62 protein-coding genes and 4 pseudogenes (2 of these 66 cut by a window edge) are annotated in these 54,509 nt (G+C 68.5%); 29 read left to right on the plus strand and 37 right to left on the minus strand.

The annotated features are described in order from the left end of the window. The 5 genes from ACRRRO_RS00470 to ACRRRO_RS00490 form a co-directional block, all read left to right on the plus strand. Window positions 1-368: the 3' portion of a hypothetical protein gene (locus ACRRRO_RS00470; RefSeq protein ID WP_424798043.1), read on the plus strand. 49 nt of this gene lie to the left of the window's left edge; 368 of the gene's 417 nt are visible here — the last part of the coding sequence; its start codon lies beyond the left edge, outside the window; it ends in the stop codon at window positions 366-368. A 16-nt stretch (window positions 369-384) separates the two neighbouring features. Then, entirely contained in the window at window positions 385-543 is a 159-nt protein-coding gene (locus ACRRRO_RS00475) for a hypothetical protein (protein WP_424798044.1), read from the plus strand. Further along, window positions 540-1,526, plus strand: coding sequence for a hypothetical protein (locus ACRRRO_RS00480; RefSeq protein WP_424798045.1), 987 nt, complete (start codon window positions 540-542; stop codon window positions 1,524-1,526). Before ACRRRO_RS00475 ends, ACRRRO_RS00480 begins: the two co-directional genes overlap by 4 nt. Window positions 1,527-1,529: 3 nt before the next feature. After that, window positions 1,530-1,790 (plus strand): phage holin, encoded by a 261-nt coding sequence (locus ACRRRO_RS00485; protein ID WP_424798046.1) that lies wholly within the window; start codon window positions 1,530-1,532, stop codon window positions 1,788-1,790. 132 nt (window positions 1,791-1,922) lie between these two features. Next, window positions 1,923-2,105, plus strand: coding sequence for a hypothetical protein (locus tag ACRRRO_RS00490; RefSeq protein ID WP_434080864.1), 183 nt, complete (start codon window positions 1,923-1,925; stop codon window positions 2,103-2,105). A 382-nt stretch (window positions 2,106-2,487) separates the two neighbouring features. On the opposite strand, the gene ACRRRO_RS00495 is transcribed toward ACRRRO_RS00490, so the two are convergent. From ACRRRO_RS00495 to ACRRRO_RS00505, 3 genes are all read right to left on the minus strand, one after another. After that, on the minus strand, window positions 2,488-2,703 hold the full coding sequence (locus tag ACRRRO_RS00495) for a hypothetical protein (RefSeq protein WP_424798048.1): 216 nt from the start codon (window positions 2,701-2,703) through the stop codon (window positions 2,488-2,490). Between the two features lie 360 nt (window positions 2,704-3,063). Further along, a complete protein-coding gene (locus tag ACRRRO_RS00500) occupies window positions 3,064-3,942 on the minus strand; it encodes an SDR family NAD(P)-dependent oxidoreductase (RefSeq protein ID WP_424798049.1) in 879 nt (292 codons plus the stop codon). Beyond that, entirely contained in the window at window positions 3,929-4,879 is a 951-nt protein-coding gene (locus ACRRRO_RS00505; protein WP_424798050.1) for an aldo/keto reductase, read from the minus strand. The genes ACRRRO_RS00500 and ACRRRO_RS00505 overlap by 14 nt, the downstream gene beginning before the upstream one ends. A 130-nt stretch (window positions 4,880-5,009) precedes the next feature. On the opposite strand from ACRRRO_RS00505, the gene ACRRRO_RS00510 reads away from it, so the two are divergent. After that, window positions 5,010-5,495: a MerR family transcriptional regulator gene (locus tag ACRRRO_RS00510; protein ID WP_434080892.1), complete on the plus strand. Its 486-nt coding sequence runs from the start codon at window positions 5,010-5,012 to the stop codon at window positions 5,493-5,495. Here the strand turns inward: ACRRRO_RS00510 and ACRRRO_RS00515 are convergent. From ACRRRO_RS00515 to ACRRRO_RS00535, 5 genes are all read right to left on the minus strand, one after another. Then, window positions 5,492-6,262: a LytR/AlgR family response regulator transcription factor gene (locus ACRRRO_RS00515; RefSeq protein ID WP_434080893.1), complete on the minus strand. Its 771-nt coding sequence runs from the start codon at window positions 6,260-6,262 to the stop codon at window positions 5,492-5,494. The genes ACRRRO_RS00510 and ACRRRO_RS00515 overlap by 4 nt on opposite strands. Window positions 6,263-6,368: 106 nt before the next feature. Continuing rightward, window positions 6,369-7,709 carry a histidine kinase gene (locus ACRRRO_RS00520; protein WP_434080894.1) on the minus strand — a complete coding sequence of 447 codons (1,341 nt, stop codon included), beginning with the start codon at window positions 7,707-7,709 and terminating at the stop codon, window positions 6,369-6,371. After that, the gene (locus tag ACRRRO_RS00525) at window positions 7,709-9,370 is read right to left on the minus strand and encodes a solute symporter family protein (protein ID WP_424798054.1); all 1,662 of its coding nucleotides are present in this window, start codon (window positions 9,368-9,370) and stop codon (window positions 7,709-7,711) included. The genes ACRRRO_RS00520 and ACRRRO_RS00525 overlap by 1 nt, the downstream gene beginning before the upstream one ends. After that, window positions 9,367-9,690, minus strand: a complete 324-nt coding sequence (locus ACRRRO_RS00530) for a hypothetical protein (protein WP_424798055.1) — start codon at window positions 9,688-9,690, stop codon at window positions 9,367-9,369. Before ACRRRO_RS00530 ends, ACRRRO_RS00525 begins: the two co-directional genes overlap by 4 nt. After that, on the minus strand, window positions 9,687-10,190 hold the full coding sequence (locus ACRRRO_RS00535; protein ID WP_424789241.1) for a hypothetical protein: 504 nt from the start codon (window positions 10,188-10,190) through the stop codon (window positions 9,687-9,689). The genes ACRRRO_RS00530 and ACRRRO_RS00535 overlap by 4 nt, the downstream gene beginning before the upstream one ends. A gap of 260 nt (window positions 10,191-10,450) precedes the next feature. On the opposite strand from ACRRRO_RS00535, the gene ACRRRO_RS00540 reads away from it, so the two are divergent. Genes ACRRRO_RS00540 through ACRRRO_RS00550 form a run of 3 tightly spaced genes read left to right on the plus strand, consistent with a single transcriptional unit; the run spans window position 10,451 to window position 12,461 of the window. Next, on the plus strand, window positions 10,451-10,780 hold the full coding sequence (locus ACRRRO_RS00540; RefSeq protein ID WP_424789240.1) for a DUF4212 domain-containing protein: 330 nt from the start codon (window positions 10,451-10,453) through the stop codon (window positions 10,778-10,780). Further along, a complete protein-coding gene (locus ACRRRO_RS00545) occupies window positions 10,777-11,346 on the plus strand; it encodes a sodium:solute symporter family transporter (RefSeq protein WP_434080895.1) in 570 nt (189 codons plus the stop codon). Before ACRRRO_RS00540 ends, ACRRRO_RS00545 begins: the two co-directional genes overlap by 4 nt. Then, the gene (locus ACRRRO_RS00550) at window positions 11,310-12,461 is read left to right on the plus strand and encodes a VC_2705 family sodium/solute symporter (RefSeq protein ID WP_434080896.1); all 1,152 of its coding nucleotides are present in this window, start codon (window positions 11,310-11,312) and stop codon (window positions 12,459-12,461) included. Before ACRRRO_RS00545 ends, ACRRRO_RS00550 begins: the two co-directional genes overlap by 37 nt. Window positions 12,462-12,536: 75 nt before the next feature. On the opposite strand, the gene ACRRRO_RS00555 is transcribed toward ACRRRO_RS00550, so the two are convergent. Next, window positions 12,537-12,890, minus strand: coding sequence for an ArsR/SmtB family transcription factor (locus ACRRRO_RS00555; RefSeq protein WP_424798057.1), 354 nt, complete (start codon window positions 12,888-12,890; stop codon window positions 12,537-12,539). Between the two features lie 16 nt (window positions 12,891-12,906). On the opposite strand from ACRRRO_RS00555, the gene ACRRRO_RS00560 reads away from it, so the two are divergent. The 3 genes from ACRRRO_RS00560 to ACRRRO_RS00570 are packed head-to-tail and all read left to right on the plus strand — an operon-like array spanning window position 12,907 to window position 14,089. After that, a complete protein-coding gene (locus ACRRRO_RS00560; protein WP_424798058.1) occupies window positions 12,907-13,383 on the plus strand; it encodes an SRPBCC domain-containing protein in 477 nt (158 codons plus the stop codon). Beyond that, entirely contained in the window at window positions 13,380-13,928 is a 549-nt protein-coding gene (locus ACRRRO_RS00565; protein WP_434080897.1) for a DUF899 family protein, read from the plus strand. The genes ACRRRO_RS00560 and ACRRRO_RS00565 overlap by 4 nt, the downstream gene beginning before the upstream one ends. Further along, the gene (locus ACRRRO_RS00570; protein ID WP_434081617.1) at window positions 13,862-14,089 is read left to right on the plus strand and encodes a DUF899 family protein; all 228 of its coding nucleotides are present in this window, start codon (window positions 13,862-13,864) and stop codon (window positions 14,087-14,089) included. The genes ACRRRO_RS00565 and ACRRRO_RS00570 overlap by 67 nt, the downstream gene beginning before the upstream one ends. A 16-nt stretch (window positions 14,090-14,105) precedes the next feature. On the opposite strand, the gene ACRRRO_RS00575 is transcribed toward ACRRRO_RS00570, so the two are convergent. After that, window positions 14,106-14,762, minus strand: coding sequence for a uridine kinase family protein (locus ACRRRO_RS00575; protein ID WP_424789235.1), 657 nt, complete (start codon window positions 14,760-14,762; stop codon window positions 14,106-14,108). A gap of 94 nt (window positions 14,763-14,856) precedes the next feature. On the opposite strand from ACRRRO_RS00575, the gene ACRRRO_RS00580 reads away from it, so the two are divergent. Further along, window positions 14,857-16,248 carry an MFS transporter gene (locus ACRRRO_RS00580; protein ID WP_424798060.1) on the plus strand — a complete coding sequence of 464 codons (1,392 nt, stop codon included), beginning with the start codon at window positions 14,857-14,859 and terminating at the stop codon, window positions 16,246-16,248. Between the two features lie 75 nt (window positions 16,249-16,323). Here ACRRRO_RS00580 and ACRRRO_RS00585 read toward each other — a convergent pair whose 3' ends face one another. Both ACRRRO_RS00585 and ACRRRO_RS00590 read right to left on the minus strand, forming a co-directional pair. Further along, a complete protein-coding gene (locus tag ACRRRO_RS00585) occupies window positions 16,324-19,131 on the minus strand; it encodes an aconitate hydratase (protein WP_424798061.1) in 2,808 nt (935 codons plus the stop codon). Between the two features lie 291 nt (window positions 19,132-19,422). Then, on the minus strand, window positions 19,423-21,057 hold the full coding sequence (locus ACRRRO_RS00590) for an MDR family MFS transporter (protein WP_424798062.1): 1,635 nt from the start codon (window positions 21,055-21,057) through the stop codon (window positions 19,423-19,425). 125 nt (window positions 21,058-21,182) lie between these two features. Here ACRRRO_RS00590 and ACRRRO_RS00595 point away from each other — a divergent pair, with 125 nt between their 5' ends. Together ACRRRO_RS00595 and ACRRRO_RS00600 are read left to right on the plus strand one after the other, a co-directional pair. After that, window positions 21,183-21,830 (plus strand): TetR/AcrR family transcriptional regulator, encoded by a 648-nt coding sequence (locus ACRRRO_RS00595; protein WP_424789231.1) that lies wholly within the window; start codon window positions 21,183-21,185, stop codon window positions 21,828-21,830. Window positions 21,831-21,897: 67 nt separating this feature from the next. Continuing rightward, entirely contained in the window at window positions 21,898-23,781 is a 1,884-nt protein-coding gene (locus ACRRRO_RS00600) for a heavy metal translocating P-type ATPase (protein WP_424798063.1), read from the plus strand. Window positions 23,782-23,794: 13 nt separating this feature from the next. On the opposite strand, the gene ACRRRO_RS00605 is transcribed toward ACRRRO_RS00600, so the two are convergent. The 10 genes from ACRRRO_RS00605 to ACRRRO_RS00650 form a co-directional block, all read right to left on the minus strand. Beyond that, the gene (locus ACRRRO_RS00605; RefSeq protein WP_424798064.1) at window positions 23,795-24,724 is read right to left on the minus strand and encodes a VOC family protein; all 930 of its coding nucleotides are present in this window, start codon (window positions 24,722-24,724) and stop codon (window positions 23,795-23,797) included. Window positions 24,725-24,898: 174 nt separating this feature from the next. Beyond that, on the minus strand, window positions 24,899-25,291 hold the full coding sequence (locus ACRRRO_RS00610) for a hypothetical protein (protein WP_434080898.1): 393 nt from the start codon (window positions 25,289-25,291) through the stop codon (window positions 24,899-24,901). Beyond that, window positions 25,288-25,716: a hypothetical protein gene (locus tag ACRRRO_RS00615; protein ID WP_434080899.1), complete on the minus strand. Its 429-nt coding sequence runs from the start codon at window positions 25,714-25,716 to the stop codon at window positions 25,288-25,290. The genes ACRRRO_RS00610 and ACRRRO_RS00615 overlap by 4 nt, the downstream gene beginning before the upstream one ends. After that, window positions 25,713-26,423 (minus strand): ABC transporter ATP-binding protein, encoded by a 711-nt coding sequence (locus tag ACRRRO_RS00620; RefSeq protein ID WP_434080900.1) that lies wholly within the window; start codon window positions 26,421-26,423, stop codon window positions 25,713-25,715. Before ACRRRO_RS00620 ends, ACRRRO_RS00615 begins: the two co-directional genes overlap by 4 nt. A 1-nt stretch (window position 26,424) precedes the next feature. Continuing rightward, complete coding sequence (locus tag ACRRRO_RS00625; protein WP_424798067.1) at window positions 26,425-26,823, minus strand: GntR family transcriptional regulator; 399 nt, start codon at window positions 26,821-26,823, stop codon at window positions 26,425-26,427. A gap of 97 nt (window positions 26,824-26,920) precedes the next feature. Next, window positions 26,921-28,144, minus strand: coding sequence for an MFS transporter (locus ACRRRO_RS00630; protein WP_424798068.1), 1,224 nt, complete (start codon window positions 28,142-28,144; stop codon window positions 26,921-26,923). A 93-nt stretch (window positions 28,145-28,237) separates the two neighbouring features. Further along, complete coding sequence (locus tag ACRRRO_RS00635; protein ID WP_424798069.1) at window positions 28,238-29,572, minus strand: hypothetical protein; 1,335 nt, start codon at window positions 29,570-29,572, stop codon at window positions 28,238-28,240. Continuing rightward, window positions 29,569-29,715, minus strand: a complete 147-nt coding sequence (locus ACRRRO_RS00640; protein ID WP_434080901.1) for a hypothetical protein — start codon at window positions 29,713-29,715, stop codon at window positions 29,569-29,571. Before ACRRRO_RS00640 ends, ACRRRO_RS00635 begins: the two co-directional genes overlap by 4 nt. Further along, on the minus strand, window positions 29,688-30,329 hold the full coding sequence (locus ACRRRO_RS00645; RefSeq protein ID WP_434080902.1) for a cytochrome c biogenesis CcdA family protein: 642 nt from the start codon (window positions 30,327-30,329) through the stop codon (window positions 29,688-29,690). Before ACRRRO_RS00645 ends, ACRRRO_RS00640 begins: the two co-directional genes overlap by 28 nt. Before the next feature lie 120 nt (window positions 30,330-30,449). After that, entirely contained in the window at window positions 30,450-31,289 is an 840-nt protein-coding gene (locus tag ACRRRO_RS00650; protein ID WP_424798071.1) for a DsbA family protein, read from the minus strand. Between the two features lie 80 nt (window positions 31,290-31,369). Between ACRRRO_RS00650 and ACRRRO_RS00655 the strand changes: the two genes are divergently transcribed. The 9 genes and pseudogenes from ACRRRO_RS00655 (at window position 31,370) to ACRRRO_RS00695 (ending at window position 39,499) form a co-directional block, all read left to right on the plus strand. After that, window positions 31,370-31,948, plus strand: a complete 579-nt coding sequence (locus ACRRRO_RS00655) for a hypothetical protein (protein WP_424798072.1) — start codon at window positions 31,370-31,372, stop codon at window positions 31,946-31,948. Further along, window positions 31,945-32,337, plus strand: coding sequence for a BlaI/MecI/CopY family transcriptional regulator (locus tag ACRRRO_RS00660; protein WP_424789220.1), 393 nt, complete (start codon window positions 31,945-31,947; stop codon window positions 32,335-32,337). Before ACRRRO_RS00655 ends, ACRRRO_RS00660 begins: the two co-directional genes overlap by 4 nt. Next, window positions 32,334-33,311 (plus strand): M56 family metallopeptidase, encoded by a 978-nt coding sequence (locus tag ACRRRO_RS00665; protein ID WP_424789219.1) that lies wholly within the window; start codon window positions 32,334-32,336, stop codon window positions 33,309-33,311. Before ACRRRO_RS00660 ends, ACRRRO_RS00665 begins: the two co-directional genes overlap by 4 nt. A 293-nt stretch (window positions 33,312-33,604) precedes the next feature. Then, window positions 33,605-35,027 (plus strand): annotated as a pseudogene (locus ACRRRO_RS00670) (rhodanese-like domain-containing protein). Between the two features lie 15 nt (window positions 35,028-35,042). Next, window positions 35,043-35,927, plus strand: coding sequence for a sulfite exporter TauE/SafE family protein (locus tag ACRRRO_RS00675; RefSeq protein WP_434080903.1), 885 nt, complete (start codon window positions 35,043-35,045; stop codon window positions 35,925-35,927). 376 nt (window positions 35,928-36,303) lie between these two features. Beyond that, window positions 36,304-37,130 (plus strand): annotated as a pseudogene (locus ACRRRO_RS00680) (ABC transporter ATP-binding protein). Beyond that, window positions 37,127-37,783, plus strand: coding sequence for an ABC transporter permease (locus ACRRRO_RS00685; RefSeq protein ID WP_424789215.1), 657 nt, complete (start codon window positions 37,127-37,129; stop codon window positions 37,781-37,783). Before ACRRRO_RS00680 ends, ACRRRO_RS00685 begins: the two are co-directional and overlap by 4 nt. After that, window positions 37,780-38,502: an ABC transporter permease gene (locus tag ACRRRO_RS00690; protein WP_424798076.1), complete on the plus strand. Its 723-nt coding sequence runs from the start codon at window positions 37,780-37,782 to the stop codon at window positions 38,500-38,502. Before ACRRRO_RS00685 ends, ACRRRO_RS00690 begins: the two co-directional genes overlap by 4 nt. Window positions 38,503-38,542: 40 nt before the next feature. Continuing rightward, complete coding sequence (locus ACRRRO_RS00695) at window positions 38,543-39,499, plus strand: ABC transporter substrate-binding protein (protein WP_424798077.1); 957 nt, start codon at window positions 38,543-38,545, stop codon at window positions 39,497-39,499. Window positions 39,500-39,677: 178 nt separating this feature from the next. On the opposite strand, the gene ACRRRO_RS00700 is transcribed toward ACRRRO_RS00695, so the two are convergent. The 5 genes and pseudogenes from ACRRRO_RS00700 to ACRRRO_RS00720 form a co-directional block, all read right to left on the minus strand. Then, the gene (locus ACRRRO_RS00700) at window positions 39,678-39,863 is read right to left on the minus strand and encodes a hypothetical protein (protein WP_424789212.1); all 186 of its coding nucleotides are present in this window, start codon (window positions 39,861-39,863) and stop codon (window positions 39,678-39,680) included. A gap of 195 nt (window positions 39,864-40,058) precedes the next feature. Next, the gene (locus ACRRRO_RS00705) at window positions 40,059-42,068 is read right to left on the minus strand and encodes a beta-galactosidase (protein ID WP_424798078.1); all 2,010 of its coding nucleotides are present in this window, start codon (window positions 42,066-42,068) and stop codon (window positions 40,059-40,061) included. 51 nt (window positions 42,069-42,119) lie between these two features. Next, on the minus strand, window positions 42,120-43,391 hold the full coding sequence (locus tag ACRRRO_RS00710; RefSeq protein WP_434080904.1) for a glycosyl hydrolase family 95 catalytic domain-containing protein: 1,272 nt from the start codon (window positions 43,389-43,391) through the stop codon (window positions 42,120-42,122). Beyond that, window positions 43,376-44,623: pseudogene (locus ACRRRO_RS00715) on the minus strand (glycoside hydrolase N-terminal domain-containing protein); the annotation flags it as partial. The gene ACRRRO_RS00710 and the pseudogene ACRRRO_RS00715, both read right to left, overlap by 16 nt. 4 nt (window positions 44,624-44,627) lie before the next feature. After that, window positions 44,628-45,572 (minus strand): ATP-grasp domain-containing protein, encoded by a 945-nt coding sequence (locus tag ACRRRO_RS00720; protein WP_424798080.1) that lies wholly within the window; start codon window positions 45,570-45,572, stop codon window positions 44,628-44,630. A gap of 142 nt (window positions 45,573-45,714) precedes the next feature. Here ACRRRO_RS00720 and ACRRRO_RS00725 point away from each other — a divergent pair. Then, window positions 45,715-45,982 (plus strand): annotated as a pseudogene (locus ACRRRO_RS00725) (GlsB/YeaQ/YmgE family stress response membrane protein). Window positions 45,983-46,339: 357 nt separating this feature from the next. Next, window positions 46,340-46,732, plus strand: coding sequence for an STAS domain-containing protein (locus ACRRRO_RS00730; protein WP_424789207.1), 393 nt, complete (start codon window positions 46,340-46,342; stop codon window positions 46,730-46,732). Here the strand turns inward: ACRRRO_RS00730 and ACRRRO_RS00735 are convergent. From ACRRRO_RS00735 to ACRRRO_RS00780, 10 genes are read right to left on the minus strand one after another with little or no spacing between them, the layout of a single operon-like run. Next, entirely contained in the window at window positions 46,679-47,455 is a 777-nt protein-coding gene (locus ACRRRO_RS00735; protein ID WP_424798081.1) for a GvpL/GvpF family gas vesicle protein, read from the minus strand. The two genes, ACRRRO_RS00730 and ACRRRO_RS00735, sit on opposite strands and share 54 nt — an antisense overlap. Continuing rightward, on the minus strand, window positions 47,452-47,775 hold the full coding sequence (locus ACRRRO_RS00740) for a gas vesicle protein K (RefSeq protein ID WP_424789205.1): 324 nt from the start codon (window positions 47,773-47,775) through the stop codon (window positions 47,452-47,454). Before ACRRRO_RS00740 ends, ACRRRO_RS00735 begins: the two co-directional genes overlap by 4 nt. Then, window positions 47,772-48,686 carry a gas vesicle protein gene (locus ACRRRO_RS00745; protein WP_424798082.1) on the minus strand — a complete coding sequence of 305 codons (915 nt, stop codon included), beginning with the start codon at window positions 48,684-48,686 and terminating at the stop codon, window positions 47,772-47,774. The genes ACRRRO_RS00740 and ACRRRO_RS00745 overlap by 4 nt, the downstream gene beginning before the upstream one ends. Before the next feature lie 58 nt (window positions 48,687-48,744). After that, window positions 48,745-49,140, minus strand: coding sequence for a gas vesicle protein (locus ACRRRO_RS00750; RefSeq protein WP_424798083.1), 396 nt, complete (start codon window positions 49,138-49,140; stop codon window positions 48,745-48,747). A gap of 27 nt (window positions 49,141-49,167) precedes the next feature. Next, window positions 49,168-50,094 (minus strand): gas vesicle protein GvpO, encoded by a 927-nt coding sequence (gvpO, locus tag ACRRRO_RS00755; protein WP_424798084.1) that lies wholly within the window; start codon window positions 50,092-50,094, stop codon window positions 49,168-49,170. A gap of 1 nt (window position 50,095) precedes the next feature. Beyond that, window positions 50,096-50,344 carry a gas vesicle protein GvpG gene (locus ACRRRO_RS00760; protein WP_424791690.1) on the minus strand — a complete coding sequence of 83 codons (249 nt, stop codon included), beginning with the start codon at window positions 50,342-50,344 and terminating at the stop codon, window positions 50,096-50,098. Next, the gene (locus ACRRRO_RS00765; protein WP_424798085.1) at window positions 50,341-51,096 is read right to left on the minus strand and encodes a GvpL/GvpF family gas vesicle protein; all 756 of its coding nucleotides are present in this window, start codon (window positions 51,094-51,096) and stop codon (window positions 50,341-50,343) included. The genes ACRRRO_RS00760 and ACRRRO_RS00765 overlap by 4 nt, the downstream gene beginning before the upstream one ends. Beyond that, entirely contained in the window at window positions 51,093-51,479 is a 387-nt protein-coding gene (gene gvpJ, locus ACRRRO_RS00770; RefSeq protein WP_424789199.1) for a gas vesicle protein GvpJ, read from the minus strand. The genes ACRRRO_RS00765 and gvpJ overlap by 4 nt, the downstream gene beginning before the upstream one ends. Continuing rightward, a complete protein-coding gene (locus tag ACRRRO_RS00775) occupies window positions 51,476-52,303 on the minus strand; it encodes an SRPBCC family protein (protein ID WP_434080905.1) in 828 nt (275 codons plus the stop codon). The genes gvpJ and ACRRRO_RS00775 overlap by 4 nt, the downstream gene beginning before the upstream one ends. After that, entirely contained in the window at window positions 52,300-52,617 is a 318-nt protein-coding gene (locus ACRRRO_RS00780) for a hypothetical protein (RefSeq protein WP_434080906.1), read from the minus strand. Before ACRRRO_RS00780 ends, ACRRRO_RS00775 begins: the two co-directional genes overlap by 4 nt. Window positions 52,618-52,722: 105 nt before the next feature. Between ACRRRO_RS00780 and ACRRRO_RS00785 the strand changes: the two genes are divergently transcribed. The 3 genes from ACRRRO_RS00785 to ACRRRO_RS00795 form a co-directional block, all read left to right on the plus strand. Beyond that, window positions 52,723-53,175 carry a hypothetical protein gene (locus ACRRRO_RS00785; protein WP_434080907.1) on the plus strand — a complete coding sequence of 151 codons (453 nt, stop codon included), beginning with the start codon at window positions 52,723-52,725 and terminating at the stop codon, window positions 53,173-53,175. 463 nt (window positions 53,176-53,638) lie between these two features. Further along, entirely contained in the window at window positions 53,639-54,268 is a 630-nt protein-coding gene (locus ACRRRO_RS00790) for a hypothetical protein (RefSeq protein ID WP_424798088.1), read from the plus strand. Between the two features lie 33 nt (window positions 54,269-54,301). Then, window positions 54,302-54,509: the beginning of a tyrosine-type recombinase/integrase gene (locus ACRRRO_RS00795; RefSeq protein ID WP_434080717.1), read on the plus strand. 1,067 nt of this gene lie beyond the right edge of the window; the window shows 208 of its 1,275 coding nt (coding positions 1-208); the start codon lies at window positions 54,302-54,304; the stop codon falls past the right edge of the window.

Below are 54,509 nucleotides of genomic sequence, written 5' to 3' on the forward strand. Positions count from 1 at the left end.
TCGCCGGGACCCTGACTTTCCTTGGTGTGTGGCTGTCCACCAAACAAACCGACCGCGCCACCCGCGTGGAGCGGCGCGCCAAGGCCGCCGAGAACGAGGTGGACCGTGACCGCCTCCGCCTGCACCAGTACGAGGGCCTGGTGGACCGCATGGAGAAGCGCTTGGAGGCCGTTGAGAGCCGCGTGACCCACCTGGAGGCCGAACTCGCAAAGGAGCGGCGGGAGCGCCGGCAAGAGCGCGAAGCCTTCGAGGTCCGCCACCGGTCCACGGTCCGCTACCTGCGGGACGTGCTGGCATGGGCAGGCATGCACCTGCCGGGGGTCCCACCGCCCACGCCACCGACCGACGTGGCAGCAGACCTCACCTGACCACAAGGAGCCCACCATGACCGAACCCATCGACCTGCCCGAACTGGACGAACCGCCGCAGGTGTGGCGCGACGGTGAGGAACTGCTAGCCGAAGAGGCAGCGAACCCCGACCCCGCAACCATCGCCGCCAGCGAGACCGCCGGTGCCGACCTGACCGACTGGGTGGAACAGTGAGCAACCCCTGGGACCCCGCACTCACCGCCGCCCGCGTCATCCAGACCGCGATGCGCGACTACGGCGTGAACTGCATCATCCAACTACGCCAAGGCGCATCCCGCTCTGGGTGGCTGACCCCCATGGCCACCAGGGCCGGGGTGATGTCCCACCACATCGTCAGCAGCCGCTCCCACGGCACCACCCCGTTCTACAACCTCGTGCGCAACGGTCGCCCCGGCATCCCCGGCCCGCTCGCCAACGGCTACGGCGGCTGGGACAAGGTCTACCGGATCATCACCATGGGCTGGGCCAACCACTCCGGCGCTGGCGGGCCCATCACCCTCGCCGGTCGCCGCATCCCCCGCGACAACGGGCGCCCGTACTTCTGGGGCACCGAGTACGAGGGTGGTCTGCGGGCCTCGGACTGGCAGCAGGACGACTACCACGGGTGGATGGCGACCTGCAACGCCGCGCTCCTGGACGTGTTCAACCTGCCCACCAGCGCGCACCTGGAGCACTCCACCTGGACCACCCGCAAAGTGGATCGCCTCGGCTACACCGCCGCCACCGGGCGCACCCGCATTGCAGCCGTCCTCGGCCGCACCAAGAACACCACCACCTCACAGAAAGATTGGTTCACCATGGCCACCGAAGCAGACCTACGCCGCGTCGTCGGTGAAGCACTCGACGCCCGCGCCGGTGCCGCCGTGCACCGCTTCGACTTGGCACCCACCACCGGCGGCGGTGTCACCCTGCCCGCCGAGAATCACGCCGCCCGGCAGAACCGCATGGCGCGGAGCGTGCACGCCATGTCCAGCGAACTCACCGCGCTGCACGGTGAACTCGCCTCCCTGCGCGCCGCCGTGGCATCCCTGGCAGCCAACCAAGGAGCCGACCCCGCCCAGATCATCGCAGCCGTGCGTGAGGCCGCCGACAAGGGCGTGGCCGAAGCGCTCGCCGACCTGCGTATCACCCTGACCGCCGCACCCGAGGAGGACTGACCCATGCCCAAGGCCACCGACACCCCCCTGATCCCCGCCCGCGTCCGCGACTGGCTCTACCCCGTCGCCTTGGCCGCCCTGGCAGTGGCTGGCGGGTATGGGCTGCTCAGTGAGTCCGAGATCGCACTGTGGGGCGCCCTGGTCGCCGCGCTACTCGGGCTGGGCACCGCCACCGCCTACCGGCCCCACAAGACCGTGGAGCCGCTACAGGCTGAGGTCGCCGTCGCCAAAGGCGTGCACGAAGCCCGGATGCGCACCCGGTGACATGCGACACCTGGCCCACCCCCGCATCCAGGTAGACGACCGGCCCGAGCACGTCGCCTGCCCTGAGTGCGGGTATGAGTACACCGGCCCCGGTGCACGGCTCGCGGCGTCAGAGTGCTGCTGGTGGGACTGATGCACCCACTGACCGGCTGTGAGCGCAGCCGCGACCAGTTACTCGACCTGGTGTGGACGCTGTGCCTCGACATCGCAGCCAGGACCGGCCACGAGCCCGAGGTTGTGGCACTCACCCACGGACTGGTACCGGCGCACGCCCCGAAAGTTGTGACCACGAACAGGGCCGCCGCTCAGGCATAACTTTCAGATTAGACGCACCCACGAACGACAACGCCCCCACTCGAGTAGCCCATCAACGGGCCGCTCGGGTGGGGCGCTTTCTTGTGCCCGCTGGCCGTTACCTTGGTAACGACATCCCGGCGTGTCGTGCTGTCTGGCACCCTGTGGCCTGTCCGGCGGTTGGCTTGATATCCTGCCTAAAACGGCATAGGCGCATGGGTTGCAGTCGCGGGTTCAAGTCCCGTCACTCACCCCAATGCGAGCCCCAGCGTTTCGGCGCCGGGGCTCGCTGCGTCTCAGCGTTCGCCCGCGAGCATTGCGCACCATTCCAGGCCTCTGCGCGTGGCCCACCACCCTGATCAGGGCCGGAGCCATGGTGGGGCGTGTCCCGCCCAGACCATCCTCAGAGGCGCAGCCACGCGAAAGAGTTCAGGTCGAGTGCCTTCTGCTGCTCCAACTCGACGTCGCCTCGGGCGCGGTGCCGCCGGAACGCGGCCTCCCGCGCGAGGGTCGAGTCGCGGCCGATTCCAGCAGGAGGACTCTTCGCCCAGTGAATGAGCGAATGCCCTGCCGAGTACGCGACCCGACGGGGGATCAGGTGCAACTGGCTGATGGCCATCGGGACTCCTCATCGTGAGTTCTTGGGTCGCTCCTCCTCACCTCCACGCGGTGGAGGAGCATCTGTGGATGGGAATGGCGCTCGGATCGTCTCTCTTGCTCTTAATCGACCCGGGATCTCGCCGAGAATCAGCGCCGGATCACCGTTGTGATGCCTATGACGAACAACTGTGCAATCTGGAGCGCGCTCAAGGTCAAGGGCAGTGAGTTGCCGGTAGCACCGGCCTCAGCGGAGAACGTGTCCAGGGTCTGCACACCGAGGGCCCCGAGACGTTGTGCGATACCCGGAACGGCGCCTGAGGTAGACCCCAGACCAGCGGCGCATGACGGCGTCACAACCCGGCGGCGCCGTTCGCCATCCTCAGTCCGAGAACGCCCCCGCGGTCAGGTTGATCGCCGCCGAGGTGAGGGACGCGCCGGATTCGCCGGCCGCGAAGACCGCGAAGGCACCCGCCTCCTCGACCGACGGGAGACGGCCCAGCATGGTTCCGCTCTCGAGTTCGGTGAGCACCTCGGAGGCCTCGGCCTCGTCGGTGTAACTACTGCCGTAGTCGCGCGCCTGCAGGATGGACTCCCGGAATCCGCCCGTGCGGAACCATTGCACGCGGATGCCGAACTCCCCCAGTTCGACGGCGAACTGGCGGTACAGGCTCTCCACTGTGTGCCACGCGATCGCCGTCGAGCCCATCAGGGGGAATGGCGGCCCGTGCCCCACCATGGTCTGGATCACTCCGGATCCACGGTCGATCATGGTCGGGGCGACGCAGCGCACCGTGTTCATGTGTGCCCTGGCGAGCGTGACCAGGGTGCGCTCCAGGGCGCCGACGTCGAGAGCGTGCAGCGGCGTTCCCTGCGCCTCCTCGTACGTCACCGCGTTGTAGAGAACATCGATCCGACCGTCGACAGCGACAACGTCTCGGGTGAGGCGCTCAACGGAATCCGAATCCGTGACGTCCAAACCATGAGCGCGCGCTCGTCCGCCGGTGGCTGCGATGGATTCAGCAACCGCGGCTACCTTCGCTGCGGTGCGCCCGGTGAGGTGGACCGACGCACCGGAGGCAGCGAAGGCCCGGGCCACTGCGCTTCCCACCGATCCAGCTGCGCCGTGGACCAGCGCTACCTTCCCCTTCAGGCCTGACACTGTCATCGCGTCCTCCCCTGCTGCTCGTGCCCGGCCCATTATTCCCGACCGTCCAGGCTGGCAGTACTGAACCTCCTGCGAGGCATCAGCCTGTCTCATCGAGTAGGCGCACCTGCTCGGCGTCCAGGTCCAGGTGTCCGGCCTCCATGGCCAGATCGAGTTGCGCGGTGGTGCTCACCCCGACCACCGGGCGGATTCCCTGCGCCAGCAGCCAGGCCAGGACCACCTGGCTGCGGGTAGCACCGGTCTGGCCGGCGACCACATCCAGGGCCTGCAGGCGCCGGGTGTTGCCGATGTGCTCGAATGCCTCGTGCACAGGCTTGTCGGGGTTGTCATAACTGCCCGACATCAACGGACTGTACGCCCAGATCTCCAGCCCGTTCGTGCGCGCGAGGTCCCGCTGCTCGGCGTTCAGCACACCGAAGGCGTGTTCCACCCCGGGCGTTCGCAGACCCGGCCGCACGTGCAGGTACGTGGCCAGGAGTTGCAGCGCGTCGATCGGCATCGTGCCGCCGGCACGGGCCAGGCCACGAGCCTGCTCCACCCGCCAGGCCGGATGGTTCGAGGCCCCCACCCGCCTCACCTTCCCGGACGAGGTCAGCTCGCCGAGAGCCTCGACGGTCTCTGCCATCGGGGTGCTGCGGTCCTCCTGGTGGAGCCAGAACATGTCCACCTCCGCCACCCCCATCCGCTGCAGGCTCGTCTCCAGCCCCTGCAGGATCGCGCGCCGGGATAGGCCTTCACGCTGCTGCGGCCACGAACCGGGCCACAGCGGTTCGGCGCCCACCTTCGTGGACAGGCGGATCTGGTCCCGCAGGCCCGGGCGCGCGCTCAGCCAACGGCCCAGCATCTCCTCACTGGCCCCGCCGGCACCGGAGTCGCTGAACCAGAAGGTGTAGCAGTTCGCGGTATCGACCCATTGCCCGCCACGCTCCACGAAACGATCCAGCAGTGCGAAGGACTGCTCCTGATCGATTCGGGCGCCCAACAACATCGCCCCGAATACCAGTGGAGAGTTCATCGTGGTGGTGTCCATGGCGGATAACTGTGCAACCTGGAGCGCACTCAAGGTCAAGCACCTCTCTTACTTATCCATCCTGACCGGCCCGAACCCCGCTCGAGGAAAACCTTGACCTGGAGTGCACTCCAGGTAGCACCATGAGTGCATGAGTGAGATGCACGCCCCCCTGGAGCGCGAGTCGATCGGCGAGGTGGCCCATCGCACCGGGATACCGGTGGAGACGTTGCGCTTCTACGATCGCAGCGGTCTGCTCGGCGACCTACCCCGCACCGCGGCGGGCCACCGGGCCTTCGACGCCGCCTCCCTGGGACTGTTGGATGTGGTGATCCGCCTGCGCCGCACCGGGATGCCGGTGAGCCAGGTACGGGACTTCGTCGCCCTGGTACGCACCGACACCGACCGGGCCGGGCGCATCGAGATCCTCCGCGCCCACCCGCCCCGAGTGGTGGACCAGATCTCCCAGCTTCAGGGCGACCTCGGCGTGATCGACTGGAAGATCTCCGCCTACACCGCGGCGGAGCAGGGCCGGGAGATCCCGGAGCCACCTGCCCGGTGGCCCGCCGTGACGGACCTACTGCCACCACTCGATGACCTGCGGGCCGGGGAGAGGACCGGTACCGAAGGGGCCTAGATCCCCAGCCGCTGGCGCAGCTCGCGCACTTGTCGGCGCGAGACCTCCACCCGGCTGCGCTGGCGATCGTTCATCAACAGCACCAGGCTCCCCCGGAAGTCCGGCACCAGCTCGCGCACATAGCGAAGATTCACCAGGTAGGACCGGTGCACCCGCACGAAGTGCCCCTGCAGCCGGCGCTCGAGTTCATTGAGGGAGAAGGACACCAGCACGCTCTCCTCGACCAGCTTGAGCGAGGAGTATCCGCGGGAGGCGGCGGCGTAAACGATCGCATCCCCGCTCACCAGCACCGTACGACCGTCCTTCTGCACGGGGATCCGCACCAGGTCCGGCGTCACGGGTGGCGGTCCCTCCCGGCTCGGCGCCCGGGCGGCCTCCCCCTCCCGGTGCCGCTGCGGCTCGGCCGTTGCGCCGTCGTCATTCCCGTTGCGCTCCGGTGCCACCGACAACGCTCGCTCCACCGCTCGCCGCAGCCGGTCGGCGTCGAAGGGTTTGACCAGGTAGTCCGCGGCGGCCAGGTCGAAGGCGTCGACGGCGTGGTCGGGGTAGGCGGTGGTGAAGATGACCTGCGGGCGGTGCTCCATCTCGCCCAGGGCAGCGGCAACCTCGAGGCCGTTCAGCCCGGGCATCCGGATGTCCAACAGCACCAGGTCGTACTCCAGGGACCGCAGCAGCACGAGCGCCTCCTCACCGTTGGTGGCCTCCCCCACCACCTGCACCGGGGACCCCTCGATCACCTCGCCGATCTCCTGGAGGAGGTAGCGCAACTCTTCCCGGGCCGGGGCTTCGTCATCGACGATCAGTGCGCGGGCTGCATCCGACCCAGCATAGGGCTGGGTCGGGCCGGCGAAGGGTGGACCGACGTGCCCATGGCTACCGCATCGGGACGGTCAGGTCCACCACGGTCCCCCCGGACCTGGGTGTGGAGATCTGCAGGTCGTACCGGTCGCCGAAGAGGGCGTGCAGACGCTCGGAGATGTTGCGCAGACCCACGCCGGCGTGGGCCCCGGGCAGCGTGTCCCGATCGGCCGGGGAGGCGAGGTCCTCGGCCCGTTGGTTGTGCTGCTCGGTCAGGGTGGCCAGCACTGCGGCGTCGATGCCCTCGCCGTTGTCGCTCACCCGGATCGACACGGTGCGGGTCAACGGATCGACCCGGGCCCGCAGCCTGACGGTGCCGCCCTCCTTCTTACCGGCGATGCCGTGCTTGACCGCGTTCTCCACCAGCGGCTGGATGGTCAGCACCGGCACCCGCGAGGTGAGCACCTGCGGGTCGATGTCGTAGCGCACATCCAGGCGCTCACCGAAGCGCGCTGCCTGCTCCAGGGACAGGTAGGTGCGCACGAAGAAGTACTCCTGGGCGAACTCGGCGAAGTGGCCCTCCTGGCGCACCGCGTACCGGAAGAACTCGCTCAGCCGTAGCACGAGTTCGCGGGCCTCCTCTGGGCGGGTGCGTGCCTTGGAGGCGATCGTGTTCAGGATGTTGAACAGGAAATGCGGGTTGATCTGGGCGCGCAGCGCGTCCAGGCGCGCATCGGTGGCCAGCCGACGCTCCCGGTCCAGTTCGGCCAGTTCCAGGTGCAGGGAGAGCATGTTGGCCATGTCCTCCACCAGGCCCTTGGGCGGGATCTCCGCCCGCGCCTGGTACACCCCCAGGGTGCCCACCACGCGCTGGCCGATCCGTAGCGGGGCGATGACGGCGGAGACCACCTCACAGTCCGGTTTGCGGCAACCCACCCCGGCCCGGTCCCGCACCAGTTGGGTACGGCCCTGGCGCACCGTGCGCGGCGCCGCGGAGGTCTGCATGGCGGAGCCGGCCACGTGGTGGTCCTGGCCAGGACCCACGTAGGCCAGGATGTCCTCGGTGTCGGTGATGGAGACCGCATCCCCAGAGAGCATCGGGCGCAGCAGTTCGCAGGTACGCCGCGCGGCATCCTGGGTGAGTCCGGCACGCAACGGCAGGGTTCGCCCGGCCGCGGCCAGGTCCCGGAACCCGCGCTCGGAATCGCCCTGACGCCCACCCCCGCGTACCCGGCCACGGTCCCGCGGCCCGCGCAGCACCGAGGGGTAGCCCAGCACCACGGCCACCGTGATCGCGACACCGGCACCGACCGTGGGCAGCACCGTCAGCGGGGGATCCACCACCAACTGGGTGACGACGTACAGCAACGACCAGATGCCCACCACCACGGCGGCCAGGGTCACGCTCCCCCGCATCAGCCCTGCCCTCCCCGGTTACGCCGACCAACACGCCCGCGCACACCGGTGCGCTCCCGCCCCCGGCCCACCATCATGCTCGCCAGGCGCTCGGCCTGCCGGTCCGCGGCGGTGCCGTGCATGGTCAGCCAGGCGGCATCGGTTCCCTGCGGCCGGGGCGTGCGCAGCGAGACCAGCACCGTCACCGCAATGGCAATCGGGGCGGCCACCAGCGTGGGCGCGGACATCAGATCACGCAACGCCGAGGGGTCCATGAACTCCGCGGACAGCACCATCGTGATCGCCAGACCACCACCGGTGAACATCCCAGCAGTGGCAGCGGCGGCGGTGATACCGCGCCACCAGATCGACAGCACCACCACCGGGGTGAGCGCGGAACCGGCGATCGCGAACGCCCAGGTCACCATGGTGGCCACGAGCGAGGGGGAGGTCGGGGCGAAATCGTCGGTGCGCAGGGCGATGGCCAGCCCCGCGGCCAGTCCTGCGCCCAGCAACGTGGTCAGACGTCCGGCCCGCACAGCCTGCTTCTGGGTCGCGCGCGGGTTGATGTAGCGCTCGTAGACGTCGTGGCCCCACGTCGCCGCGGAGGCCAGCAGCAACCCGGCCACCGTGGACATCGCCGCGATCAGCGCGGCTGCGGCGACGAAGCCGAGCCCGGACTGACCGCCATAGAGGCGTCCCAGTACCGGCAGGGCGTGCTCGGGTACCCGCAGCACCCCCTCCACGGTGAGGTCGGCCAACCAGGAGTGTTCGGTGGCCGCGGAGGGGATGATGTCGCGGGCAGCGGTACCCAGCAGCACGGCCATCGCGTAGAAGGCTCCGACCAGCACCAGGACCCACAGCGTGGTCGTGCGCGCCGCACGACCGGTGGGGGACGTGAAGTACCGGTTCATCACGTGCGGCAGACCCGCGGTACCCATCGCCAGGGTGACCACCAGCGCCACCTGCCCCACACGCCCGCCACGCAGGCCCACCTCGGGATCGGCGACGCCCGCCCCTGTCGCGTGGGAGAAGTTCAGCGGGTCGGCGTTGCCGTAGTGGAACCCGTCCACGCTGACCGTCACCGCCAGCCACAACAGGGCTGCGAAGAGCAGCAGGAACTGCACGGCCTGGTTCCACGTGGTGCCGCGCATACCTCCGAAGGCGACGATGACGGCGATCACCGCGGTGGACAGCAACACCCCGGTGACGTAGGGCGACAGACCGAGGATCCCGTGGCCCACGAGCAGTTCCCAGGTGATACCGCTGCCCAGCGACTGCGGGATCAGATAGCACAGGATGACCAGTTGGACGACGCCGACCGCGCTGAGTCGCACCCGGTGCGACTGCAGCCGGCGGCCCAGGAAGTCCGCCAGGGAGAACTCCCCGAACCGCCGCAGCGGCGCTGCCACGAACAGCAGCACCGGAACGAAGCCCGCCGCGAACCCCACGGCGTACCAGGCGCCGTCGAGACCGGAGGCATACACCGCAGCAGCGACCCCGAGGAACGAGGCGGCGGACAGGTAGTCGCCGCAGATGGCCCAGGAGTTGGTCACCACACCGACCCGTTGGCCGGCCAGGTAGAAGTCAACGGTGGAGGAGTTGCGCGGCCGGGTGGCCACCGATACGCCCAGCACCACCACGACCACGGCCGTCAGGGTGACGACCGCCGTCAGGCTCAACCCTCCTCCGCTCCGGTGTCATGGCTCTCGGAGGAGGTCCCACCGAGCATGCGGGACTCGACCGAGGAACTCAGCGTGGCGGCCGCGATCCCGATCACGGCGAACACGATGTAGAGCCCGACGGCGGCCACCAGGAACGCCGGGCTCAGCCCTCCGAGCAGCCGGGACCGGGTCCACCACTCCAGCGTCATCGTCAGCACCGGGAAAGCGCCGAGCACCGCGAGAAAGACCACGAAATAGGTCACCGCGATCCGGCGCAGCGTCCGGAACGCGGCGTCGACCTCGGCAGGGGTGTCCTGGACTTCGGGATCGCCGCTCACCTCGTGCGGGGCGCTTCCTTCCAGTGCCGCAGCATCGTCCACGCGGCCTTGATGAGCACGACGGCCCCGCCCCCGGCGAGCACCACCCCCATGCCTGGCAGGAAGGAGCCCCAGGCGGTCTGCATCGAGCCTGCCACGATGTTCCAGGCCTGCAGCAGCACGATGATCGCCACCAGCACCCCCGGCACCGCGGCGTGGCCGATCGCGAGTCTGCGTCTCGGCACGAAGGCGCCGGCGAAGGCGAGGAAGCCCAGTGCCAGGGTCGCCACACCGGGGCCGTCGGTACCACGCAGCGCGAAGGACTCCCCGGTGATCTGCTGGGTCAGGGTCACGTAGACCCACGGCAGGAAGGCCGCCACGATGAGCATCAGGCCACCGGTAGCCATCCCCCAGCTACCCGGGTGGAACACCCCCCATCCAGTGGCTTTGCCGGCGCGGAGGCGGGCAGCGACCCCGGCGAGTCCGGGTCGTGTGGTGTCCTGGGACGCCGTTGTACTCATGGGCCCATCCTAGGAGTGCGGCCGATCACCGGCGAGGGTTGTGGCCGTTCGCCCCACGGGCGGCGCCCCCGGCGCCACGAGTGGTCGGCATGGGCCCACGAGCGGCTGACCACAGGGCCGGGAACCGCTGATCGGCCCCACCCCACCGTCCGGGCACGCCCAGCCACCGCCGGCGAAATAGGCACCGGGTCTGCGTTGTGTGCCGGCACGTCGTGCAGTTGGTTGGGGCCACGCCCTCGCGGACCAATGAAGGGAGCCTCATGTCCGAGGTGACACGCGACAAGCCCGGTGGGGATGCGCCGCCACCAGCCGACAGGAACGACTGGCGGCGCCGCTACTGGAAGAAGAACCTGCGACTGATGATCGTGCTGCTGGCGATCTGGTTCACCGTCTCTTTCGGCTTCGGCATCCTGCTGATCGAGCCCCTGAACAACATCGTCATCGCCGGTTTCCCGCTCGGCCTCTGGTTCGCCCAGCAGGGTTCCATCATCACCTTCCTGATCATCATCGGTATCTACGCCTTGCGGATGGACCGGATCGACGATGAGTTCGGCGTCTCCGAACGGAACGGGAACGGTGACCGGCTATGAACGACATGCAGGCCTGGACCGCCTTCTTCCTGCTGCTGACTTTCGGGATCTACATCACGATCGCCTGGCGCTCCCGGGTGAAGGAGACGAAGGAGTTCTACGTCGCCTCCCGGGGCGTGCCGACCATCGCCAACGGGGCTGCCGTCGCCGCGGACTGGATGTCCGCGGCGAGTTTCATCGGCATGGCCGGCATGCTCGCCTTCCTGGGATCGGACGGCTCGGTCTACCTCATGGGCTGGACCGGCGGCTATGTTCTGCTGGCCATGCTGCTGGCCCCGTACCTGCGCAAGTGGGGCAAGTTCACCGTGCCGGAGTTCGTCGGTGACCGGTACAACGACACGGTGCGTTGGGTGGCGGCCGTCGCCGCCATCGTCATCTCCTTCACCTACGTGGTCGGCCAGATGACCGGTGGCGGGGTGGTGTTCGCCCGATTCCTCGGGCTGAGTTCGCAATGGGCCGTGGTGGTGGCCGCGGCGGTCATCTTCTTCTACGCCGTGCTGGGCGGGATGAAGGGCATCACCTACACCAGGTGGCGCAGTACGTCGTGCTCATCACCGCCTACCTGATCCCGGCCGTGGCCGTGGCCCAGCAGATGACGAACATTCCGATCCCGCAGATCTCCTACGGCACGATCCTGGCCGAGTTGGATGCGTTGCGGTTGGAGTTCGGCCTGGACCGCTTCACCGAGGCGTTCGCCGGGCGTGACGGCGGCCAGCTCGACGTCTTCCTGGTGGTCGCCTCGCTGATGCTCGGGACCGCCGGCCTGCCGCACGTGATCATCCGCTTCTACACCACCAAGACGGTGCGCGGGGCGCGCTACTCCGCCTTCTGGGCACTGTTCTTCATCTCGCTGCTCTACCTGACCGCCCCAGCGGTCGGTGCCTTCACCAAGTTGAACCTGCTGCGGGACGCCCAGGGTTCCACGGCGGAGGGCCTGCCGGACTGGATCGCACCCTGGGCCGATGCCGGCTACGTGACGCTGAACAGCGACGGCGTGATCCAGACCATCTCGAACTCACCGGCCTCGGGTGCGGACCTGATCATCTCCAACGACATCCTGGTCCTGGCATCCCCCGAGATCGGCGGGCTTCCCGCGCCGATCATCGGGCTGATGGCGGCCGGCGGCATGGCCGCGGCGCTGTCGACGGCTGCCGGACTGCTCCTCGTGATCTCCTCGGCCACCTCCCACGACATCTACTTCCGGATGATCTCCAAGGAGCGCGCCTCGGAGAAGAAGCAGATGCTCGTGGGCCGGGTCGCGATGGTCGGAGCCGTGGTGGTGGCGATCTTCGGCGGGCTGAACCCGCCGGCGTTCGTGGCCCAGGTGGTGGCCTTCGCCTTCGGGCTGGCTGCCTCCACCTTCTTCCCTATCCTCATCCTGGGCATCTTCTGGAAGAAGGCCAATGCCACCGGCGCGGCCGCGGGCATGCTCACCGGTCTGCTGTTCACCGGCGGGTACATGCTCTACACACTGGAGGTCTTCGGCCTCAGCGCGAACGAGCACATCTTCGGTATCTCCCCGGAAGGCATCGGCGCAATCGGTGCCGTGGTCAACCTCGTCGTGACAGCGGTGGTCTCATCGCTGACGCGACCCCCGTCACCGGAGGTGCAGGAAATGGTGGAGTCCATCCGCTACCCCTCTGCCACGGTGGACACGGACGCCGAGAAGGCCGACGCCTGAGAGTCGGCCTGCACGCGGCCCGCCCCGGTCGCCCATCGGGGCGCGCCGTGCCGGCTCATCGGTTCAGGGCAACGATCACTCCTTCACCGCACCGTCGGCGTCGAGTTCGGCCAGCAACGAGACAGCAGCGCGGGTGTAATCGCTGATCCAGCGGTCGTGTATGCGCTTGATCGGCAACGGCGCCAGCGCCAGGTGCCGCTCCCGGCCCACCTTGCGCCCGGTCACCAACTCGGCACGCTCCAGCACCCGCAGATGCTGCAACACCGTGGTGCGGTCCAGTTCCGGCAGGACAGCGCACAACGACCCGGTGGTGTGCGAGGACACCCTGAGCGCATCGAGCATCCGCCGGCGAACCGGGGAGGCGAGCGCCTTGAAGACCCGGTCGTCGTCGGGTTCCGGATCGGGCCCCTTGCCGCCACCGTCAAACATGTTGTTAACTTACAACATGTCTACCGATGATGCGCTGACCGAGATCTCCTTCACCGTTTCCGGCCGGATCGGGCGCCCCCGCGAGCAGGTCTACGAAGCCGTGGCGGACCCGGAACAGCTCTCCCGGTACTTCACCACCGGCGGCGCCCAGGGCCGACTCTCGGCCGGAGTGGAGGTGACGTGGGACTTCGCCGACTTCCCCGGCGCCTTCGGCGTCCGCGTTCTCGAGGCCGACCCACCTCGTCGCATCGTGATCGAGTGGAGCGGCGAGGCCACGACCGGCCAGGACGGCACCAGCCGGACCACGTTCGAGTTCGAACCGATCGACGACGGGACGCGCACCCTGGTCACCATCACCGAGTCCTCCTGGCAACCCACCCGGGCCGGCGCCCGGGCGGCCTTCGACAATTGCGAGGGATGGACCAGCATGCTGAATGCGCTCAAAGCATGGATGGAGCACGGGATCAACCTGCGCGAGGGCTTCTACCGATGAGGCACACCGGCCCGCAGGTGGTGGACCGAGCCACCTGGGAGGACGCCCGGGGCGTGCTGCTGCAACAGGAGAAGGCACTGACCCGGATGAAGGATGCGATCAGCGCCGCCCGCCGGCGGATGCCGATCGTGCGGGTCCGATCCGACTACGCCTTCGAAGGGCCCGAGGGCAGGGTCACCCTGCTCGAGTTGTTCCAGGGCCGCGACCAGCTCATCGTGCAGCACTTCATGTTCGCTCCGGACTGGACCCAGGGCTGCGACGGGTGCTCGATGATGGCCGAGCGCGTCGGACCGCTCTCCCACCTGCACGCCCGGCGCACCTCCTTCGTCCTGACCTCCCGGGCCCCGCTCCCCCGGTTGCTCACCTTCCGGGACCGGATGGGCTGGGACCTACCGTGGTACTCCACGATCGGCGACGCCTTCACACCGAGTTCGGCGCCACGGTCGACGGCGAGGAGCACCAGGCGATCAGCGTCTTCCTGCGTAGGGGCTCGCAGGTGTTCCACTCCTGGTCCACCCACGCGCGTGGAGAGGAACCGTTCATGATGGTCCTGGACCTGCTCGACCTGACCCCCCTGGGCCGCCAGGAGGAATGGGAGAACTCACCACCCGGTACCCCTCAGGATCCGACCTACTCCTGGATGCGCCTGGCCGATGCCTACGCGGAGGCACCACCGGAGGGGAATTGCCACGGGCCGAGTGATTAAGGCGGTGACCGGCGCACTATCCCGAATGCAGCACCAGATCGAAGTTTCCCGGCGGCATCACGTGGGTGAAGTAGTAGTCCTCCGCTCCCGCCCAGCGCGCGCTCCAGTCGGCATGCTCATCCTCACCGTCGCGCGCACGCAGTCGCCGGATCCGTACCTCATCAGGGACCCGTAGCAGGACGGCCAGGTCCAGAAGGTCACGCAGTTCGGGCCGGCAACTGTAGGCACCCTCCAGGATCACCACCGCCGCCACCCGGGCGTGCACCGGCACCCTCGAGAACGGCGGCGGCTCCCCGTCCCAGTCCGTGGCGTCCCAGTCGAACGGGTGCCAGGTGGCACTCCCGTGCTCACGCAGCGCCTCGAGCACCTGGCGTTGGCGCCGCCAGTCGATCACGCGCTCGGCCTGCTCGGCAACGGTCCGCCGATCCCAGGTGAGCGCGCTTCCCCCGGCGTAGAAGTCATCTCCGTCGATCACCAGCACGGCGCCGGACTCGTCCGCGTCCAGACCGGTCGCGACGACCTCGGCGAGCGTGGACTTGCCGGCGCCGCTGCGGCCATCGATCCCCACGAACCGCGGCGCCCCGTCGGCGGCGCTGAGACGCCACAGCCGATCCACCAGCACGGCGCCCGGCTCCTCCGGGACTGCCCCGCGCGCGCTCTCAACCGGCCACATCGGCCCATCATCCCGTGCCGAGGACGTCCCGCGCATCACCCGGGAGCCAGAGATGCACACAAGCCCCGATCGGGCGCAGTGAGACGATAGGTCCGTGACTGGCGTCGCGCTCGGCTCCGCCCAGGGCCGGTGGGTGGTGCTGACGGCGACGCTCGCCTCGGCGATCGCGCTGCTGGATGGCACCGTGGTCAACGTCGCCCTGCGCCCCATCGGGCTGGACCTGGATGCCACGCTGGCGAACCTGCAGTGGGTGGTCAACGGCTACATGCTCACCCTCGCCGGGCTCGTGCTCGTGGGTGGTTCACTCGGGGACCGGCTCGGCCTGCGGCGCATCTTCCTTATCGGGACCGCCGGCTTCGCCATCACCTCGCTCGCGTGTGGCCTCGCGATCAGCATCGATCAACTCATCGCCGCGCGGGTCCTGCAAGGGGTGGCCGCTGCCCTGCTCACCCCGAGCAGCCTGGCGATCATCCAGGCCACGATCACCGAAACGGACCGGCCGCGGGCGATCGGGGTCTGGGCGGCCTGGTCCGGTATCTCCAGCGCGATCGGCCCCCTGCTCGGGGGGTGGCTGATCGAGATCCTGTCCTGGCGATGGGTATTCTTCATCAACCTGCCCCTGGCAGCCCTCGTGGTCCTGATCGCGTGGCGGTACGTCCCCAAGTCCCCCGGCATCGCCCGTGATCAACGGTCGCGATTCGATGTCACCGGCGCCGCCCTGGCCCTTATCGGTCTGGGCGGCATCACCTACGCGCTGATCCAGGGCGAGTGGCTGCCCGCCCTGGTGGGGCTGACCGCCCTGGTGAGCTTCGTCGTCGTCGAGCATCACACTCCCCATCCGATGCTTCCGCTGGGCGTCTTCACCATCCGAGCCTTCTCCGCGGCCAACGTGATGACGTTCGTGAGCTACGGAGCCCTGGGCGCACTGATGTTCTTCCTGGTGCTGCAACTGCAGGTGGTCAGCGGGTACAGCCCGCTGCAGGCCGGCCTGGCCACGGTGCCGTTCACGGTGCTGATGTTGCTGTTCTCGCCCCGGGTGGGCGCGCTGATGGCGCGCACCGGTGCCCGGTTCCTGATGAGCGCCGGACCCGCCCTGGCCGCGGTCGGCGTGCTACTCCTGGCCACCATCGGAGCCGAGGCTCCGTACGCCACGCAGGTGCTGCCCGGTGTCGCCCTCTTCGGCGCCGGGATCACCCTGATGGTCACCCCGCTCACGGCCACGGTGATGGCCGCGGTGCCGCGGCACCAGGTGGGGATCGCCAGCGGGGTGAACAACGCCGTCGCCCGGGCGGGCAGCCTGCTGGCGGTGGCGGCGCTGCCGGCGATCGTCGGCCTCTCCGGGGACGACTACGCGATCCCGGAGGTCTTCAGCGCCGGCTACACCGCGGCCATGTGGTGGTGTGCGGGCTTCCTGGTCCTGGGTGCGCTGATCTCGGCGCTTTTCATCCCCGGTAGCCGTGCTCAGACGGCCGGGGCGGCGGCGTAGAACTCGGTGACGGACCTGATCAGGTCGCGCAGATCGGGCGGGTCCCTTGCGCGCCTTCCGGGAGACGCGCCCGCCTCAGTCCTCGAGCAGCTGACGCAGCACGTAGGGCAGGATCCCGCCGTGGCGGAAGTAGGCCGCCTCGGCCGGGGTGTCGATGCGCACCCGTGCCTGCACCTCCCGGGTCTGCCCGTCGTCGTCGGTGATACCCACCGTGACCGTCTCCGGGACCGAGTCCACCCCCTCCAGGCCGGTGATCGAGTAGGTCTCCTCACCACTCAGCCCGAGATCCTCGGCGGACTCCCCTTCGGGGAACTGCAGCGGCAGCACGCCCATGCCGATGAGGTTGGACCGGTGTATGCGTTCGAAGGAGGCGGCCAGCACCGCCCTGACACCCATGAGCATGGTGCCCTTGGCGGCCCAGTCACGGGAGGAGCCCGAGCCGTAATCGGCGCCGGCCAGGATCACCAACGGGGTGCCGTCGGCAACGTACTTCTGCGCGGCGTCGAAGATGCTCTCCGGCTCCCCGTCGGGCAGGTGCCGGGTGTAACCACCCTCGACCTCGGGCACGAGTTTGTTCCGCAGGCGCACGTTGGCGAACGTGCCACGGATCATCACCTCGTGGTTCCCGCGCCTCGAACCGTAGGAGTTGAAGTCCTTCACCTTCACACCGTGGTCCTTCAGGTACCTCCCGGCCGGGGAGTCGGGCCGGATCGCCCCCGCCGGGGAGATGTGGTCGGTGGTGACCGAGTCCCCCAGGTAGGCCAGCACCCTGGCACCGGTGATGTCACTCATCGGCTGCGGCTCGCCCGGCATGTCATCGAAGTAGGGGGGCCGGCGCACATAGGTGGACTCGTCGTCCCAGTCGAACGTCTCGGACTCCGATATGCCCATGTTCTGCCAGTTCTCATCGCCGGTGAACACATCGGAGTACCCGTCGGTGAACATCTGCGCCTCGACCCCGGCATCGACGGCCTCCTTGACCTCCTGGGCGGTCGGCCAGATGTCGCGCAGGTAGACGTCCTGGCCCTCGGCGTTCTGCCCGAGCGGTTCGCGCAACAGGTCGGTGTGCATGGTGCCGGCCAGGGCGTAGGCGATCACCAGGGGCGGTGAGGTCAGGAAGTTCATCTTCGTCTCGCCGTGGATGCGGCCTTCGAAGTTGCGGTTGCCGGACAGCACCGAGGCCACCGTGAGGTCGTGACCGGTGACGGCTTCGCTCACCTCGGGGATCAGCGGGCCGGAGTTCCCGATACAGGTGGTGCAGCCATACCCCACGAGGTTGAATCCGAGCTGGTCGAGGTAGGAGGTCAGTCCGGTGCGCTCGTAGTAGTCCGTGACAATGCGAGAACCGGGAGCCAAGGAGGTCTTCACCCACGGCTTGGACTGCAGGCCCTGCTCCACCGCCTTCTTCGCCAGTAGTCCGGCGCCCAGCATCACCGAGGGGTTGGACGTGTTGGTGCAGGAGGTGATCGCGGCGATCACCACGTCCCCGTGGTCCAGGTGCGCCGGGGAATCGTCCAACATGATCTCCACCGGGTCCGAGGGCCAGGACGACGGTGACTTCGCGGTACCGGTCCGCGGCGGATCGTCACGCTCGGTCAGGGTGCTGACCGCGATCGGATCACTGGCCGGGAAGGACCCGGCCGAGGCGTCGTCCAACCCGCCCTGGACGGCGTCGTCGTGCTCCCATCCGGCGAGCAATCCGCGGATCGTGCCCTGGGCGGCCTTGAGCGGGATCCGGTCCTGGGGACGGCTGGGACCGGCCAGCGATGGTTCGACCGTCCCCAGGTCAAGTTCGACCACCTGGCTGTAGTCGGGCACATGATCCGGGTCGTGCCACAGGCCCTGCTCCTTGGCGTAGGCCTCCACCAGGGCGACCTGCTCGGCCGAGCGGCCGGTCAGGCGCAGGTAGTCCAGGGTCTCGGCATCGACCGGGAAGATCGTCACGGTCGAGCCGTACTCCGGGCTCATGTTGCCCAGGGTGGCGCGCGTCGCCAACGGGACGCTGCCGACCCCGGGGCCGAAGAAGTCCACGAACTTGCCCACCACCCCGGTGCTACGCAGCAGTTGGGCCACGGTGAGAACCAGGTCGGTGGCGGTGGTGCCCTCCGGTAACTCGCCGGTCAGTTTCAGGCCCACGACCCGCGGGATCAGCATCGACAGCGGCTGGCCGAGCATGGCGGCCTCGGCCTCGATCCCGCCCACACCCCAGCCCAGGACACCCAGACCGTTGATCATCGGGGTGTGGGAGTCGGTGCCGACCAGCGAGTCGGGGTAGGCCACCGGCCGCCCGTCACGTTCGGAGGTGAAGACCACCTGAGCCAGGTACTCCAGGTTCACCTGGTGGCAGATACCCGTCCCCGGCGGCACCACCGAGAAGTCATCGAAGGCGCTCTGGCCCCAGCGCAGCAGTCCGTAGCGTTCGTGGTTGCGCTCGAACTCCAGGTCGGTGTTGATCCGGAAGGCATCGGAAGAGCCGAACACGTCGGCGATCACCGAGTGATCGATCACCAGGTCTGTGGGGATCAGCGGGTTGATCTTGGCAGGGTCACCTCCGGCAGCGGTCATGGCATCGCGCATCGCGACCAGGTCGACCACGCACGGCACCCCCGTGAAGTCCTGCATCAACACCCGGGCCGGGGTGAACTGGATCTCGGCGCTGTCCTGCGCGCCCGCCTGTGGGTCCCAGGCCAACATGGCCTGGACCTGTTCGGCAGTGACCACCCGCCCGTCCTCGTTGCGGAGGAGGTTCTCCAGTAGCACTTTCAGGCTGTAGGGCAGGCGCTCTGCTCCTTCCACCGCGTCGAGTCGGTGGATCTGGTACTGGACCTCACCGACGCGCAACTGGTCGCGCGCACCGAAACTATTTGCAGTCTTCGCGGCCACAGCATGCTCCTTCGAACGCAGTTGGCGTGCCGCTGAGACCATCGACGTGGCTCGTGGCGCCGCAGATCCCAGACGCACCTGTGCTTCGCACGGTACAACCCTTCGGCGAGCGGCGCACCAGGTCCCGGCCTCGGATTGAAGGGATGACCCCGGCGGCGGCGACCACGACCGGGATGAGCGACCACACCCGCCGGGCAGGGCCGGGCCGGGTCCTGGTCCTCCAGGTCGGGAGGACGTCCCGGGCCAGGCTCCCGGGGAGGATCAGCAGCACCCGGACCGGTCGTGCGGACCCTACCGGTCAGATCCGGTTCCGCCCGCGTCTCGTCCCGTGCGTTCCGGTGCGTCGACACCCACCCTCGCGTGCACGGCGATCGAACCGCGCGCGTCTGCAGGATCGTGCAGGGTGGTGCGCAGCGGGATCGACTTGACCAGCATGGAGGCGATCACCGCCAGCAGCACCAGTGGCACGGCCGCGAGGAAGACCGTGTGCAGCGCATCGGCCATCCCTCGGCGCACCGCCTCGGCCATGGCCTCGGGCAACTCGGCCAGCAAGGTCGGATCGAGAACCGAGTCCGCACCCAGGCCTTCGGCCGGAAGCACCTCCTCGACCCCCTCTGGCAGGTGGTGCGGAATCGTGGTGACCATCCTGGAGGTCATGATGGTCCCCAGCACCGCCGTCCCAACCGTTCCCCCGGTGTTACGGAAGAACTGGATCGTCGCGGTGGCCACGCCGAGGTCACGCTGACTCACCGCGTTCTGCACGATGATCGTGAACGGCTGCATCGATCCGCCCAGTCCGGCGCCCAGCACCACCATCGCCACGGTCAGCTGCAGTTCGGAGGAGCCGTAGTCCATCCGCAGCAGCAGACCGAACCCGGCCAGCATCGTCAGGGTGCCCCCGACGATGAAGACCTTGTACCTCCCGGTCCTCGTGATGAGGAACCCGATCACGATGCCCACCACGATCATCGCCAGACTCATCGGGATCATGATCGCTCCGGACACGGTGGCGCTGACACCGAGGACTCCCTGGGCGTAGACCGGGATATAGAAGATCGCGCCGAACATGCTCATCGCGATCATCAGGCTGGCGATGTTGGAGAAGGTCAGGATCGAGTTGCGGAACAGACGCAACGGGAGCACCGGTTCCTCGGCCCGCAGTTCGATCAGGATGAAGGCGGCGAGCAGTACCATGCCCAGCGCGAACAGGCCCAGCACCTGCGGTGAACCCCACGCGTAGGTGGTGCCGCCCCAGGAGGTGGCGAGCAGGATCGACACCAGTGCGGCGGCCAGCGTCACGATGCCGGCCACGTCGATCTTGGCCCTGCGTTGCACGTGCGGCACATGCAGGTACTTGGTGATGAAGACCAGTGCCACCACACCCACCGGCAGCGCGGCGTAGAACAACCATCGCCAGCCCCAGTGGTCGGTGATCCAGCCACCGAGCAACGGACCGGCGATCGAGGTCACGCCGAACACCGCGCCCATGAACCCCTGGTACTTGCCGCGCTGACGTGGGGGGATGATGTCGCCGATGATGGTCTGGGACAGCGTCATCAACGCGCCCATCCCCAGGCCCTGGACCCCGCGAGCCGCGACCAGCCACCAGAAACTCGGGGCCAGTCCGGCCAGGATCGAGCCGAGCAGGAAGATGCTCAGGCCGGCCAGGTAGAACGCGCGCCGGCCGTACAGGTCGGACAGCTTCCCCACGATCGGCACCACGACTGCGGACACCAGCATCGCCGCCGTCGCCAGCCAGCTGTAGTGATCGATGCCGCCGAGGTCGGCCACGATGATCGGCATCGCCGGAGAGACGATCGTCTGGCTGATCGAGGCCACCAGCATGCCCAGCAGCAGACCGATGAACACCATCCTGGATGCGCGACTCAGTCCCCACGTCGGTGCGGGGCTGACTGAACCAGTCATGCGTGAGGTGCTCCTTGATCCCTGGGTGCGCACACGGCCCCAGGACGCGATCGAGCGTAGAGGCAATAGTGCAGTAACTGCAACTTTGCAGTTACTGAACCAGTCTTCCGGTACGCTACGCGGTGATGTCCACCAAGCGAGCCTCCGTCCCGGTCCAGCCGCACGCTGCCGGTGACGACGGCGTTCGATTGCGGGAGCGGAAGAAGCGCACCACGTGGCGGGCACTCCAGATGGCCGGCCTGTCCCTGGTGGCCGAGCGCGGCCTGCACGCGGTCACGACCGAGCAGATCGCTGCTGAGGCGGGGGTTTCGCAGCGGACGCTGTTCAACTACTTCACGAGCAAGGAGGACGTCCTGGTCGGGACCGATCCGGAACTGGCACCCGCCCTGGCCGCGATCCTGCGGGCGCGCCCCGCGACCGAGCCGCCGCTGGAGTCACTGAAGCAGGTGTTCGTGGGGTACGCCGAGGCGATCGCGCAGGATCAGCACCGGTGGCAGTTGCGTATGCAGGCGGTCGATGACAATCCGGAACTCCTACCCGCACTGGTGGGGTCCTCAGCGGTGATCGGGCGGGAACTGACCCGCGCCGTCGCCGCTCGCACGGGAATGGACCCGGATTCCGAAACCTATCCGTCCCTGGTCGTGAACGTGTCCCTGACCACGCTGCGAACGGTCCTGCACAAGCACGCGGCTGCCGGGTTCGCCGGGTCGTTGACCGCGCTCACCGCAGCAGCGTTCGACGCCGTCATGGCGGGCCTGCCCAGCCCCGACTGATGTGACGGACCGCGTTCTGGGACATCGGGCCCACTCATCACTGAACCCCTGGCGATATGGTGCCGCCATGAGGGCGCTTCGATTCATTCGTACGCAGCCGTTGGCCATCGTGGCGTTCGTCGCCATCATCGTGGCGCTGGTCCTCACCGCGACCGGGCAGCCCACCGCGGTGGCTGTGCTGGCGATCGGGGTCATCGGTATCGTCATCGCCGTCACCGCCTGGGACATGTTCCGCGATCTGATGGCCGGGCACTGGGGCCTGGACATCCTGGCCGTGGTGGCCATGGTCGCCACCTTGATGGTCGGTGAGTACATCGCGGGCCTCATCATCGCGCTCATGCTCACCGGCGGGGAGGCGCTGGAGAACTACGCCGCGCACCGCGCCAGTCGTGAACTGGACCTGTTGGTCAACCGGGCCCCGTCCTTCGCGCAGCGGATCGGCCCGGGCACCTCGGAGGTCGAACGCATCGCCGTGGACGAGGTCGCTGTCGGGGACCTACTGGTGGTGCGCTCGGGTGAGGTGGTGCCGGTGGACGGCACCCTGGTCTCCAAGCGAGCGGTGATCGATGAGTCCTCGGTGACGGGCGAGCCGATCCCGGTCACCTACGCCGGGGACGACTCGATCCTGTCCGGGACGGTCAATACCACCGAGGCGTTCACCCTGCGTGCGGACAAGGTCGCCGCGGACTCCCACTACGCCTCGATCGTGCGTCTGGTCACCGAGGCGGTCGAGTCCCGGGCGCCGATGGTGCGCCTGGCCGACCGGTACGCGGTGCCCTTCACGATCCTGTCACTGACCATCGCCGGACTGGCCTGGTACATCAGCGGAGACGCGACCCGGTTCGCCGAGGTGCTCGTGGTGGCCACTCCGTGTCCCCTGCTGATCGCCACGCCGGTGGCCTTCATGGGCGGGATGAGTTCGGCGGCCAGGCTGAACGTGATCGTCAAGGAGGGCGGCGCGTTGGAGACCCTGGCCCGGGTCCGTTCGGCCGCCCTGGACAAGACCGGCACCCTGACCAAGGGCAAGCCCATCGTGGTGGACATCAGGCCGGGCGAGGAGTCGGCGACCGAGACGCTGCGGGCGGCGGGTGCCGTCGAGCAGTACTCGGTGCACGTGTTCGCCGACCCCATCGTCGCCCACGCCCGGGCCGACGGGTTGCCGTTGCCCGACGTCACCGCCGCCGAGGAGATCGCCACCAACGGCGTGCAGGCCACGCTCGCCGACGGCACGAGCGTGCGCGTGGGCAAGCCGACTTTCATCGAGGAGGTCACCGGCCCGGTGCAGCGGACCGAGCTTCGCCCGGGTGAGACCGCCGTCTACGTCTCCACCGGCACGCGGCTGGCCGGGGTGATCGTGCTCTCCGACCCGCTGAAGGACAACGCCGCCGAGACCGTGCAGCGCCTCAAGGACCAGGGCGTGCGCACGATCGCCATGGTCACCGGCGACGTGGCAGCCACCGCGAAGTCGATCGCGGCACAGGCCGGGATCGAGGACGTCTACGCCGAAACCACCCCGGGAACCAAGATCGAGGTGGTGCAGCAACTGCAGCCGAGGCCGGCGCTGATGGTGGGTGACGGTATCAACGACGCGCCGGTACTGGCGGTGGCCGACGTCGGGATCGCGATGGCGGCACGTGGGGCCACGGCCGCGAGCGAGTCCGCCTCTGCGGTGATCACCTCCGAGGACATCGGCCGGGTGGCAGATGTGATCCACGTGGGCCGGCGCACCGTCAGGATCGCGCTGCAGTCCATCTGGTTGGGCATCATCATCTCGGTCGGCCTGATGCTGGTAGCGGCGTTCGGGTACCTGCCCGCTGTCGTGGGTGCCCTGCTGCAGGAGGTGGTGGACCTGGTCGCGATCCTCAGTGCCCTCCGTGCGCTGCGGATCCACCGCGAGATCCAGACCGCCAAGGTCACCGGACACCCGCGAGCCCTGGCCCCGGCGCGCTGAGCGAGCGTGACGGTCAGCGACTGAGCAGTTCCTCGGTGCTCGTGCCGGGCAAGGCGACCGTCACCTGAGTACCCCACGGATCCTTGACTACCAGCGAGCGCCCGGTGTCCTGGTGCTGGACCTGCTGAGCCGACAACCGGGCCACGAGTGCGTCCAGATCCTCCCGTCGGGGCACAGTGATCGCCACGTCGCCCAAGCCCAGGGTGGCCGCGCGGGGGCCCGCCTCGCCGCTGTTCCAGGTGTTCATCGCCACGTGGTGGTGATAGCCGCCGGCAGCGGCGAACAGGGCCCCTGGGTAGGTCTCGACCGTAGTTTCGAACCCGAGGAGATCCACGTAGAACTTCCGCGCGGAAGTGATGTCGCCCACCTGCAGGTGCACGTGTCCGACCGTGCCGGCACGGCGCGCTCCGGCTGCCAGAACGTCCTCATCGAGGTGTGCGCGCAGGTAGGCGTTCGGGTCGAGGAAGTTGGACGCCATCTGCAGTTGGCCGTCGCGGAAAGTCCACTCGGAGCGGTCCCGATCGACATAGAGTTCGATGCCGTTGCCCTCCGGGTCGGTGAAGTAGAAGGCCTCGCTGACCAGGTGGTCGCTGGAGCCGACGAACCGACTGCGGGGATCCTGGGCCGCCCGATACACCGTGGCCGCCAGGCTGGCCTTGTCCTCGAACAGGAAGGCGGTGTGGAACAGTCCGGCTTGCCGCGGGTCCACCGCAGGAAGGCCGGGCGTGGAGATCAACCGGACCAGGGGCACCTCTCCGCGCCCCAGCACCCGGTGCACACCGGCCGCCCGGGACCGCTCCTCGATCGGCTCCATGGCCAGCGCCTCGGAGTAGTAGGACGACATCAGGTCAAGATCCCCCACGTGCAGGGTGACGGCGTCCATGGCGGTCTGCGCGGCGAGGGTCTTCTCGCTCACCGCTGACGAACTGGCGACCTCGGTCATCGGTGCGCCTCCTTCTCGACTGGGCAAAGTAGTTGAACGTGCAATCACCAGTGTAGTGGTGGATAGTTGAAAGTACAACTACCGGCAGGAGGTGCACGCCACACAGACGGGCCCGCCGATCCCTCCGACCGACGGGCCCGTCCCGGCTTCTCGCTGCCGGCTTCGCGCTGGCTCTCAGGCCAGCGAGACCTTGTGGTTCCAGGACCGCACCGTGCGCCATGCGCAGAACAGGGTCACCAGGAGGATCGCCGGGATGAAGCCCAGCGGCATCACGTCCTCGGTACTTGCGGACCCGAGCCGCATCTCGGCGATGATGCTGTAGGACACCACTCCCAGCGCTCCGTTCTGAAGGCCGATCCCGAACGGAATGGCGATCATCCCGATGATGCCCGCCAATTGGGTGACCGTGTACAGCACGACGAACACCAGGACCGGCCCGCCGAGTCCCCACCGGTTCAGCGGCCGCTCGCTGCCTCGCGAGACGGCGAAGAAGTAGTGGATCGGCCAGATCAGGTACATCGCCAGCAGCAGTAGCGCCCCGCCGGCGAGCATGCCGCTCGAACTCACCGCGCTGAGCCGTCCCAGAGCATGCCCGCTGCGGTGAACGGGTTGCGGTCCATCCCGACGGCGGGGCCCACGCCCACCCAGAACACTCCGAACAGGACCAGGGTGAGTCCGAGCCCAGCGAGGGTCACCAGCACCGCCCAGGTGGCCTTGGCGGCATAGATCCTCCCGCCGCCGATCGGCAGGGAATGGGTGAAGTACCCGGTACGGCTGTAACTGGACCGGTAGTAATCGGCCGTGAGTGCCAATTGCAGGCCAGGGACGAGCACGGTGATGGCGACACCACCCAGCAACATGCCGAGTGGGCTCAGCACGGGCCAAGCCGTCGCGGTGAGCACGGTACCGAGCAGGGTGAGGAGCGCGGCCATTCCGGCCACGGTCTCCACCAGGGTGCGGGTGCGCAGCCATTCGTGTTTGAGCAGCATCATCGGTAGGTCTCCTTGAAGATGTGATCCAAGCTCGCGGAGTGCTCGCCGCGCAGATCGTCCGCCTCGCCCTGCAGGACGACCCGACCGTGCCGCATCATCACCACCGAGTCGAGAATGGACTCCAGGTCATGGATGAGGTGCGTGGTGATGACCAGCAGGGAATCGGCGGAGAGGTTGCGCAGGATGCCGTCGAGAATCACCTGCCGCGCCGCCGGGTCCACACCGGCGATCGGCTCGTCGAGCAGGAAGACCCGGGCATCGCGTGACATCGCCAGGGCGATCTGCACCTTCTCGCGCATACCCTTGGACATCTCCTTCAGCCGCATGCCGTCGCGCAGCCCGAAGAATCCGATGAGGTCTGCCGCTCGCTCCCGGTCGAAGTCGGCGAAGAAGTCCGCGTAAAGGTCCAGGCAGTACGAGACCTTGGCGCCGTCGGGGAGAAAACTGGCGTCGGGAAGAAAGGAGACGAGCGCCTTGGACTCCGGGCCCGGCCGGTGCCCGGCGATGGTGACCTCACCGGAGTAGTCGCTGAGCACTCCGGCCAGGACCTTCAGCAGCGTGGTCTTGCCGCAGCCGTTCTCGCCCAGCAGCCCGACGATCTGCCCCGGGGCAAGGTCGAGGTCGAAGTCGTCCAGGGCGGTGGTCTGGCCGTAACGCACGGACAGACCGCGGGCACGGATCGCCGATGTGGCGCGGGCGTGGGTCATCTCAGGCTCCCCCGGTGCCGGTTCGGTTCTGATCGTGGTCGACATGGGCCGTCCACCTCTCCTCGATGAGTTGTTGTGCTTGGTCGGGTGGCATGCGCAGTCCCTGGGCCCGGCGGATGAAGTCGTCAGCCGCGTCCCGGGTGAGCTCGGCCCGCACCCGATTGATTCGCGACGCGTCCTCGGTGACGAACCTGCCGGCGGTACGCTCGGACCGGCACAGGCCCTGCCGCTCGAGCTCGGCCAGAGCGCGCTGGGCGGTGTTGGGATTCACCCCGAGTCCGGCGGCCAGCTCCCGCACCCCGGGGACCTTGCTCCCCGGCGCCCACTCGCCGACCACGATCGACCGGGCGAACTCGGAGACGAGTTGCACCCAGATCGGTGCGGATGTGTCGAACTCCACTGACTCGCCTCACATGTATGTCTGTATTAGGTTACTAATACAGTGACACATGCACCGCGAGCGTGTCAACGTCGTCGGTCCGCACCCTCGGTGGGCGTCAAAGCCGAGTCGGCGCCACCGGTTCGTCCGCGAGCCCCTGGCGTTCCACCACCGGCCGGTTCTTCACCGCCGGGGACAGGAACATCGCCACCAGCACCACGATCATCGGGATCACCAGTGCGTGACGCAGGCCCACCTGCTCGCCGACGAAGCCCAGTAGCGGCGGGCCCACCAGGAACGCGATGTAGCCGATGGTGGCCACCAGGGACACCCGCACCGCCGGGTTCGGCCCGGAATCACCTGCCGCGGACAAGGCCACCGGAAAGCCCAGCGAGGCGCCGAGCCCCCAGAGGACGACGGCGGCCACCGCGGTGAATTGACTGTCCACGAAGGCCACCACCACCAGACCCAGGAGCGCGAAGCCCGCACTGATACCCAACACCAGCGCCCGGCCGAGCCTGGCGATCACCGGCCCTCCGGCGAAGCGACCAAGGGTCATCGAGGCGGCGAACACGGCGAATATCGCCGAACCCCACGCTTCGCCGAATCCGTGCCCGTCCACCATGATCAACGGCAACCAGTCGTTGGCGGTTCCTTCGGTCAGCGCCATCGCTAGCACGATGACCCCGATGAGGACCAGGCGGGTGTCCTTCCAGATCGGTGGCGGCGCGGCGGTCCCCGCCGAGCCATCGGCTCGCAGGAGCGGGACGCGCCCGGTGCCCGGCAATACGCTGCGGATAGCCGCACCGAACACGCCGGCACCGAGCGCGCCGGTGATCACCAGGTGCCAGACCACGGGGAAGCCGGTGGCGGTGGCGCCGATGCCGGCCAGGGCGCCGACCACTGTGCCCAGGCTGAAACACCCGTGCAGCGCCGGCAGGAACGGCCGGCGCCCGGCCCGCTCCACGTCGGCACCCTCGACGTTCATCGCCACGTCCGCAGCGCCGAGACCCAGGCCGAAGACGAACAACCCCGCCGCCACCACCCAGGCCGCTCCGGCACCGGCGCCCAGACCGATGACGGGCATGCTCAGCGCCACACCGGCGATCCCGGCCGCGATCACCGGCCGTCCCCCGAACTTGGCGACCAGAGCCCCGGAGCACAGGATCCCCAGCATCGATCCGACCGAGAGCCCGAAGAGCACCAGACCCATCTGCGCCGTCGAGGCGTGCAGGAGGTCCCGGATCGCCGGGGTCCGGGTGACCCAGGAGGCCAGCGAGAGCCCGGGCACGAAGAACAGCGCGAACAGCGCCCACCGGCGCCTCGTGAGCGAAACGATCACCGCACTCCTCATCACGCCGGGGCACGTCCAGGCACACGCCCACCCACCGGGTTCAATCTACACCGCGGCCCGGCCCGAGACCGTGCGGCGACGCTACTCCTGCGGCTCCCGGTCCTCGTCGGCGACGATCGTCACCAGTGGGTACCCCTCGGTCGCGACCACCACGGTGGCCCCGTTCGCCGCGATCACCGCCGGCACCAGGATCTCGCCCTGCCCCTGCGGGTCATAGGCCTCCGCCACCTCCCCGGTGAGCACGTTGTGTACCCGCACGCTGTCGCCGGAGCGCAGATAGAGCATGACTCCACCGGCACCCTCGATCGTGGCGGGTTCGGTGAGCAGGTACGCCCACAGTTCTTCGCCGCTCGCGTCAAAGGCGCGTGCGTGCTCGCCCTCCAGCACCACCCTGGTGCCGGTGGACTCCTCGACGACGGCATCGGTGACGTCCTCGGCCAGCACCAGGCCCTGCTCCAGGTCGATGGCCGCGGCTACACCCGGTGCCACCTGCAGTCTGGTCACTTGGCGATCCGCACCGGTACCGGCGGCCGGCGCCAGGTCGGTGGGGTCCCAGCCGTACTCGGTCGCATCCAAGCGCCACACCTCCTCCTGGGCGGCACCGGCCAGGGCAAGCACGTGGTCGCCGGCGACCATCAGCACGGTGCCGTCGTACTCCCCCAGGACGCGGGCGTCGTCCTCCTCCCCGTCGGCCAGGATCTCCCCGGTGGCGGCGTCCAGCACCAGCCGCGCACCGCCGTCGCCGGTCGGCCCGGCCCATGGTGCGGCGAAGACGAGGCCCGGGCCCACGTGCGGCCCGCCCACCGGCACCGGCCCCCACGCGTGCTCACCGGTGCGCAGGTCATACGCCGTCGCGGTGGTCCTCGCACGTTCCCCGGAGTCGCCGCCGGGGTCCACATCGGTCAGCACTGCCAGATCCTGACCGTCCTCGGTACCGGCCAGAGTGAAGCCGGCGCAACCGGGCGGGCGCTCGGCCGCCCACAACACGCTGCCCTCGGCGTCCACCGCGCTGAACGTCAGGGCACCCTCGCGCTCCTCCGGTGCGAGGAACACCTCGCCGCGCTCGGCCGGCAGCACGTCGAAGGGAGTCTGGACGATCCGGCGAGCCTCCAGGTGATAGGGCAGCCAGGTGCCCCCCGGGTCCATCTCGGCCAGGGGCTCGGGATCGAGGTCGGGGGCGCGGTCGAGATCGTCCCCGGGCTCGTCGCACGCTCCGGCCGTGACTCCCGGTGATGACTGTGTCGTCCCGGCGTCCTCCGCCGCGTCGGTCTCGGCCTGTTCCGATGTGGCCTGCCCGTCATCCGAGGTCGGCTGTTCCTCCGGCGTCGGCTGTTCGTCGGCGGGTGCCGAGCATCCGGCCAGGAACAGGAGGGTTGCCGCGGCACCGGCCAGCGCCGTCCGGCGCCGCGCCCTCACCGGTCCTCCTGGTCCGCTGCGGCCTTCGCGGCCTCCTGCCGGATCGGCTGGTGGCGGCGCTTGCGCAGGCGTGCCCAGATGAGCAGAACGACGACGGCGGCCACCACGATCGCGATCACGTCCAGCGCGGGGTGGGCCAGCACGGCGCTGCGTTCCTGCAACCAGGCCTGGGTGGAGGTGGGCAGCAGGGCGGGGGTCCCCACGAATCCGTTGGTGGTCCAGAACGCGACACCGACACAACCATGAGCACGCCGGTGATCACCGAGGTGGTGTGCAGCCGCCGGCCGAACACGCTGACGGTGCGCCCGCGCAGCACGGAGCGGCCCTTGGCGCCCAACCGGCCCCAGACCGAGGCGAGCACGAGCAGCGGGACCACCATGCCCGCCCCGTAGATGGCCAGCATCGCCCCGGAGAGCACCAGGGAATCCTGGGTAGCCGCCATGGTCAGCACCGCCCCCAGGATCGGGCCGGCGCAGAATCCGGCAATACCCCCGACCGCGCCCAGTAACACCGTCTTGAGCATCCCGGTGCGCACCTGGGCCTGGTTCTGCAGCCCGCGGGCTCCGGGCAGCATCCGGGCCGGATCGAACCCCAGACCCAGGACCTGCACCACGCCGAGCACGATAAGCAGGAGCGAAGCAATGGCGATCACCGGCTCGCGGTAGGTGGAGAACAGCAGCCCGATGGCCCCGGCCCCCACTCCCAGGGGCACCAGCACCAGCACCAGACGGCGTAGAACAGCAGACCGTGCAGCCACAGTCTCGCCCCGGAGCCGAGGGTAGAGGCGAAGAACGCCGGCAGTAGCAGCGCCCCGCACGGGCTCAGCAGCGCCAGGGTTCCGCCGATGAAGGCGGTCAGCAGTCCGATCTCCATGGTGCTAGCCCGTCGCAGCGGCCAGTGCGGCCTCAACGGCGTCGGTGAACACCTCGGTGGGCTGGGCGCCGATGATGGGCTGGCCGTCGAGGATGAAGGTCGGCGTGGAGTACGCGCCCAGATCCAGGCCCAGTTGCGCGTTGCGGTCGATCTCCTCGGCGGTCTCGGGGGCGTTCAGATCCGCCGTGAACTGCTCCTCGTCCAGCCCCTCTTCCACGGCGAGTTCGGTCAGGCCGTCTTCGGAGAGTTCCCGATGGGAGCGAATCTGCCCGTCGGGGAACAGGGCCTCGTGGTACTCCCAGAATCCGCCCTGCAGCGCTGCCGCGTAGGAGGCTCGCGCGGCACGCTCGGATTCCTCACCGAAGACGTTCACATCGCGCCATTCGATCCGCAGATCCCCGGCGTCGACGTACTCCATCATCACCGGTAGCGTCTCCGCGCTCCACTGCGCGCAGAACGGGCACTGGTAGTCCGAGAACACCACCAGCACCACCGGGGCATCGACCGGACCGGCAGCGAGGAGTTCATCGGCGTCGCGGCGCTCGACCCCCTCGGTCTCGGGTTGCTCAGGACCTTCCACGCGTGCCGGTGGGCCCTGTACACCCGGTTCCTGGGTGGTCCCGTCGCCTGCCTCGGGTCCGGCGGCATCCGAGCCCTCGTCCGCACCGTCCTGGCCCGGATCGGTCTGCGCGGCGCCGTTGGTGCCGGCTGGTTCCTGCGGGCCTGTCTGCTCCGAGGACCCGCCCCGCAGCAGGAACACCATCGCCAGCATCAGCGCAACGAGGCCCAGCACCACGGCGGGCACCACCCAAGCACGTGATTGCGGGTTATCCTGTTGCACCACTACTGCACCTCCTGCTGCTGACTCTCTGCTCGCACCGCCGATGACTATGCAACATAGTAACCATGAGTCATACTGGCCCGATGACATGGATTTCGAAGAACGTGAGTTCGTTACGTCACACCGCCGCGATGGCCCGCCAGGGGCTGCGGTTATGGACACCACGGCAGTTCGTCTTCGCCGCGGCCTCGGCGGCCGCCGTCGCGCTGCTCATCGGAATCGCGACCGTCCTGATCCCGAACCCGATCTTCGGCCGGGAAATTCCGCCGGTGTGGTGGAACTATCCGGTCTGGCTGCTGACCTCAGCGTTCACCGGCATGCTCATCACCACCTACCTGCGCCCCACCCCGAGCGTCGCCGGGGTGGCCGAGGGTGCCGGGGCCGACCCCGCCGACGCCTCGCTGACCCCACGCCAGGAACGGCGCAACAGCCGGTTCGGCATGGTCGGAACCGTGCTGGCCTGGTTCGCCGTCGGATGCCCGGTCTGTAACAAGATCGCGTTGCTCGCCCTGGGATACACCGGCGCCATCACGTGGTTCGCTCCGATCCAACCCTTCCTGGCGCTGGGCGCCCTGGTTCTGACCGGCGTGGCGCTGCTGTGGCGCCTGCGGGGGCAGGTCGCCTGCGCGGTGCCGGCGCCGAAGGCGACGGTGTCGTGGTGAGCAGCGGGACGCGCGAACGTCCCGGCGAGCCGGTGCGGTTGGGGACCCTGGAGGCCCAGGTGATGGATGTGCTCTGGACCAACGGCTCTGCCACCGTCCGGGAGATCATCGCCGAGTTGCCCGCGGACCCGGCCTACACCACGATCGCTACCGTGCTGTCGAACCTTGAACGCAAGGGCATGGTGGACGCCAAGCGGCAGGGCCGCTTCGTGCTGCACCGGCCGCGGATGAGCCGCGAGCAACACATTGCGCTGACGATGGGCCGTGCCCTGGACGCCGGAGGTGACCGGGCCGCCTCGATCATGCACTTCGTACAGACCATGCCCGAGCGGGACCGGGAGTTGCTCCGCGAGTACCTGCAGCACGATGACGACGGTGCCCGGCGGTGACGCCGACGCTCACGATCGGCGTGCTCGGCGCTGCCCTGGTCGCGGTGGCCCTGGGCGGTCCATGGCTGCTTCGCCGGGCCAGTTCCGCACTGGCACACGTCCCGAGACTGGCGGTCGCGATCCTGGCGGCAGGCTCCCTCGCCTGGGTGCTGGCCGCACTGGCCCTGGGCCCGTTGGCCGCCTGGGCGTTCACCGGTCCCGCGATCCCCGGACGCGCCGGGGAGGTGTGCCGCCAGTGCCTGGATGCGGCCAACCCCTGGACCGGTTCCACTCTGATCAACACCTGGGTGCCGGCGATCGTGCTCCTGGCGCTGCCGACTCTGGCCGCGATGGGACTGCTCACCGCGACAACCGCCCGGGCATGGCGACACGCGCAGGCAACGCGAGCGGTGGCCGCTGAGATACGTGACGAGGCGAGCAGAACACATCTGCAGGGTCAGCCGGTGCTGCTCATCCCCGACCCGGCGCCGCTGGTCTTTACCCTGGCCGCCCGGCACGGCGGGGTGGTGGTCTCCACCGGCGCGCGGGAGCGGCTCGACCAGGAGGAGTTGGCCGCCGTGCTCGAGCACGAGCGGGCCCACCTTCGCCAGCACCACCACCTGGTGATGGCCGTCGTGCGGGCACTGATCCCCTACCTTCGCTGGGTGCCGTTGATCGCCTCGGCAGCCGCAGCCATCCCCCACTACCTGGAGATCGCGGCCGACGACGCGGCCCGGCGCCGGACGGGAACCCGTGCGCTGGCGACCGCGCTGCTGAAGGTCGGTGATCCGGCGAGTTCCATGAGTCTGCCGGCGGACCTCGGCGGAGCACTGGGCGCCGCCGGGCCCCATCGCATCGGGCATCTGGTTCGCCCCGCCGCGCGTGCGGAAAGGTGGCCGGCACTCTTCCTCGGAAGCCAGGTCATGCTCATGCTGCTGGCCACCAGCGCCGTCGGCGTCCCCTACGCGGGCGCCGTGGCCAGCGGCTGCATCTGACGTCACCGGCCGCACGACACCAGCGCTCGATCGATCGGCCGGCTGTCGTCGCCGGCCGCGCCCCTGCTCGCCTCCGGAGACGTCACCGCAGGTCGCCGTTCCCGCTCGCGCGGGCCCGCTGGCTCCGTCCCTGCTCGCGCGGTCCGCTACCCGCCTCCACCGCTGCCTGCCGGCGGACATCCGACGTCGGGCCTTCTGGACACACCGGGCACATCGACGGTCTCATCTCTCCACTTGCATACCCCCCAGGGTATATGTGAGACTGCAACGCAGTCCCCGAGGAGAGGAATCTCATGCGTCTTGACCGGATCTATGACGAGGACCTTGCCCAAGCGAGTTACCTCATCGGCTGCCAAGCCAGCGGAGAGGCGGTCGTCGTCGACCCCCGCCGCGACATCACTGAGTATCTGGACCTGGCCGATCGGCACGGATTGCAGATCGTGGCGGTCACCGAAACCCACATCCACGCCGATTACCTGTCCGGTACCCGCGAACTGGCGGCAGCAACCGGAGCCCGGATCTACCTCTCCGGGGAGGGAGGGCAGGACTGGCAGTACGGTTTCGAGGGCACCCGCCTCTACGACCGCGACAGTTTCGCCATCGGCAACATCACCATCGAGGCCCGGCACACCCCCGGGCACACCCCGGAGCACTTGTCCTTCCTGGTGACCGATGGCGCCTTCAGTTCCGACCCCGGCTACCTGCTGTCCGGTGACTTCATCTTCGTCGGCGACTTGGGCCGCCCGGACCTGCTCGATGAGGCCGCAGGCGGGGTTGACACCCGTTTCGCCGGTGCCCAGGACCTGTTCGCCAGCCTGAAGAACCTCCTCCTGGATCTTCCCGACCACGTGCAGATCTATCCCGCCCACGGCGCCGGTAGCGCCTGCGGCAAAGCCCTCGGCGCCGTGCCGGCCACCACCGTCGGCTACGAACGGCTCTTCGCCTGGTGGGCTTCCTACCTGCGCAACGACGACGAGCAGGGCTTCGTGAGCGAACTCCTCGCCGACCAGCCCGATGCGCACGCCTACTTCGCCCGGATGAAGCGTCAGAACAAGGAGGGCCCGCAGGTGCTGGGCCCCCTGGCGCCGCTCGCCGAGTGGGACACCGGACGCCTCGCCGCTGCCGTGCAGGAGGAGCAGGTCACCTTCGCCGACACCCGCCCGTGGGAGGACGTCCACCGGGGGACGGTCGCCGGTGCGCTGCACATCCCTGGGCCGGACAAGGCAGCGACCTACGGAGCCTGGGTGTTCGACCCCGAGCGGGAGACCGCACCCCTGGTGCTGCTGGCGCCCGACAGCGAGGTCGCCGAGGACATCCGCGCCCACCTGGTGCGGGTAGGGATCGATGACGTCGCCGGCTACACCACCGAACTGGTCGGACTGCCCACCGCGGTCCCTGCGGTCGTGAGTCCGGACGACCTGGAGGACCTGACCGACGGCGACAACGTCCACCTCCTGGATGTCCGCAACCGGACCGAGCACGCCGAGGCCGCCAATCCCCGGGAGTGATCAACTCGCCGTCGGACGGCTGATGTGGCATCTGGACGACCTGCCCGCCGCGGGCACGCTCGTGGCCTACTGCCAGAGCGGCAACCGCAGTTCGGCGGCCGGGGCGGCTCTGCGCCGGGCCGGCTACGACGTCGTCGAGGTCACCGGGGGGTTCCAGGCGTGGTCACAGACCACGGACACGCTGGACACCCCGGTCCGGGCCCGGTAGCACCGGCACCGGCAGATGGAGGCTTATCTGATCGTCGTCCTGATCCTGGCCGTGCTGGTCGGGGTCAGCCTCGGTCTCCTCGGTGGCGGTGGCTCGATCCTGACCGTCCCACTGCTGACCTATGTGGCCGGGATGGATCCCCGGGAGGCGATCAGCGCGTCCCTGTTCATCGTCGGCGTGACCTCGCTGGTCGGGATGCTCAGTCACGCCCGCCGCGGGAATGTGCGCTGGCGCACCGGCCTGGTCTTCGGTGGCGCGAGCATGGTCGGTGGTGCGTTCGGTGCGGGCCTGGTCGGTGGGTACCTGCCCGGCACCGTGCTGATGATCGCCTTCGCGCTCATGATGCTCACCAGCGCGGCCGCGATGATCTGCCGCAAGGGAACAGCCCGGCCCCGGCGCACTGACATGGCGGCGGGGCGCGCCGTCCTCGATGGCTTCGTGGTGGGCGCGATCACCGGCCTGGTCGGAGCCGGCGGCGGGTTCCTTGTGGTCCCGGCGCTGGTGCTGCTCGGTGGGCTGGCGATGCCGGCGGCCGTGGGCACCTCGTTGCTGGTGATCACCATGAAGTCATTCGCCGGCCTGGGCGGGTACCTGACCACGGTGAGCCTGGACTGGGCACTGGTCGGCGCGGTCACGGCCGCCGCAGTCGCCGGCTCCTTCCTCGGCACGGCGTTGACCGGCAAGGTCCCCGAGGGCCTGCTGCGGCGACTCTTCGGCTTCTTCGTGCTGGGCATGGGCGTCCTGGTCCTCGCACTGGAGCTGCCGGCACCGGGCGGGGCGGTCGTGGTGCTCGCCGCGGCGCTGGTGACCGTGGTGGCGCTGGGCGGGCGCGCAGTCGGCGCGCACCGCCGTCGGACGTCAACACGCCTTCGAAACCCTGAACCGATCCATCACCCCTGACGAAAGGACCATCCGAAATGTGTCGTCCCACCACCTGCCGCCGCTGCGGCAGGACCACCTGGGCCGGTTGTGGCCAGCACGTGGACCAAGTACTGAGAGGCGTCCCGCAGCACCAGCGCTGCCCGGGCCACGAGGGGGAACCCAGCACGGGATTCTTCGCCCGGTTCGCCAGACGTTCCCGATGACCGTGCCGGGCTTCCGGGCTCGGTGAGACTCTCGGCCTCGGGCGCCGGCCAGGCTGGACCCGGGGGCGCCGCCCGGCCGGGACCCCGGGGACGCCGCGGCCGGGCGGGACACGGGGGCCTGCGGGAAGCGACCGGCTCTCCGGTCCGGTACCGTCGTGACGGCAGGTCACTGACCCGACGGAGGCTAGGGCATGATCGAGTTCCGCTCAGTCCGCAAGGAGTACGACGACGGAACTGTCGCCGTGGACGACTTCTCCCTGGTGATCCCACCACGCAGTACTACGGTGCTGGTGGGCTCCTCCGGGTGCGGGAAGACCACGCTGCTGCGGATGATCAACCGGATGGTCGAACCAACCTCCGGGGTCATCGAGATCGACGGTGAGCCCGTGGCCGACCGGGAACCGGTGGCTCTGCGCCGCAGCATCGGATACGTGCTGCAGAACGGCGGCCTGCTGCCGCACCAGAAGGTGATCGACAACGTTGCCACGGTGCTCCGGCTCACCAAGACGCCCCGCGCCCGGGCCCATCAGCGCGCCATGGAGCTGCTGGACACGGTCGGGTTGGACCGGGCCCTGGCCGAGCGGTACCCCAGCCAACTCTCCGGCGGGCAGCAGCAGCGGGTCGGGGTGGCCCGAGCGCTGGCCGCCGATCCCAACATCCTGCTCATGGACGAACCCTTCGGCGCGGTGGACCCGACCCGATCGTGCGCGCCGAGTTGCAGACCGAGACCGCCCGGCTGCAGAACGAGTTGCACAAGACGGTGGTGTTCGTCACCCATGACGTCGAGGAAGCCTTCGGGCTCGGCGATCAGGTGGTGATCCTGCAGAAGGGCGCGCACATCGCCCAGTGCGGCAGCCCGAGCGAGATCATCGAGAATCCGGCCAGTGACTTCGTTGCCGACTTCATCGGGTTGAATCGCGGCGCCCGCAAACTGCACCTGAAGGAGACCGGGAACGGCACGGTGCTCGTGGACGCCAACGGGCGGACCAAGGGTGTGCTGGCCGAAGGCGCCCCGTGACCTGGGTCCTGGATAACCTCGACCTGATCGGGGGGCTTACCGTGGAGCACCTGCGCCAGAGCGCGGTGCCGATCGTGCTCGGGCTGGCGTTATCCATCCCGTTGGGCTGGGTCGCCTACCGCTACCGCCTCACCCAGGGCCTGGTGCTGACCCTGGTGGGCCTGCTGTACACGATCCCGTCCCTGGCCCTGTTCGCGATCCTGCCGCCGCTGCTGGGCATCAGTTTCCTCTCCGAGGTCAATCTCATCATCGCCCTGACCATCTACGCGGTCGCGATCATGACCCGGTTCGTGGCTGATGCGCTTGTCTCGGTGGAGCCCTCCGTGCGTCAGGCGGCCACCGCCGTCGGCTACGGCCCCTGGCAACGCTTCTGGCAGGTGGAACTGCCCCTCGCCGGTCCGGTGGTACTCGCCGGGCTGAGAGTGACCGCGGTCTCCACGATCTCCCTGGCCACGGTGGGCATCCTGATCGGCATCGACAACCTCGGGTACCTGTTCACCAACGGTTACCAGCGACAGATCGTGGCCTCGGTCCTGGCCGGCGTGGTGGCCACCGTGGTGATCGCGCTTCTCATCGACGCCCTGCTGCAACTGGCGGGCCGGTTCCTGATGCCGTGGACGGCGCTCACCAGCGCGAAAAGGGCCACGACATGAATCTTTTCCTGGAGGCAATCGACTGGATCTTCGCGCCCGAGCGCGCCACCGGAGCCCTGCCGCTGCGCGAGGCGATCAGCACGCACCTGCTCTACACCGTGGTGTCGGTGCTGATCGCGGCCGCCATCGCAATCCCGGCCGGTTGGCTGATCGGGCATACCGGCCGCGGGCGCGGATTCGCAGTGGCCCTGGCCGGCGCGGCCCGGGCGGTGCCCTCCTTCGGGCTGGTGCTCCTTCTGGTGCTCGTGTTCGGGGTGCTGTACAAGGTGGAGGCCTCGGTCACCGCCTTCGTGCTCTTGGCCATCCCCTCGATCCTCGCCGGTGCCTACGCGGGGCTCGAGGCGATCGACCGCCGGGTGATCGACGGGGCCCGCTCGGTGGGGATGTCACCGTGGCAACTGCTGCTGAAGGTGGAGGCGCCCTTGGGTCTGCCGCTGCTCATCGGCGGGTTGCGCTCGGCGAGCCTGCAGGTGGTCTCGACGGTGACGCTGATGGGCTACGTGGGCAACTGGGGGCTGGGGTTCCACATCGTGCAGGGCATCAACCTGCGCACCTTCGAACAAATTCTCGGCGCTGCGCTGGTCATCGTGGTGCTGGCCGTTAGTTTGGACGCATTGTTCGCCATCGCCGAGCGCGTGGTCACGCCGAAAGGTGTCCAGGCCCGACGCACCCACGGAAGGAAGGAACGACGGCCCTCCGAACGACTCGCCACGAGTTGAGGCCCTAACCCCGTATTGACCGACCCGGAAGGATTCCAGCATGACCCCACGCACCACCACCGCGATAGCCACCCTCGCGATCGCAGGCCTGGCGCTGGCCGCCTGCGGCGGGGATTCCGACCCGCTGGAGGATCCCGACACCGACGACGGCGCCGTCACCGAGCCCGACGCCGATGAGGACGACGCGCCGGCCGGGCCCGGCCCCGACACCACCGTGATGGTGGGCTCCCAGGCCTACTACTCCAACGAGATCATCGCCGAGATCTACGCCCAGGCACTGGAGGCCGAAGGCTTCACGGTGGAGCGGAACTTCTCCATCGGCCAGCGCGATGCGTACATGCCGGCCCTGGAGAGCGGCGAGATCGACCTGTTCCCCGAGTACACCGGCAACCTGCTGCAGTTCTACGACCCGGACACCGAGGCCACCGAGGCGGAGGACGTGTACGCCGAACTCGGTACCGCGCTTCCGGAGAACCTGGTGGCACTGGACCAGGCCGAGGCCACCGATCAGGACTCCTACAACGTGACCGCCGACTTCGCCGAGGAGCACGGCCTCACCTCCCTGGCCGACCTGGCCGAGGTGGATATGGACCTGACCCTGGGCGGCCCGGCCGAACTCGAGGAGCGCCCCTACGGCCCGAGCGGGTTGAGCGAGGTCTACGGGGTCGAGGTGTCCTTCAGCGCCACCGGTGACACCACGGTGCAGGACCTGGTGGCCGGCACCGTGGACGTGGGGAACGTCTATAGCGCCGACCCGCGGATCCAGACCGAGGACCTGGTCACGCTGGAGGATCCGGAGGGGCTGTTCCTGGCCTCACACGTGGTGCCGCTGGCGAACGCCGACATCGCCGAGCAGGTCGCTCCGGTGATCAACCAGGTCAGCGCGGCATTGTCGGCCCAGGATCTGGTGGCGATGAACGTGGAGTCCACCGAGGATCAGCGCTCCCCCAGTGACATCGCCGCCGATTGGCTGGAGGGTTCCGGCATCCTGAACTGACGCCCCGGGGCGGCCCCCGCCGGACGGCACCAATTGGACGGTTCCGGCGGGGTCTCGCACGGCGGACCCGCTCAACGGCACCAATTGGGTGGTTCCGGCGGGGTCTCGCACGGCGGACCCGCTCAACGGCACCAATTGGGTGGTCGCGGCGCCCGCGGGGAGGGGTGGGTCCGCGGTGTCAGCGGTCGCCGCTGCGTTTGTTGAGCCAGGCGGAGGCAGCCACGTAGACCAGCACCGCCACAATCACCACCAACACGATGCGCAGGAGCACCCACAGTGCGGTGAAGACGAACTGCACCAGCACCCAGGCGATGATGACCGCGATGACCACGAGGACAAGTGAGATGAGCCGGTTGCGTTGCACCCCTCCAGTGTGTCAGAGCCTCGCTGATGGGCGCGACGAACCACCACCTCATCGAGAACGACGCCCGTGGTCATAGTCGACCGGTCGGCGCGTCGCTTTCGACCCCAGGGGTCGCCCTCGACCGCTAAGGGTGCGGGTGGGGGCGGTGGGGTGGGGTGGGGTGGGCAAGTGGGCGGTGGGGGGCGGGGAGCTGGGTCAGGCTTCCCGGACGACGGCGACCTCCCCAGCCGGGAGTGTGTAGGCACCCTCGGCGCGGGTTCCGGTGAGCAGTTCGGTGCCCGTCACGCTCACCTGCACATCCTCGCCGGTGTGGTTGAGCAAGAACAGGTAGCGTGCGCCGTCCGCGCCGTGGCGCCGCTGCGCCTCCACACCCTCGGGCAACCCGTCCACCACGGGAGTGACCCGAGCCTCGGCGAGGACGTCACGCACGAGGCGACGCACGCCGTCGGCGTCCGGCCGGGTGCCCACGTACCAGGCCGCACCCGCCCCCACCTGGTTGCGGGTGATCGCGGGCTTTCCGGCCAGAGGTCCCTGTGCCCAGGTGCGGACCGCCTGCGCCCCGGCCAGGTGGGTGTTCTCGCTCCACAGGTCGGCGCCGGTGCCGTCGTCCAGGCGCAGCACCTCGTCGGCCTGCAAGGGCCAGAACTCCTCGATGCGCACCCCGAGCAACTCACGGAACGCACCGGGGTAGCCGCCCAGTCGGACGTGATCGTGCTGATCGGCGATGCCGCTGAAGAACGTCACCAGCACGGAGGCACCGGACCGAGCCGCGTCGGCGATCGAGGCAGCGGCGTCGTCATCGAGCAGGTAGAGGGTGGGCACCAGCACGGCCCGGTACTCGCCCAGATCGGCTCCGGGCGGCACGATGTCCACGCTGACCCCCTCCAGCCAGAGGCGGCGGTAGTAGCGCAGCACCTCCGCCATGTAGTCCAGATGCTGGGTCGGGTGGGAATCCAGCTCGCTACCCCACCAGGCCTGGTAGTCGAATACCAGCGCCACCTGGGAGCGCACCCGCGAGCCCCGCACCGGTGCCAGGGCGGCCAGGGCCCGGCCCAGGCGCACGGTGGTGCGCCACACGTCGGAGTCCGTGCCGGCGTGGGGCACCATCGCCGAGTGGTATTTCTCCGCGCCGGCCTTGGACTGGCGCCACTGGAAGAACATCATCGCGTCGGCCCCGCGGGCCACATGACACAACGAGTCGCGCACCATCTCCTGCGGATCCTTGGGCCGGTTGCGTTCCTGCCAGTTCACCGCCGAGGTGGAATGCTCCATCAGCATCCACGGCTCCCCACCGGCGACGCCGCGGCTCAGATCGGCGCTGAAGGCCGCCTCGATATGCCGTTCGGGGTCGGCGGCGATGGTGTAGTGATCGGTGGCGATCACGTCCATGTCCCGCGCCCAGCCGAAGTAGTCCATCCACTTGGTGCGGCTGGTCAGCATCATGTTCGTGGTGATCGGCACATTCGGCGTGATTCCGCGCAGCACCTCACGCAGGGCGCGGTAGTGACGCAGCAGTTCATCGGAGGAGTACCGGGCGAAATCGAGTTGCTGGGTGGGGTTGGGATCGTGGGGCGCCACCCGGGGCGGCAGGATCTCCTCGAAGGAGTCATACCGCTGGGACCAGAACGCCGTTCCCCAGGCCGCGTTCAGCGCCTCCACCGTGCCGTACCGCTCGCTCAACCACGCGCGGAATGCCCGGGCGGCGTCGTCGGAGAAATCGTGCGGGACGTGGCAGCCCAGTTCGTTGTCCACGTGCCACACCGCCAACGCCGGATGGTTGCCGTAGCGCTGGGCCATCGCCCGGGTCATCCGCAGCGCGTAGTCGCGGAACACCGGCGAGGACACCGAATAGGCCTGCCTGGACCCTGGGTAGAGCACCGTGCCATCGGCCAGGTCGGGCAGGATGTGCGGGTGTTCGCGGGTCAACCACGGCGGCGGTGAGGCGGTGGCGGTGGCCAGGGAGACCCGGATCCCGGCCTCGTGCAGGCGATCCATGACCGCATCGAGCCAGCCCCAGTCGTAGTCACCCTCGCGCGGCTCCAGCATCGCCCAGGAGAAGATCCCCACGCTGACCAGGTTCACCCCGGCCCGCACCATCAGGTCCACGTCCTCCACCCGGGTGGCCCGCGGCCACTGTTCCGGGTTGTAGTCGCAGCCGTAGGCAAGCCCGGAGACGCCCAGGGGCCAGGAGTTGGTGGTGGTCATCGCAGGATCCTCCGATGGGCTCAGACGGGGCGTGGCGCATCGGGCCGCAGCCTACCCCGCCACGGTCGGGACGAAATCCGCGGGGGTGAGCGTGACCGGGGCGCCGGCGGGCACGTCCACACTCACCCCGGCACCGGCGAAGCACACCCGCCGGTTGCCCGCGCCGGCGGGAGCGGTGGCCCGTAGTCGCGCCCGGCTCAGCGCCACCCGGCCGTCGTCGTCGATCTCCCAGTCCACATCCACAACGGTGCCGCCGCGGGCGAGCAGGCCGCGTGCCTGACCCGGGCCGAGCGCGGCCGGCAGTGCCGGAAGCAGGTCGATCCGATCGCGGTGGCTCTGCAGCAGGGCCTCGGCCAGTGCGGCGGTGAAGCCGAGGTTGCCGTCGATCTGGAACGGCGGGTGGGCGGCGAGGTAGTTGGCGTACAACCCACCCGACTGGCCGCCGGCGTCGGCCTCCTTGCTGCGCAGCGCCAGGCGGATCAAGGACTCCACCCCCTCGGGCTGGCCGAGCCTGGCGCGCATCGCCATCTTCCAGGCCAGGGACCACCCGGTGGACTCATCCCCCCGGGCGTCCAGGCTCGCCGAGACCGCCCCGGCCAGGTCTCGATCGATCGGTCGGGTGCCCGGATAGCAGAACACCAGGTGGGAGATGTGCCGGTGCAGCGGCTCGGGGTAGGACACGTCCATCGCCCACTCCCCCACCAGGCCGTCGGTCCGGATCGGTGGTGCCGGCAGGCGCGGCAGCGCCCTACTACGAGCTGCCGCCACCACGTCGTCGTCGTTGATCCCGAGACGCTCGGCCAGGTCGGTCACGATGGTCAGGAGGTCACCGATCAGCGCGATGTCGCAGGTGGAGGAGATTCCGGCGCTGCCCTCGCGGCCGTCAGGCGTGCGGAACCTGTTCTCCGGCGAGGTGGACGGATAGGTGCCCAGGCCGCCGTCGGGCATCTCCTGCAGCCAGTGCAGGCAGAAGGCGGCGGCCTCCCGGCCCACCTCGAAAGCGCGGCGGGCGAATCCGTCGTCGGCCCCGAAGGCCACCTGCTCCCACAGGTGCCGAACCAGCCAGGGGCCTGCCATCGGCCAGAACGCCCAGGCCGGATCGTGCTCGCCGTGACCGACCGGCAAGGTGTAACCCCAGATGTCGCTGTTGTGATGGGCCACCCAGCCGGGGGCGCCGTAGAGGTCGGCTGCGGTCCGCCGGCCCCGATCGGCCAGCGCCTCCACGAGGTCGAACAACGGCTCGGCCGCTCGAGCAGGTTCGCCGGACCGGCCATCCAGTAGTTCATCTGCAGGTTGATGTTGGTGGTGTAGTTCGAACTCCACGGGGGCCGTAGGTCGGCGTTCCAGATTCCCTGCAGGTTCGCCGGTGTCCCCCCGGGCCGGGAGGAGCAGACGAGCAGGTACCGGCCGTAGTTGAACACCAGTGCCACCAGCGCGGGGTCCCGCTCGAACTCGGGCAGGCCCGTGGCATTGACCGCCGCAAGGCGTTCGTCGCTGGGCGCACTCGAACCGTGAGCGAACCTCACCTCGGCCCGCCCGTACAACTCCTGGTGGTCGGCTCGTTGCCTGGCCCCGAGTTCGGCTGTGTTGTGCGCCTCAGCCGCGTCCAGCGTGGCTACCGCACTTGTGATCGCCTGCGGGAGGTCCCGGCGTGGCGCGCGACCCAAGCCGCGGAACCCGGTGCCGGTGCTGACCAGCGCGGTGACCTCGCGCGCTCCGCGCACTCCGGTCCCACCCTGGATGGGCATCTGGAGGCCGTCGTGCCGGACGCGTAGGGCCACCGCGACCGGTTGGCTGTCCGCGCCGTAGTGCACCGGCTCCTCGGAACCTGCACCCGGGGCGCGGAATGTGTCGTCGTGCGGGGGGTGTACCTCCGTGGGCAGGGTGAGGGCGAGTACCGAATCGGCTCCGCCCGGAGTTCCGACGAGGCCACCGCGCAACTGGGAGGTCATGGCGAGGTCGACGTCGAGGCCGGCGGGGTCCTCGGTGGTGACGGTCCACACGAGGACCTGATCGGGCGCGCTGACGAACGTGGTGGCGGTGATCAGGTGAGCCCCACGGCGGTAACTGGTGCGGTGGGTCGCGGTGGTCAGGTCGAGCCTGCGCTCGTAGGCGGTTACGGCGCCGGGGCTGCCGGTGCGGTCGGTGGTGGCGGCTGGGTTGCCAGGGGCCGAGGACTGCTCACCTACCCTGGCCGGCCCGATCGTGATGTCAAGGTCTGCCAAGGGCATGAAGGCGCCCGAACTGCGGTGCTGCTGCAGCGCGCGCAAGGCGCCCTCGGCGCCGGACCAGTCGCCGTCCCTGATCGCCCCCCGGGCTCGGGCCAGGGCACGCGCGGAGACCTGCGGATCGGGCCGGTCATCGGTGAACTCACGTTCGGGCCCACCAGACCAGGCGGTGCCGTCGTTGAGCCGGAGGCGTTCGTGCCAGGGGTCCCCGTAGACCATCGCTCCGATACGGCCGTTTCCCAACGGGAGCGCCTGCAACCAATCGGAGGCGGGCGTCGTGAAGCGGAGTTCATGCGACGTCGGCCTCGGGTCTTGGTTCCGAACCACGTGGTCAGGCCAGGTCGATGTTCGCCGGATCCGGCCCCATGCGCAGTTCGGCAACGATGGAGTCGGCGAAGCGTTCGATGGCGCCGGACTCCAGGGAGCAGAACAGGTTCGGCTCCACCAGTTCCAGTTCCATCAGCAGCGAGGCCCCGCCGTGGGTGGGGATCAGGTCGACTCGCGCGTACGGCAGCGGACGCGAGGAGATGGACCGGCCCGGAATGCGTGCGCGGGCGAAGGCCAGCACTTCCTGACCCGCCTGGATCTCCTCCCGGCTGGCGCGGTAGGGCTCCATCTCCTCCTGCAGGTAGCGCCCGGCCTCGGCTCGTTCGGCGCCCTCCAGGATCGTGCCCTTGCGGGCGGCGTGGGAGTAGGTGCCGTGGAAGAAGACCAGGGCGATCTCGCCGAGCACATCGACCTCGGGCACGTAGCGCTGCACCATCACCGAGCGGCCGTCGGCCAGCAGCCGGGAGGCGTGCTCGATGGCCGCGCGTCGATCGTCGGCCAGCACGCGGTACCGGGCGGTGTCCATTGATCCGGCGCTGATGGCCGGCTTGATGACGAACTCCTCCCGAGCGGGAAAGCGATTGTGCAGATCGCGCTTGGTGAATTCGCGCTCCGGTTCCAGCCATCGGGTGTCGACCACCGGCAGGCCGTGGTCGGCCAGCGGCTGCAGATAGTGTTTGTCGGTGTTCCATCGCAACACGTTCGGCGGGTTCAGCAACCTCGGCACGGACTGGGCCCAGGCCACGAAGTCGTCGCGGTGGGCTGCGTAGTCCCAGGCCGAGCGCACCAACACCAGGTCGTAGGTGGACCAGTCCACGCCCGGGTCGTTCCAGACGGCGGCCTCGGCGTGCACATCGCGATCGGCCAGCGCGGGCACGAGCGGTCGATCCTCCTCGTGCAAACGGGGCAGGTCGGCGCAGGTGACGAGGGCAACTCGGGATTCAGGCACGCCCCTACCGTACCGATCGCGCACCGCGAACGCCCACGGTCACCGCCGCGGCCCCAAGATGCGCGATTCCTCCGGTGATGCCACCATCGGTTCCACCACCGGCCCATCAGGCGCCGGTCCGTCGATCGAACAAGGAGTCCCCATGGGTTTCATTGCATTCCTGCTGCTCGGTCTTATTGCTGGCGCGATCGCTCGTGCGATCCTCAAGGACCGTATCGCCGGCGGCTGGCTCGCCAGCCTGTTAATGCGTGATCGGCGCGATGCTCGGTGGTTGGATCGGCACAGCCACAGGCTTGGGCGATGTGGATGAGTTCTTCTCCATCTCCTCCTGGCTGCTGGCCATCCTCGGCTCGGTGATCGTCTTGGTGATCTGGGGCGCGATCAGCGGCCGGAGCAAGTCCACACGCTGACCTTCCTGCGGCGAGTTCGGCGCGAACCTGACCGGATCAGCGGAACAGAGCACCCAGGTAGATCTCCGTTGGTGTACACCCGTAGTGGTACCGGTCCGCGTTTCGCGTCGGCTCGCCGCACTCACGGCACGGTTGGCTGTGGTCACCGGTGCGGTGTTCGGTCGCCCTGACCCTCTCGGTGCTCTTCTCCTTGATGGGCATTGGTCACACTCCTGTCGACCTCGATCTGTTGAAGTGCACGGTAAACCGAAGGCCTTTTGATGAGTTGTGGCAAACGTGTGGACCCTGGCCGCGGCCCGAACTTTGATGCCAGACGTTGATGCCACAAGGGCGTCCGTCAACCAGTCGAGGAGCAGGATGCCCGAAGAGTCCGAGCGGTTGAGCGCGCAGGGTTGGGTCAGGCTGACCAGGTCGCACGATTGCGCCCGACTCGCCCTCGGCGGCGAGATCGACGCCGGCGACATCACCACGCTCAATGACGCGGTCGAGGAGGCGCTCGGCTACGGCTTGCCGGTCGACGTCGACACTCAGGACGTGTTGTTCATGGACTCCATGACCATCGCCGCCATTTCCCGGCTCTCCGGAGCCGGCACCCGGGTGCGCTTCCTCAACCCGCCGGGACTTGTGCGCTTCCTGCTGGACGTGACGCACATCGGTGCGGAGGTTGAGATCGTCGACGACTCCCCGGCCTCCCGGTCAGGACGTCATGGTCGGCACGTCGGCGAAGGAGTACGGGGGCCACGGACCTAGGAACCGGACCTGCGCTGCCGGTTGCTCGTCACGGATCTTTGCCAGCGCACTACCGATCGCTTGAGTCCGCTCGGCCGGCGCCAGCACCGAGAATGCGGCAACCGGCACCTCCCCCGGTTCGGCACGACTGGCGCGGTTCTCCACCAGGTCATCGGCGAGGGCGGCAAGCCGGCGCCGGTAATCGGGGTACAACTCGTCGGCGAGAGCATCAGCCAGGTCCCTGGCGTGATGCTCCAGACGTTTGCGTAACAACCGCTGCACCCCGGCTGGTCTGCCGTCGATCTCCGCGCGCATCACCTCGGTCTCCGGGTGCCCCTGCGCCACGGTGGCGGCGTCCAGAGAGATCTCGATGCGCAACTCGATCCGGCCACGTAGTTGTGCCAGACGAGCGGCGAGGTCATCGGCGTTCTCATGCAACCAGCGCTGCAGCCGCTGCTCGGCCGGGTCCTCCTCGCTGTGTGCCACGATGACGTTGAAACTCACCGGCAACACGGCACCGGTGGCTTCGGCGAGCCGTTCCGCGACATCGCTGTGACTCAACACCCACCGGCGCACGTCGTCGTCATCGTCACCTTGGTACGGGCCATCCCGGTGCTCATGGACGACGGCGGCGACGCCCCCCGGTGCGGTGATCACCCTGAGTGGGTGGTCATCGATTCCCGTCCCCAGTTGGTGTTCCTCGGCCGGGGTACTGATCGCGTACACATACAGGTCTGCGCTCATCGGTGGTCCGGACCTGCCTCTTCAGCCCATCGGTCCGGGTTGATCAGTTTGTCCACCACCTCATCGACGACGTCATCCAGACCACGGCGCAGGTCCGCCACGGATCCGGTCAGGCCGTGCTCGTCTTTGAGTTCGGCCATCGCCTCGTCCAACTCCATCAGCGCCTCGCCCAGCCGGTTCTGTTCCTCCTCGGTCAGATCACCGCCTTCGATCCGCCGGATGGCCTGGGTTTCCAGTGCCTCCTGAATGATCTCCACCAAGGTGACCACCAGCGTGAGGACGCCGTTCTTGAGGCTCTTCTCGTCGACCTTCAGCGTCATCGGTCCGCTCCCGCCGCTACCTGTTCGGGCTGGTTCCGGCGCAGTAGTTGCAGGATCAGGCCCGCCCACCGTTCGTTGTCATCGACGGCCAGGTGGACGTTCCCGGAATCAGTACGCACGAGCAGGATCGTATCCAGCAGCGGGGTGTCCCCGGAGCGCAGGGTCACCGACCTGATCTCGCTCGGGCGCAGCCGCACCGCGGGACGGGAGTCCAGGGCGCCCTTCCAGGTCAGGCCGCTCTCGGCGTCGAGTTTTCCGGTGCCGCCGCGCCACAGGGGCTTACCCGCACTACCTTCGCGGAACCACATCCGCCCCTCGGCCAGAGGTTGTGCTTCCTCGGGTCGCGGCGCGGGATCCGAGGAAGGGCTGCTGTGGTGGCGCACCAGGTCGTGCAAACGCTCCGGCTCCGAGGCGGACAGGATGTGCGTACCGCCCCCGGCGGTGCTCACATGGAGGCGGGCACGTTCCTCTCCGCCGATGCTCCGCTCGGTCCGTGTCTCGACCCGCTCGATGTCAACGAGGGGGGTCTGCCAGAGAATCTCCTGGGGATCGCGCCGGTAGGCCACCAGCCGGTGGGTGGTGAGGTAGATGGTGCCCGGACGCCATGATCCGTGCTCGGTCTGGGCCAGATAGCCACCTGCCATCCGGGCGACGACGTCCTCATCGGTGGCCAACGGCAGGTGCCGGGATACCGACGCGCGCACCCAGGCACGAGTTCGCTCGTCCCAGTTGCGCATCATCCCATACTCCAACATCGTTTCCAGACCCGCGATCGTGGCGCGCAGATTGATACCGATCAGGGGAACGTCGGCGACGGCGATGATCAGGTCCAGGTTGAGATAGACCCCCTTGTTCAGCAGCACTTCGAGCAGGTCCGGCAACGTGACCGCCGGGTCGCGGGTGGGTTGCATCGCCTCCGTGACCTCCGCTGCGCTCCCCACGGCAGTGCCTGGAGGACCGCTAGCCTGCTCAGTCATCTGAGTCGGTGACCTCCGCCGGCTGGTCCTTCCCTGCCAACGCCTGGGCACTCTGCCAACCGCACCAGGGACAACTCTGCTCCAGCAACTGGTCTACCGGGGAGTGTTTGCCGCACTCCGGGCAGGACTCCTTGGTCTCGATGGCTTCTCGCCAGGCGACCGTGTCGGTATCGGTCCCGGCGGGGAACTCCAGCCCGTACTTCGCGGCGGTTTCGAACGAGGCCAGGGCGGCGCGGATCCGAATGCCGAGCAACTCCACCCCGGCCACCGAGACCATGATGTCGGCGTTGAGGACCAACCCCTTGTCCAGCAGCGTCTCCACGACGTGTACCAGCGTGCCTTCCCGGGAGCGCTGCGGCTGGATCGCGTCACCTGGTCCACTAGTCATCGCGCCACCTCCTGCAACCGCCTCGCCTCACTCTCCCCGCGCCCGTCCGCGCTGATAGCGCCGGGTGCGACGGTAGGACTGCAGTTCACCATCACCGGAAAGGAACACCTCGTACTCGGCGAGAACGTCGGTGGTGCTGGGGATTCGTTCATTCTCCAGCACCTCCACAGTGACCAGCCAGCCATCATCGGACCGCTCGACGCCGACCACCCCTTCGATTCCGCGGCCGGTCAACTCACCGAGTTGGCTCATCGCCTCCCGAGCAGCCCCGCCGGCCGAGAGGCCACGGCTCGGTGACCCGGTTTGTTCCTCGTCCTGCTCGTCGGGTTCTTCGGGTTCTGCGCGCACGTTGGGCTCAGCCTGGTCCTCTACCTCAGCCGGCGCCTCGGGCTCGGCTTCCTCCTCGGGCTCGGGCTCTTCCTCGGGCTCGGCTTCCTCCTCGGGCTCGGCTTCCTCCTCGGGCTCGGGCTCTTCCTCGGGCTCGGCTTCCTCCTCGGGCTCGGGCTCTTCCTCGGGCTCGGCTTCCTCCTCGGGCTCGGGCTCTTCCTCGGGCTCGGGCTCTTCCTCGGGCTCGGCTTCCTCCTCGGGCTCAGCCTGCTCCTGGGCTTCCTCCTCGGGAGCCTGGTCAGCGTCGTCCTTCTTGGTACGCCTGCTGGTGGAGCGGGAACGGCTGCTGCCGGACTTGCTGCTGCTCGCCTTCGACCCAGCACTCCTGCCGCTGCCGGTGCTGCCCGACTTACTCCGCGTGCCGCCCGACTTACTCCGCGTGCTGCCCGACTTACTGGCGGAACTGCCCGACTTACTGCCGGTACTGCCCGACTTGGCCTTGGAGCTCCGGGACTGGCTGCGTCCACTGCTGCCCTTGGCACGTTGGGACGAACCGGATTTGCTCCCCGAACTGCGAGCCCGTCCCTTGCTCGCGGTCTCCGTGCTCTCCTCGGTTTCCTTAGCCATCTCAACCTTCCTTGTCGGGACGTCGGCGGGACTGGATGAGCCGGGCCACCAGTTCCTGCTCCATCGCGTCCGCCTGCTCGTCGTCGATCTCGCCAGACTCCCTGGCGCGGGCAACCTCATCGAGTTGCCGTCGGATCGAGGCGGGGTCGTAGTGCTGCCGCTCGGCTTGCTCGAGCACGCGCTCAGCCACCCAGACGGTACCGCGAAGCGGTGCCAGAGGGAGGCTCAGAACGTTCCAGAGCAGGCTCATCGGGCCTCACCCGCGAAGTCGTAGGGCGCCTGGGGCCCGACCAGGCGGAACGTCACCCGATCGTGCATCGTTGCTGCCACCTGCTCAAGAGAGTCTTCGAGAGTCGACCGGGCCTCATGGGCCACCAGGAGCGCGACATCCAGCACATCCTCGGCTTGGCTGGTCTCTCGCATGCGCAGATCTCGTGCCAGCGGACGGATAGTCTCCAAGATGCGGCCGGCGTCCTGCTTGGCCTTCTCCTGCATCTGACCGACGATGAGTTCCCCGAGGCGGATGCGCTCGTAGTACGTCGCCTCGGAGGAGTCGCCGCGGGTGGCGTCCCGCAGCCGGGATATCTCCGGGTTCTCGGCGACCACCTCGTTCAGGATGCTCGCCTCCACATATCGGGCACGCAGGGTGAACTGGGTGGCACCCTCGACCTGCTTCAGACCCAGCAGGTACTCCTGCTGGCGGGCGGGATCCTGGATCTCCTCCAGTGCCTCCAGTTCCGGCACGAGCGTCCCGAAGGCCATGGGCAGGACCGGCACGTCCATCGCAATGGCGTCCAGCACACTGGCGTGCGCACGCAGGTCTGCCGGCCGACCGAAGTCCTCGGCATCGTCGAGATCCGAGACCACCGCGGCGATCGCACCCAACTCGAGCGTACGAACCCCGCTTCCGTCCACCCCAGTGAGTTCCTCGGGGATGCGGGCGGCCGCGGTCGTGATGCCGTAGACGTAGAGTTCGCTCGTGGGAGCCTGCCCAGGGGTCACGACTCGGCTTCTTCCTCCTCGGCCTCTTCCTCTTCGTCATCGTCGCCCATGAGGGCATCCTTGGCGCCGGAGATCGCGCCACTGACCTTGCCCTCGGAGGCGCTTTCAGTACTGTCTCCGAACAACTCCGGCAGGTCTCGTCCACCCTTGGCCTCAAGGTCGAGACGATTGGTGGCCTCCGCGAAGCGCAAGTAGGTGTCCACGCTTGCGATGACGATCCGAGCATCAATGGTCAGGACCTCGATACCCACGAGGGAGACCCGGACGTAGGCGTCGATGACCAGACCCTTGTCCAGGATGATCTCAACGACGTCGGCCAGGGAACTGGGAGAGGGACGTTCGATGTAACTTCCGTGGCGCCTCGTCGCAGTAGCAGTACTCATCGTGACCTCGCCTTCCTTCGTGTCCGGGGACGCTCCTCGGACTGCTCTTCTTCCTCGGAGGCTTCGCCCTCATCCTCGGGCTCGTCCTCATCCTCTTCGACCGGCTCCTCCTCGACGGCTTCACCCTCATCCTCGGGCTCGTCCTCATCCTCCTCGACGGCTTCACCCTCATCCTCGGGCTCGTCCTCATCCTCCTCGACCGGCTCCTCCTCGGCCTCGGCCTCGGCCTCAGCGGGAGCCTCGTCGTCGGGAGCGTCCTCCTCGGAGGAGTCTTCGGGTTCTTCTTCGGCCTGCTCTTCCTCGGCCTGCTCTTCTTCGACGACCTCGTCGTGGGTACGCACGATTTCCTCGTCCCGGATCTCCCCGCGCCAACCCTCGACGCTGTCCGGATCCAGGATCACCTCGGTCATCACGTGCCGGACGAAGTGCTTGAGTTCCAGCCGAAGCCGCCGGCCCACCGCCCGCCAGATGTTGCCGGTCTTCTCGAAGAAGCCTTGGGGGTGATACTCGACGACGATAACCATCCGGGTGAGTCGGTCACCCAACGGATGGAACGACACCGCCCCGTCCAGATGGCCCTTCTCTCCCGTTGAGCGCCACACAATGTGATCGTCGGGGACCTGCTGAACGATCGTGGCCTCCCAACTGCGATGGGACCAGAAGACCTGGCCCTTCATCTCAGCGGTGCCGTCGTCCTCATTAAACTTGGCATGCTCGGCCTTCTTCATGAAGTCCGGCCAACTGTCGTACGTCGTCCAGGCGTTGTAGACCACGCTCAGCGGCATTCCCACATCGATGGTCTCCACGAAGTTGGCGAATCTCATCTTTCCGCTGCCTCGCTACCACCGCCGCCACCGAAGACGTCCTTCGCCTTCTCCTTCACGCCGGTGGTCGCTGCTGACAGCGCAGCCTTGGCCGGAGACTCGCCTTCGGCGAGTTCCTCGGCGCCCTCTTTAGCCGCCTCACCTGCCGCTCCGCCACCGTTCGACGCCTGCTCGGCGACGTCATTGAGTTTGTCGACGCCGCGCTGCACGAGGTTCTCGCCCCAGCCGCTCACGTACTCACCGAGGCTGCTCTTGAGTTTGTCCAGCCCCAACTGGTCCATCAAAGAGCCCGATTCGGATGATTCCTTGGCCATGGATCGCTCCTTCTTGTCTCGGGTCGACCTCAGGACGAGGACCGGCTGCTGCTCTTGGACCGGGTGCCGCCGCCACTGCCGCGACTACCGCTCCCCGAGGACTTCGTGCTGCGGGAAGAGGAGGAACTCCTGCTGCCACCGGACGAGCCCTTCGACCCGCCGGATGAACTCTTCGAACCGCCTGAGGATCTCTTCGAACCTCCAGAGGAACGCTTCGTCCCGCCCGAGGAACTCTTCGAACCACCGGAGGAACTCTTGGCGCTGCTGGAGGACTTACTGCTTGAGCGCGGGGAACTCTTGGTACTGCTGGAGGTCTTCTTCCGGGTGCTGCTCGCTGCGCGCTTCGGCTTCTCCTCAGCGGAGGCTTCCTCCTCAGCAGGCTCCTCCTCGGACTCCTCCTCAGCGGAGGCTTCCTCCTCAGCAGGCTCCTCCTCGGACTCCTCCTCAGCGGAGGCTTCCTCCTCAGCAGACTCCTCCTCGGGCTCCTCCTGGTCCGACTCGTCCTCACTTTCCTCCGACTCCGAAGACCCTGGTCGCATCTCCGCGGTCCGGTCCTGAAGCGTGGTGTTCAGCGAGTCGACGCCCTTGGCAGCGACGGCAACCGCTGCACCCTTGGCGGCCTCGAGCAGCGGGCCGGTGACGCGTTCACCCAGTTCCTTGATCTCCGGCGGCAATTCGAACTCGCCGTCCGAATCGGAAACTTCCTCGCCGCGTAGGTGCCAGCCGTCGCGAGGGCCACCAAGCCCTTCTTACGGCGTCCCAGCAAGTAGCCCCCGACCAATAATGCTGCCAATTTCCATGTGTCCATCTCGGACCCCAGTCTGTGTGTCGGTACTTCGGGATTCGTGGCCCCGTGGGCCAGATGACCATCGGTGCGGTCTCGTAGCACGAGAGTCGCACAGCTCTCACCTGACTTGGCTCACCGGTCTGGGTTGTGCGGAGTGGCGAGGCTGTGACCTGGGCTAATGCGGTTCGCGAGGGTCGAAAGGGTGCACTAATTCGGGGGTTCTAGAGTGTGCCGATGGGCTACATCCGCACCGTCAAGACCGCCTCGGGGGCCCGGGCGGTCCAGATCGTGCACTCCAAGCGGGGCGGATCGAAGGACATCGAGCATATCGGCTCGGCCCATACCGATACTGACTACGAGATGCTCCTGGCCGCCGCTCGCCAGCGCCTGGCAGCCGGGCAGGGGGAGTTGAACCTGGGCCTGGATGATGCCACCAGCGCCGGGCCGTTGCCGATCACCTCCACCCGTACTGAGCACCTGATCGGGGCCTTGCAGCGCATCTATACCGATCTGGGCTTGGCCCAAGCCGCTGGGGATGATCAGGTGTTCTGGCTGTTGGTGCTGGCGCGATTGATCGAGCCGACCAGTAAGTTGGACTCCTTGCGGGTGATCGCCGAGGCTGGGTTGAGCCCACCGTCGTACTCCACCCTCAAGCGTCGTCTTGGCGGCTATGCCGAACCGGGCTTTCGCCAGGGTCTGGCGGCGGCCTGCGCCGCCCGGGCGGATCTGGGGCCTTCGGCCCTGGTGCTCTATGACGTCAGCACGTTGTTATGCCGATGTCGGCATAACAAGGTTTATGCCGACCTTCTGGTTATGCCGATGTTTGGGGTATCGGCCCAGGTCAGGGCCTTGTCGGTGGCCTGAAAGGTCGGCATAACGACACGCTGATCCTCCAAGGTGTTCGTGTGCTCGGAGGTGGTCGTCGTGTTGCCGGTGATGCCCGTTGTGGCTCGTGGTCCGCTGGAGGGGGTGGTGATGGAGCAGTTGGCGGCCTGGTTGGCAGCGGAGCGGTACTCACGAACGATGGTCCCGCAAGTTCTCGGCGTGGCTCGCGGGTTGAGCGCCTGGATGGACGATCACGATGTGTCGCTGGCAGCGCTGAGCC

The organism is Sanguibacter sp. Z1732 (genome assembly GCF_051020515.1).
Classification (GTDB): domain Bacteria; phylum Actinomycetota; class Actinomycetes; order Actinomycetales; family Beutenbergiaceae; genus CALKWS01.

Bases quoted from the DNA above. Each gene is read 5' to 3' on its own strand.
- ACRRRO_RS00775 (WP_434080905.1), bottom strand. From the start codon at position 52,303: ATGAGATTCGCCAACTTCGTGGAGACCATCGATGTGGGAATGCCGCTG.
- ACRRRO_RS00540 (WP_424789240.1), top strand. From the start codon at position 10,451: ATGTCCGAGGTGACACGCGACAAGCCCGGTGGGGATGCGCCGCCACCA.
- ACRRRO_RS00485 (WP_424798046.1), top strand. From the start codon at position 1,530: ATGCCCAAGGCCACCGACACCCCCCTGATCCCCGCCCGCGTCCGCGAC.
- ACRRRO_RS00575 (WP_424789235.1), bottom strand. From the start codon at position 14,762: ATGTGGCCGGTTGAGAGCGCGCGCGGGGCAGTCCCGGAGGAGCCGGGC.
- ACRRRO_RS00600 (WP_424798063.1), top strand. From the start codon at position 21,898: ATGAGGGCGCTTCGATTCATTCGTACGCAGCCGTTGGCCATCGTGGCG.
- ACRRRO_RS00735 (WP_424798081.1), bottom strand. From the start codon at position 47,455: ATGAGCGCAGACCTGTATGTGTACGCGATCAGTACCCCGGCCGAGGAA.
- gvpJ (WP_424789199.1), bottom strand. From the start codon at position 51,479: ATGAGTACTGCTACTGCGACGAGGCGCCACGGAAGTTACATCGAACGT.
- ACRRRO_RS00545 (WP_434080895.1), top strand. From the start codon at position 10,777: ATGAACGACATGCAGGCCTGGACCGCCTTCTTCCTGCTGCTGACTTTC.
- ACRRRO_RS00505 (WP_424798050.1), bottom strand. From the start codon at position 4,879: ATGGACACCACCACGATGAACTCTCCACTGGTATTCGGGGCGATGTTG.
- ACRRRO_RS00695 (WP_424798077.1), top strand. From the start codon at position 38,543: ATGACCCCACGCACCACCACCGCGATAGCCACCCTCGCGATCGCAGGC.
- ACRRRO_RS00595 (WP_424789231.1), top strand. From the start codon at position 21,183: ATGTCCACCAAGCGAGCCTCCGTCCCGGTCCAGCCGCACGCTGCCGGT.
- ACRRRO_RS00535 (WP_424789241.1), bottom strand. From the start codon at position 10,190: ATGAGTACAACGGCGTCCCAGGACACCACACGACCCGGACTCGCCGGG.
- ACRRRO_RS00620 (WP_434080900.1), bottom strand. From the start codon at position 26,423: ATGACCCACGCCCGCGCCACATCGGCGATCCGTGCCCGCGGTCTGTCC.
- ACRRRO_RS00560 (WP_424798058.1), top strand. From the start codon at position 12,907: ATGTCTACCGATGATGCGCTGACCGAGATCTCCTTCACCGTTTCCGGC.
- ACRRRO_RS00605 (WP_424798064.1), bottom strand. From the start codon at position 24,724: ATGACCGAGGTCGCCAGTTCGTCAGCGGTGAGCGAGAAGACCCTCGCC.
- ACRRRO_RS00510 (WP_434080892.1), top strand. From the start codon at position 5,010: ATGAGTGAGATGCACGCCCCCCTGGAGCGCGAGTCGATCGGCGAGGTG.
- ACRRRO_RS00750 (WP_424798083.1), bottom strand. From the start codon at position 49,140: ATGACTAGTGGACCAGGTGACGCGATCCAGCCGCAGCGCTCCCGGGAA.
- ACRRRO_RS00500 (WP_424798049.1), bottom strand. From the start codon at position 3,942: ATGAGACAGGCTGATGCCTCGCAGGAGGTTCAGTACTGCCAGCCTGGA.
- ACRRRO_RS00490 (WP_434080864.1), top strand. From the start codon at position 1,923: ATGCACCCACTGACCGGCTGTGAGCGCAGCCGCGACCAGTTACTCGAC.
- ACRRRO_RS00790 (WP_424798088.1), top strand. From the start codon at position 53,639: ATGGGCTACATCCGCACCGTCAAGACCGCCTCGGGGGCCCGGGCGGTC.
- ACRRRO_RS00780 (WP_434080906.1), bottom strand. From the start codon at position 52,617: ATGGCCAAGGAATCATCCGAATCGGGCTCTTTGATGGACCAGTTGGGG.
- gvpO (WP_424798084.1), bottom strand. From the start codon at position 50,094: ATGGCTAAGGAAACCGAGGAGAGCACGGAGACCGCGAGCAAGGGACGG.
- ACRRRO_RS00475 (WP_424798044.1), top strand. From the start codon at position 385: ATGACCGAACCCATCGACCTGCCCGAACTGGACGAACCGCCGCAGGTG.
- ACRRRO_RS00590 (WP_424798062.1), bottom strand. From the start codon at position 21,057: ATGACTGGTTCAGTCAGCCCCGCACCGACGTGGGGACTGAGTCGCGCA.
- ACRRRO_RS00760 (WP_424791690.1), bottom strand. From the start codon at position 50,344: ATGAGCCTGCTCTGGAACGTTCTGAGCCTCCCTCTGGCACCGCTTCGC.
- ACRRRO_RS00495 (WP_424798048.1), bottom strand. From the start codon at position 2,703: ATGGCCATCAGCCAGTTGCACCTGATCCCCCGTCGGGTCGCGTACTCG.
- ACRRRO_RS00655 (WP_424798072.1), top strand. From the start codon at position 31,370: ATGACATGGATTTCGAAGAACGTGAGTTCGTTACGTCACACCGCCGCG.
- ACRRRO_RS00730 (WP_424789207.1), top strand. From the start codon at position 46,340: ATGCCCGAAGAGTCCGAGCGGTTGAGCGCGCAGGGTTGGGTCAGGCTG.
- ACRRRO_RS00520 (WP_434080894.1), bottom strand. From the start codon at position 7,709: ATGCGGGGGAGCGTGACCCTGGCCGCCGTGGTGGTGGGCATCTGGTCG.
- ACRRRO_RS00565 (WP_434080897.1), top strand. From the start codon at position 13,380: ATGAGGCACACCGGCCCGCAGGTGGTGGACCGAGCCACCTGGGAGGAC.
- ACRRRO_RS00555 (WP_424798057.1), bottom strand. From the start codon at position 12,890: ATGTTTGACGGTGGCGGCAAGGGGCCCGATCCGGAACCCGACGACGAC.
- ACRRRO_RS00615 (WP_434080899.1), bottom strand. From the start codon at position 25,716: ATGATGCTGCTCAAACACGAATGGCTGCGCACCCGCACCCTGGTGGAG.
- ACRRRO_RS00675 (WP_434080903.1), top strand. From the start codon at position 35,043: ATGGAGGCTTATCTGATCGTCGTCCTGATCCTGGCCGTGCTGGTCGGG.
- ACRRRO_RS00740 (WP_424789205.1), bottom strand. From the start codon at position 47,775: ATGACGCTGAAGGTCGACGAGAAGAGCCTCAAGAACGGCGTCCTCACG.
- ACRRRO_RS00745 (WP_424798082.1), bottom strand. From the start codon at position 48,686: ATGCAACCCACCCGCGACCCGGCGGTCACGTTGCCGGACCTGCTCGAA.
- ACRRRO_RS00705 (WP_424798078.1), bottom strand. From the start codon at position 42,068: ATGACCACCACCAACTCCTGGCCCCTGGGCGTCTCCGGGCTTGCCTAC.
- ACRRRO_RS00690 (WP_424798076.1), top strand. From the start codon at position 37,780: ATGAATCTTTTCCTGGAGGCAATCGACTGGATCTTCGCGCCCGAGCGC.